General features: G+C 49.5%; 49 protein-coding genes, 2 tRNA genes and 1 other RNA gene (2 of these 52 cut by a window edge). 9 read left to right on the forward strand and 43 right to left on the reverse strand.

The features are described 5' to 3' along the window. The 4 genes from AMF_RS08050 to AMF_RS08065 form a co-directional block, all read right to left on the reverse strand. A protein-coding gene (locus tag AMF_RS08050; RefSeq protein ID WP_037349350.1) for a TrbL/VirB6 family protein crosses the window boundary here: on the reverse strand, positions 1-365 show its 5' portion. Its footprint begins 2,266 nt before the window's first position; 365 of the gene's 2,631 nt are visible here — the first part of the coding sequence; its start codon is at positions 363-365; the stop codon falls past the left edge of the window. After that, positions 358-2,766 carry a VirB4 family type IV secretion/conjugal transfer ATPase gene (locus AMF_RS08055; RefSeq protein ID WP_010265017.1) on the reverse strand — a complete coding sequence of 803 codons (2,409 nt, stop codon included), beginning with the start codon at positions 2,764-2,766 and terminating at the stop codon, positions 358-360. The genes AMF_RS08050 and AMF_RS08055 overlap by 8 nt, the downstream gene beginning before the upstream one ends. A gap of 3 nt (positions 2,767-2,769) precedes the next feature. Then, complete coding sequence (locus AMF_RS08060) at positions 2,770-3,066, reverse strand: type IV secretion system protein VirB3 (RefSeq protein ID WP_010265020.1); 297 nt, start codon at positions 3,064-3,066, stop codon at positions 2,770-2,772. Positions 3,067-3,159: 93 nt separating this feature from the next. Further along, positions 3,160-3,774 (reverse strand): superoxide dismutase, encoded by a 615-nt coding sequence (locus AMF_RS08065; protein ID WP_010265022.1) that lies wholly within the window; start codon positions 3,772-3,774, stop codon positions 3,160-3,162. A gap of 142 nt (positions 3,775-3,916) precedes the next feature. Here AMF_RS08065 and pstA point away from each other — a divergent pair, with 142 nt between their 5' ends. Further along, positions 3,917-5,380: a phosphate ABC transporter permease PstA gene (gene pstA / locus AMF_RS08070; RefSeq protein WP_010265025.1), complete on the forward strand. Its 1,464-nt coding sequence runs from the start codon at positions 3,917-3,919 to the stop codon at positions 5,378-5,380. Positions 5,381-5,518: 138 nt separating this feature from the next. Here pstA and AMF_RS08075 read toward each other — a convergent pair. Further along, a tRNA-Arg gene (locus AMF_RS08075) sits at positions 5,519-5,593 on the reverse strand. Between the two features lie 9 nt (positions 5,594-5,602). Beyond that, positions 5,603-6,490: a lipoyl synthase gene (gene lipA, locus AMF_RS08080; RefSeq protein ID WP_029209728.1), complete on the reverse strand. Its 888-nt coding sequence runs from the start codon at positions 6,488-6,490 to the stop codon at positions 5,603-5,605. A gap of 358 nt (positions 6,491-6,848) precedes the next feature. On the opposite strand from lipA, the gene AMF_RS08085 reads away from it, so the two are divergent. Then, positions 6,849-7,166 (forward strand): hypothetical protein, encoded by a 318-nt coding sequence (locus AMF_RS08085; RefSeq protein ID WP_035017987.1) that lies wholly within the window; start codon positions 6,849-6,851, stop codon positions 7,164-7,166. 60 nt (positions 7,167-7,226) lie between these two features. Here AMF_RS08085 and AMF_RS08090 read toward each other — a convergent pair whose 3' ends face one another. The 3 genes from AMF_RS08090 to AMF_RS08100 all read right to left on the reverse strand — a co-directional run bounded on the left by AMF_RS08090 (position 7,227) and on the right by AMF_RS08100 (position 15,107). Further along, positions 7,227-8,681 (reverse strand): hypothetical protein, encoded by a 1,455-nt coding sequence (locus AMF_RS08090; protein WP_225348986.1) that lies wholly within the window; start codon positions 8,679-8,681, stop codon positions 7,227-7,229. A gap of 274 nt (positions 8,682-8,955) precedes the next feature. After that, complete coding sequence (locus AMF_RS08095) at positions 8,956-13,029, reverse strand: hypothetical protein (protein WP_100199350.1); 4,074 nt, start codon at positions 13,027-13,029, stop codon at positions 8,956-8,958. Positions 13,030-13,127: 98 nt separating this feature from the next. Continuing rightward, entirely contained in the window at positions 13,128-15,107 is a 1,980-nt protein-coding gene (locus tag AMF_RS08100; RefSeq protein WP_037349854.1) for an acetyl-CoA carboxylase biotin carboxylase subunit, read from the reverse strand. 378 nt (positions 15,108-15,485) lie between these two features. Between AMF_RS08100 and AMF_RS08105 the strand changes: the two genes are divergently transcribed. After that, entirely contained in the window at positions 15,486-16,469 is a 984-nt protein-coding gene (locus tag AMF_RS08105) for an RluA family pseudouridine synthase (RefSeq protein WP_010267916.1), read from the forward strand. Positions 16,470-16,471: 2 nt separating this feature from the next. On the opposite strand, the gene rpmB is transcribed toward AMF_RS08105, so the two are convergent. From rpmB to AMF_RS08205, 21 genes are all read right to left on the reverse strand, one after another. Further along, positions 16,472-16,783, reverse strand: a complete 312-nt coding sequence (rpmB, locus tag AMF_RS08110) for a 50S ribosomal protein L28 (RefSeq protein WP_029209882.1) — start codon at positions 16,781-16,783, stop codon at positions 16,472-16,474. A 596-nt stretch (positions 16,784-17,379) separates the two neighbouring features. Beyond that, positions 17,380-19,368 carry a replication restart helicase PriA gene (gene priA / locus AMF_RS08115; RefSeq protein WP_011114451.1) on the reverse strand — a complete coding sequence of 663 codons (1,989 nt, stop codon included), beginning with the start codon at positions 19,366-19,368 and terminating at the stop codon, positions 17,380-17,382. A 217-nt stretch (positions 19,369-19,585) separates the two neighbouring features. Then, positions 19,586-20,401, reverse strand: a complete 816-nt coding sequence (locus tag AMF_RS08120) for a gamma-glutamyl-gamma-aminobutyrate hydrolase family protein (protein ID WP_237696929.1) — start codon at positions 20,399-20,401, stop codon at positions 19,586-19,588. A 233-nt stretch (positions 20,402-20,634) separates the two neighbouring features. Beyond that, on the reverse strand, positions 20,635-21,342 hold the full coding sequence (locus tag AMF_RS08125; protein WP_037349071.1) for a uroporphyrinogen-III synthase: 708 nt from the start codon (positions 21,340-21,342) through the stop codon (positions 20,635-20,637). Between the two features lie 193 nt (positions 21,343-21,535). Next, positions 21,536-23,248: an aminopeptidase P family protein gene (locus tag AMF_RS08130; RefSeq protein ID WP_012659022.1), complete on the reverse strand. Its 1,713-nt coding sequence runs from the start codon at positions 23,246-23,248 to the stop codon at positions 21,536-21,538. Between the two features lie 126 nt (positions 23,249-23,374). Beyond that, positions 23,375-23,902: a retropepsin-like aspartic protease family protein gene (locus tag AMF_RS08135; RefSeq protein WP_010265063.1), complete on the reverse strand. Its 528-nt coding sequence runs from the start codon at positions 23,900-23,902 to the stop codon at positions 23,375-23,377. A gap of 386 nt (positions 23,903-24,288) precedes the next feature. Continuing rightward, positions 24,289-25,131, reverse strand: coding sequence for a 3'-5' exonuclease (locus AMF_RS08140; protein ID WP_012880592.1), 843 nt, complete (start codon positions 25,129-25,131; stop codon positions 24,289-24,291). Continuing rightward, positions 25,125-26,015 (reverse strand): GTPase Era, encoded by an 891-nt coding sequence (era, locus tag AMF_RS08145; protein WP_029209729.1) that lies wholly within the window; start codon positions 26,013-26,015, stop codon positions 25,125-25,127. Before era ends, AMF_RS08140 begins: the two co-directional genes overlap by 7 nt. Positions 26,016-26,112: 97 nt before the next feature. After that, positions 26,113-27,468 (reverse strand): signal recognition particle protein, encoded by a 1,356-nt coding sequence (gene ffh, locus AMF_RS08150; protein WP_010265072.1) that lies wholly within the window; start codon positions 27,466-27,468, stop codon positions 26,113-26,115. Then, positions 27,461-29,011, reverse strand: a complete 1,551-nt coding sequence (locus tag AMF_RS08155) for a proton-conducting transporter transmembrane domain-containing protein (RefSeq protein WP_010267930.1) — start codon at positions 29,009-29,011, stop codon at positions 27,461-27,463. Before AMF_RS08155 ends, ffh begins: the two co-directional genes overlap by 8 nt. A 74-nt stretch (positions 29,012-29,085) precedes the next feature. Beyond that, positions 29,086-29,562, reverse strand: a complete 477-nt coding sequence (locus AMF_RS08160; protein WP_010265080.1) for a type II toxin-antitoxin system RatA family toxin — start codon at positions 29,560-29,562, stop codon at positions 29,086-29,088. A gap of 24 nt (positions 29,563-29,586) precedes the next feature. Beyond that, a non-coding RNA gene (ssrS, locus tag AMF_RS10275) (6S RNA) lies at positions 29,587-29,744 on the reverse strand. A gap of 44 nt (positions 29,745-29,788) precedes the next feature. Continuing rightward, positions 29,789-31,714 (reverse strand): molecular chaperone DnaK, encoded by a 1,926-nt coding sequence (gene dnaK, locus AMF_RS08165; RefSeq protein ID WP_010265084.1) that lies wholly within the window; start codon positions 31,712-31,714, stop codon positions 29,789-29,791. A gap of 211 nt (positions 31,715-31,925) precedes the next feature. Next, the gene (locus AMF_RS08170) at positions 31,926-33,785 is read right to left on the reverse strand and encodes an Rne/Rng family ribonuclease (protein ID WP_010267933.1); all 1,860 of its coding nucleotides are present in this window, start codon (positions 33,783-33,785) and stop codon (positions 31,926-31,928) included. Positions 33,786-33,879: 94 nt separating this feature from the next. Then, the gene (locus tag AMF_RS08175) at positions 33,880-34,206 is read right to left on the reverse strand and encodes a cation:proton antiporter subunit C (protein WP_010265092.1); all 327 of its coding nucleotides are present in this window, start codon (positions 34,204-34,206) and stop codon (positions 33,880-33,882) included. 87 nt (positions 34,207-34,293) lie between these two features. Continuing rightward, on the reverse strand, positions 34,294-34,752 hold the full coding sequence (locus AMF_RS08180) for a Na(+)/H(+) antiporter subunit B (RefSeq protein WP_010265097.1): 459 nt from the start codon (positions 34,750-34,752) through the stop codon (positions 34,294-34,296). Then, positions 34,727-35,296, reverse strand: coding sequence for a DUF4040 domain-containing protein (locus tag AMF_RS08185; protein ID WP_010267936.1), 570 nt, complete (start codon positions 35,294-35,296; stop codon positions 34,727-34,729). The genes AMF_RS08180 and AMF_RS08185 overlap by 26 nt, the downstream gene beginning before the upstream one ends. Beyond that, positions 35,297-35,596: a monovalent cation/H(+) antiporter subunit G gene (locus AMF_RS08190; RefSeq protein WP_010265105.1), complete on the reverse strand. Its 300-nt coding sequence runs from the start codon at positions 35,594-35,596 to the stop codon at positions 35,297-35,299. It lies immediately after the preceding gene. Between the two features lie 6 nt (positions 35,597-35,602). After that, positions 35,603-35,857 carry a monovalent cation/H+ antiporter complex subunit F gene (locus AMF_RS08195; protein ID WP_010267937.1) on the reverse strand — a complete coding sequence of 85 codons (255 nt, stop codon included), beginning with the start codon at positions 35,855-35,857 and terminating at the stop codon, positions 35,603-35,605. 17 nt (positions 35,858-35,874) lie between these two features. Continuing rightward, positions 35,875-37,857 carry a transketolase gene (gene tkt / locus AMF_RS08200; RefSeq protein ID WP_010270301.1) on the reverse strand — a complete coding sequence of 661 codons (1,983 nt, stop codon included), beginning with the start codon at positions 37,855-37,857 and terminating at the stop codon, positions 35,875-35,877. An 18-nt stretch (positions 37,858-37,875) separates the two neighbouring features. After that, on the reverse strand, positions 37,876-39,360 hold the full coding sequence (locus AMF_RS08205) for a gluzincin family metallopeptidase (protein WP_010267939.1): 1,485 nt from the start codon (positions 39,358-39,360) through the stop codon (positions 37,876-37,878). Between the two features lie 310 nt (positions 39,361-39,670). On the opposite strand from AMF_RS08205, the gene AMF_RS08210 reads away from it, so the two are divergent. Both AMF_RS08210 and AMF_RS08215 read left to right on the forward strand, forming a co-directional pair. Then, complete coding sequence (locus AMF_RS08210; protein ID WP_225348989.1) at positions 39,671-40,336, forward strand: OmpA family protein; 666 nt, start codon at positions 39,671-39,673, stop codon at positions 40,334-40,336. 350 nt (positions 40,337-40,686) lie between these two features. Continuing rightward, on the forward strand, positions 40,687-41,967 hold the full coding sequence (locus AMF_RS08215; protein ID WP_029209820.1) for an adenylosuccinate synthase: 1,281 nt from the start codon (positions 40,687-40,689) through the stop codon (positions 41,965-41,967). 3 nt (positions 41,968-41,970) lie between these two features. Here AMF_RS08215 and cgtA read toward each other — a convergent pair whose 3' ends face one another. The 4 genes from cgtA to AMF_RS08235 form a co-directional block, all read right to left on the reverse strand. Then, positions 41,971-42,993, reverse strand: coding sequence for an Obg family GTPase CgtA (gene cgtA / locus AMF_RS08220; RefSeq protein WP_080510990.1), 1,023 nt, complete (start codon positions 42,991-42,993; stop codon positions 41,971-41,973). 1 nt (position 42,994) lies between these two features. Then, positions 42,995-43,468: a Holliday junction resolvase RuvX gene (gene ruvX, locus AMF_RS08225; RefSeq protein WP_010265134.1), complete on the reverse strand. Its 474-nt coding sequence runs from the start codon at positions 43,466-43,468 to the stop codon at positions 42,995-42,997. A gap of 65 nt (positions 43,469-43,533) precedes the next feature. After that, positions 43,534-45,321: a ribonucleoside-diphosphate reductase subunit alpha gene (locus tag AMF_RS08230; protein WP_010267966.1), complete on the reverse strand. Its 1,788-nt coding sequence runs from the start codon at positions 45,319-45,321 to the stop codon at positions 43,534-43,536. Positions 45,322-45,541: 220 nt separating this feature from the next. Next, a tRNA-Glu gene (locus AMF_RS08235) sits at positions 45,542-45,614 on the reverse strand. 322 nt (positions 45,615-45,936) lie between these two features. On the opposite strand from AMF_RS08235, the gene AMF_RS08240 reads away from it, so the two are divergent. Further along, positions 45,937-46,797: a polyprenyl synthetase family protein gene (locus AMF_RS08240; RefSeq protein ID WP_010265142.1), complete on the forward strand. Its 861-nt coding sequence runs from the start codon at positions 45,937-45,939 to the stop codon at positions 46,795-46,797. Continuing rightward, entirely contained in the window at positions 46,794-47,741 is a 948-nt protein-coding gene (locus AMF_RS08245) for an FKBP-type peptidyl-prolyl cis-trans isomerase (protein WP_010265147.1), read from the forward strand. Before AMF_RS08240 ends, AMF_RS08245 begins: the two co-directional genes overlap by 4 nt. A 29-nt stretch (positions 47,742-47,770) precedes the next feature. On the opposite strand, the gene AMF_RS08250 is transcribed toward AMF_RS08245, so the two are convergent. The 3 genes from AMF_RS08250 to AMF_RS08260 all read right to left on the reverse strand — a co-directional run bounded on the left by AMF_RS08250 (position 47,771) and on the right by AMF_RS08260 (position 51,237). Continuing rightward, positions 47,771-48,904 carry an FAD-dependent oxidoreductase gene (locus tag AMF_RS08250; protein ID WP_010265150.1) on the reverse strand — a complete coding sequence of 378 codons (1,134 nt, stop codon included), beginning with the start codon at positions 48,902-48,904 and terminating at the stop codon, positions 47,771-47,773. 135 nt (positions 48,905-49,039) lie between these two features. Continuing rightward, on the reverse strand, positions 49,040-50,515 hold the full coding sequence (locus AMF_RS08255; protein ID WP_037330435.1) for a replicative DNA helicase: 1,476 nt from the start codon (positions 50,513-50,515) through the stop codon (positions 49,040-49,042). A 53-nt stretch (positions 50,516-50,568) separates the two neighbouring features. Continuing rightward, positions 50,569-51,237, reverse strand: coding sequence for a hypothetical protein (locus AMF_RS08260; RefSeq protein WP_010267974.1), 669 nt, complete (start codon positions 51,235-51,237; stop codon positions 50,569-50,571). A 172-nt stretch (positions 51,238-51,409) separates the two neighbouring features. Between AMF_RS08260 and AMF_RS08265 the strand changes: the two genes are divergently transcribed. Beyond that, positions 51,410-51,871, forward strand: coding sequence for a nucleoside deaminase (locus tag AMF_RS08265; protein WP_080510991.1), 462 nt, complete (start codon positions 51,410-51,412; stop codon positions 51,869-51,871). A 129-nt stretch (positions 51,872-52,000) separates the two neighbouring features. Here AMF_RS08265 and AMF_RS08270 read toward each other — a convergent pair whose 3' ends face one another. The 3 genes from AMF_RS08270 to rpmF are packed head-to-tail and all read right to left on the reverse strand — an operon-like array spanning position 52,001 to position 54,188. Next, positions 52,001-52,969, reverse strand: a complete 969-nt coding sequence (locus tag AMF_RS08270; RefSeq protein ID WP_035018003.1) for a beta-ketoacyl-ACP synthase III — start codon at positions 52,967-52,969, stop codon at positions 52,001-52,003. Further along, positions 52,969-54,012, reverse strand: a complete 1,044-nt coding sequence (gene plsX, locus AMF_RS08275; protein WP_010267981.1) for a phosphate acyltransferase PlsX — start codon at positions 54,010-54,012, stop codon at positions 52,969-52,971. The genes AMF_RS08270 and plsX overlap by 1 nt, the downstream gene beginning before the upstream one ends. Next, positions 54,012-54,188, reverse strand: coding sequence for a 50S ribosomal protein L32 (gene rpmF, locus AMF_RS10280; RefSeq protein ID WP_010265167.1), 177 nt, complete (start codon positions 54,186-54,188; stop codon positions 54,012-54,014). The genes plsX and rpmF overlap by 1 nt, the downstream gene beginning before the upstream one ends. A gap of 213 nt (positions 54,189-54,401) precedes the next feature. Here rpmF and tgt point away from each other — a divergent pair, with 213 nt between their 5' ends. Further along, on the forward strand, positions 54,402-55,664 hold the full coding sequence (gene tgt / locus AMF_RS08285; protein WP_012659034.1) for a tRNA guanosine(34) transglycosylase Tgt: 1,263 nt from the start codon (positions 54,402-54,404) through the stop codon (positions 55,662-55,664). 194 nt (positions 55,665-55,858) lie between these two features. Here the strand turns inward: tgt and pstB are convergent, their stop codons facing one another. From pstB to AMF_RS08300, 3 genes are all read right to left on the reverse strand, one after another. Beyond that, positions 55,859-56,617, reverse strand: a complete 759-nt coding sequence (gene pstB / locus AMF_RS08290; RefSeq protein WP_010265176.1) for a phosphate ABC transporter ATP-binding protein PstB — start codon at positions 56,615-56,617, stop codon at positions 55,859-55,861. 5 nt (positions 56,618-56,622) lie between these two features. Continuing rightward, positions 56,623-57,396: a 4-hydroxy-tetrahydrodipicolinate reductase gene (gene dapB, locus AMF_RS08295; RefSeq protein ID WP_029209884.1), complete on the reverse strand. Its 774-nt coding sequence runs from the start codon at positions 57,394-57,396 to the stop codon at positions 56,623-56,625. Positions 57,397-57,577: 181 nt separating this feature from the next. Beyond that, positions 57,578-57,671 carry the end of a flavin reductase family protein gene (locus tag AMF_RS08300; protein WP_010265186.1) on the reverse strand. 392 nt of this gene lie beyond the right edge of the window, so the window shows 94 of its 486 coding nt (coding positions 393-486); its start codon lies beyond the right edge, outside the window — the gene reads right to left on this strand; it ends in the stop codon at positions 57,578-57,580.

Here is a 57,671-nt window from a genome sequence, read left to right on the forward strand (position 1 = left end):
TGGCGTACGAAGCTCCAATTACAGACAAAATATGCCGAGGACGCGGCAACAGCTGCGGATATAATCGCCACATTTGAGGCAATTAGCGCGAACCCGGCCTTGGTGGTCCAACCAAGGGGTATCTTTACTAATACTGCGCCGGTTATCATAAGCCCCAGCGACGGACCTATAACTTTAGCACCTACTTCAGCTACCGTGGCCGCAGCACCACAACGGGGGTTAGTGGCCTCGGCGTATCTGTAGCTCACCAAGCGGTCACTCTCTTCCTCCTTCTTAGGCTCATCAGAATATGCGGCATAATGCGGCACAAATGGCAGCCACACAAATAGGACCATCAGTGCTATTGCCCTGACCGCTCTACGCATTTCTAACCTTCTGGCAGAAAATTGGCAGCCACACGTTCGGGTCACGACCAACTTTTTCTATTATCTCGTTCAACATCAGTACTGTCTCCGCCCTCCCTGATAGAACATTTATGGTGTCTTCCAAACCCCTAAGGTCTATCCTCGCGACCACGGCGCTGACACCCTGCTTTACCAGAAAGAACCTACTCCCAGGATCTGTGTATTTTATCAGGGAGTACTCTCTCTCAGTTAACATGAATACATCCCTATATGCACTGGTAGCCTTAAGGTTGGGTAAAAAGATCTGCGTTGCTGTTTGTTGCACTAATGTATCGCTGATCTGACTTTTACTTGCATCTTCAACACTTTGTGTAGCGAATATCACAAAGGTGTTGAGCTTTCTTAGTACTTTCAGCCAGTCTTTTATTCTGGGCGCAAACACGGGGTTATCAATCAGCGCCCACGCTTCATCCAAGATTATTATCGAGGGCGTACCGTCGAGCGATATGCTAATCTTGTGGAATAAATACAACAAAGTAGGGGCGAGGGCCGCCGGATCCTTGAGCAAATTTCCCATCTCAAACCCAAAGACCCTGGACTTAGTAAAATCTAGTAGGTCCTCTTCATTATCAAAAAGTGCCGCATGTGAACCTTCGGAATGCCACATCATCATGCGCCCAGCTAGGGTATCTGCACCCCCTATACCCAAAAAAGGCACAAGATTGCGCAACATCCTGTCTTCCTTCCTGAGCTTAAAATTGCCTTCTATGGCATCATTTATGCGCAGTATGTCATCTGGAGTTAGGTCGCTCGAGAGCGTGGTCGCCAGCACTTTCATCCATTCCATGAGAAACGTTCTGTTCTCGGTCGTATCGTCTAAGTGTAGCGGATTCAACCCGGTATTGCCCCTGGGCTCTACAACTGAATAGATGCCATTTAGGGCTCTGATGAAGATTTCCGCACCGTGGTCTTTATCGAAAAAGAAAATCCTGGGAGAGAATTTCATTGCCTGAACACACAGAAAGTTCATCAGCACTGTTTTACCACCCCCAGTTGGGCCTATTATTGCCGTATGGCCAACGTCACGTATGTGGAAACTGAAGAAGAACGGAGTACCAGATGTGGTGTCAAAAACCGTGACCGCCTCCCCCCAGTGGTTATCAAACTTTTTGCCGATGGGGTAGTTGTGCTGGGACGCGAAACCAGCCATATTCAGCGTACTAATCACCGCTTTCCGCACAACATATGAAAAGTTGCCCGGAAGTTGAGCCCAAAATGCGGGCTCCAGATTTACTTTCTCTCTGACAGGATATACCCCACAGTTAGAGAGCTCAGCCTCCACAAGAGATAGTGCGTTTTCCAGGTTTTTCGGGTTTTTTTCGATACACAAAACCGTCAGGTGATGGAGCCCAAACGCGATCTTACCGCTTGTCGCATCATCCAGCGCCTTGGAGATCTCGTAGATCTGCGAAACCGCCTTGTCGGCAGATTGAATCATGCGATTTTGCTGAATCTGCATCTTGGTTATTGCGGCTTGTCTGTTCGTAAACTTAAAAGACTGCGTGATAATAAACTCGTATGGCAGTTGCAAAAACGCATCTAACATTCCGGCAGAAGTGGTTTGGCCGTATTCTTTTAAGCTTATCAGCCCCGCATATTTTGACTCATCATGCCCAACAACTTGCACCACTTTGTGGCCAAAATACAATCTGTGCATGGGCAAGTGCCGGGAAATATCTCCGAGGTGCATAGCAACATTGTGCACCGTGCCGCAATTTACAATTTGGAGCAAAAACTCCATAATCTCCGAAAAGTCCCCCGAGGGCGTTTGCCTGATACCAAGCTCCCTGGGCGCATAGTTACGGAGGCTGGTCACCACCCGGTTTGTCGCCTCTTCTAAGTCCTCATAGATGGCACGCATGTCATTCTTCCAGGCTTCGCTGGTCACCTTCTTGCTGAACTTTTTCATTAAGTTCACAAACAGCTCGGTGCTTTTCTTACCCCCATCCCTGACGACCGTTATGTATAGCTCGTTTGCAAATGACGGCTTCGTCATGTGTTTTTCGCGCCACTGGACATTCACAGCATCAGCAAAGGCGTTAGATAGCTTGCCTCTTGCAAAACCATGAGAGAACGCGTCTTTCCTGCGTCTTATGATGTGAAAGTATAGACCAAACGAAGATGAGGACATGCTACGGAGCGTCTGGTTTCTGATAGAGTTTTGTATAGATAAATCCTCATCATCCGCGGTTTCAAACGCGTAGCCAGACAGCTTGATAACCTTCAGCATGCAACCATCTTTGGTTATAAGGGTTGTGCTATTCCAGTGTTCCAAGTAAGGCAGAAAATGGGCCTCGTGGCATTCCCTCTCAACAACCCCCCTCTTCTTAGTAGTTGCTGCAGTTCTCCCGAGTCTCAACATCCGCTACATCACATCGTAAGAATTGGCATTGTGATAGAAACGATTAAGACACTTGCTGCACTTTTGCATTTTGATGACAAACAGATCCATGAACAACGGGTCTTTCGCAGATGCAGCGAAGCCTATGGCGTGCATGCCCGGGGCCAGAACGAGCAACACTCTAAAGTCGTTGCTGTACATGAAAAGCATGATAGAGATCATGAAATTCAGTATCGCAAATGTATAGCTTACACCGAAAAGCATAGTGGGCCTTGTGAGCCCTTTAAACAGCTGATCCGTCTTTACGCTACCGGACGACATTACCCCACCGAAAACAGGCACACGTGACTTTTCACAGACTCTAGCAACAAAAAATTATAAAATGATTAACTAGTATAAGAAGCCCTGTTCCTGTCACACACCCGCGGTTTCAAGCCTCTGTAATGCGAAATCCCAGTTTATCAAGTGTTCAAGAAATACATCAACATACTTCTTGCGAACGTTTAGATAGTCAAGGTAGTAAGCATGCTCCCAAACATCCATGGTAAGCAGAGGGTAATACCCAGAAGTCAACAGAGGAGAATCTGCATTTGGAGTGCTTACAACCTGCAGTTTGTTAGAACCCCTATCATAAAGCAGCCATGCCCATCCACTGCCGAAATGCCCGGTGCCGCTGGCAGCAAAAGCATCAGCAAACTCCTGCACACCGCCAAAACTCTCCTTAAGCATTTTCGCCAGTTTTGCCGGAGGGTTCCCTCCCCCATCTTTCTTCATAGACCTCCAGTAAAAGTCATGATTCCAAATCTGAGCTGCATTGTTAAAAATCCCCCTAGTAGCGCTGGAGCCGTGGGTTTTAACAATAATACCTTCTAAGTCACTATTGTTCATCCCATCAAACTCCGTGCCTGCTACCAGCTTGTTAAGCACATCAACGTAAGTTTTATGGTGCCCGTTATAGTGACGGTCTAGCAATTTGTCTGAAATGTAAGGCTCCAGACTGCTGTACGGAAGGCTAGGTAATTCAAACATAACTACGATCGCAAAACAAACCCTAAATGTATACCAACTGCGCAGCGGATTCAACACCTAAGCTCAAAAAATCACAATAATACAATAAACAGTGCATACAGTATGCCGCACCCGCTTATAGCTATGGCGCGCAACACCAAAAATGCATGCCACCCAAGTGCGGCGCAAGGCCATTGGGGGTGGACGCAAGCGTATAGCGTACTATATGCGGATAGCGGTGGTGGGCCGGCGCATTTGCTTGTACATACATAAAATCCTTTGTAATGGTGTTGCAAAGCATGTAGCATTGGCACGCCTCCTGTTGGGTTGGCTTCTCGGTAGGGGTAGTTCGCCTACGCTTAGTTTCGGCGCTGTATTTATGAACAAAGATCTCACAAAACTACTAAAACACCACCGCACTAGTGTAAGAGTGTTCATCAGAAGCAAAAAAGATAGGCTGCTCTCCGTGCTGTCCTTAGGTGCCCTTGGTATATCAGTGGGAATGCTAGTCTTGGTATTGTGCAGCATAGTAAACAACGGGTACAAGGCGCTGACAACCACAAAAATTTTGCTGTCTTTTGACCAAATTGAGCATATAGATCCGGGCGACAGCGGGTTTAGAGATGTGTGCATACAGCACATTCAGGGCGCGCTGGAAAAAATAGTTCAAAATTCTGTGGACCTCAGTAACCCTGAAACCAGAAGAATCGCGCACAGCATAATCAGCGAGACCGCCCATTATAACTTTGCACATCTAATTGAGAAGGGAACCTCATTGAGTAATGCTAGCGTGTGGTTCAACGCTTCGAGCGATTTTGTATCCAGCACACCCGGCAGCAATGAGGTGTATGATGCGATAATGCGGAAACTTGTTGCTGAAAACAGGATAAAAAGGTTTTTTAATTCTGCACTATTTACCAATTCTCACTCTAAGGTCCCAGAAAGCGCGGGCATCACGGGTGCGCTCATAGGCTCCCTGCTGACCATCATCGTGTGCCTGGCTTTGGCAATACCGGTGGGTGTAATGAGCGGGATATGCATGCAGGAACTCCTGAAAAGGGGAAAGCTGGCCTCGATGATTGAGGTTAGCATAAATAACCTGTCGTCAGTCCCCTCAATTATTTTCGGAGTTCTCGGTCTTATCGTCTACCTAAACATCTTTGGGGTTCCTAGATCCTCCGCTCTAGCCGGGGGCATGACTTTATCAATCATGATACTACCCAACTTGATTATAAGCACCCGGCAGGCTTTTGCAGCGGTACCAGAATCTGTAAAACAGGCTGCTTTTGCCTTGGGAGCGTCAGAGATGCAGGTCATAATGCATCATTCGCTTCCAATTGCCCTACCTACCGTAGTACAAGGAGTCATGGTAAGCGTCGCGCGAATGATTGGTGAGTCTTCCCCATTGATCATGATAGGCATGGTCGCATTTGTGGTTGATCTACCCAGAACATTTCTAGATCCTGCCAGTGTTTTACCTGTACAAATATACATCTGGGCAAACAACTCTAACATTGAGTTTACTAAGATATCCGCAATTGCAATACTGGCGTTGCTTGTCATACTATTGATCTTGAACATGATAGCCGATCTCATCAGAAAGCGATTTGATCACTTTTCGTTCTAGTGGTCCTCTGTACAATCCGCAAAACCGCTGCTCCGTGCACACCGCCGGCTGAGTTCATGTGCATTGCAAAAGCCATGCTGCCCCCGTAACAGCTATAGCACCAATAACTACAAATCTGGACGGATGTGCGGTACGGCACGCACTCGGCAGGACTCGAACCTGCGACCTCTACCTCCGGAGGGTAGCGCTCTATCCTGACTGAGCTACGAATGCACAATAACCCTATTCGTTCACTTTAGCGCGTGCGAACCTAAGCTCCTTAAGCTTTCGAAAGTCATCCTCAGCGTGGTAGGAAGACCGCGCAAGCGGACTTGCAGCAACCATGGAAAACCCCTTTGCATACGCCATGAGTTTATACTGCTCAAATTCCGAAGGGGGGACATAGCGATGTACTTCAATGTTGTTCTTTGTAGGCTGCAAATACTGCCCCATCACTATAAAGTCCACCCCAGCACACCTTAGGTCATCCATAACTTGGTACACTTCTTCCTTAGACTCCCCCAGCCCTAGCATAAACCCAGACTTGGTAAATACCCCAGGGCTTTTGTCCTTTACCTCCTTAAGCAGATTGAGCGAATTAAAATACTTCGCCCTGGGCCTGACTCTAGAATACAACCTGGGTACGGTTTCCAAGTTGTGGTTATAAACATCTGGGCGCGCAGAGGCGATAATATCAATCGCGCACGGCTTACCTAGAAAGTCCGGAGTGAGAATCTCCACCGTTACAGAGCTATCACGCTTTCTTATCTCCCGAACGCACTTAGCGAAGTGGCTCGCCCCCCCATCTGGAAGGTCGTCCCTATCCACAGAAGTTATTACCACGTGTTTTAGGCCAAGCTTACTGATCGCAGCGCCGACCCTCTCAGGCTCATCAGGATCGAGAGCGTTCGGCACACCAACCTTCACGTTACAGAATGCGCACGCCCTTGTACACACGGAACCCATTATCATGATGGTAGCGTGGCGTTTGTTCCAACACTCACCTATATTAGGACACGCAGCTTCCTCGCAGACTGTATTGAGCTCGTAGCGACGCACGAGTTCGGTAACCTCATCAAAGACCGCACCGCCCGGCATCCGCACCCTCAACCAATCGGGCTTGTTTTCCATACTGACCAGCAACAAACTACCGAGTAGCGTAGTAAAAACTGCAACGCTTGTCAACCAACCAGCCCCGCAGTCGCGCGACTAGCGAAATGTGCATTTACATAATTGCATATCTGGCCATCACGCTTACAACACCAGTATGTGTGGCGGAAGTTACCCCACTTAATTAGTAGGCTTTCAAGGCGCAACTACATTATTTAAAGCGACTTTTTCTTGACACAACCCCCCGCGTGGCAGGCTACGGGCGATTTTTAACCAAATGGTGTGTGCTATGAGTGTGACAACCAAAAGCTGTGAGAGATCTCCGCGCAGCGGCCGTAAATGCGGCCATGGCTGCGGCTATTCCTGGTAAGGTTGCTACTTGTCAGTCAAACCAAAAACTTCTGCCATCGATGCTGAGACCGAAGCTCAAGCTGCTCTGGACGCTATGGGCGAATTCGTAGAGATGCAAACTCTAGAAGAGCTCGTGAAGGAGTTCGGTGTGACCGTTGAAGCAACATTGCTTCAATATTTCACTATAAAACGGTGCTTCATCAACAGCGCTCAACAGCGTGGGAATTACTGGTTGTTGCCTGCAAGCACAAGGCGCCGAGCGTTAGCCAGCTCTAAGGCAAGGGGCGGGGCGAGAATTCTTTTGCCGGGGCTTTTTGGGGGTGTACATAACACCGCACTCAGCTAAATGACTGTGTCTCGTGGCAAATAAACTAGGCACTGGTTTGGTAACCCGCGCATGATTACGTCATCTCTGGATTTGCGGCCCGGTCTCAATGACCCTTTGCACTGTGACATCCTCCAGTAGTATACTGCCCTTTAGGAGCGACTGCCCCGCATCCTGGGCGAATTCAAACGCGCACCTAACATTATACTCGGCGTAAGGATGCCCTCCCCGCATCCCTTCTTGGGCACCACGCATATCTAAGCCGGTGCAGTAGGCGGCATGCTCTGTAGCCACACCACGTTGCCATTCGTACCCCCCTCTATCGCGTACAAAGCTATCCACGGCACTGGCCGCCTTGAATATGGCTGCGTTAACTGCGTTGCGGTTAACATCGGCATTCCACGCGTTGGCCCTGGCCATTGAGGCATCAACGGTCCCCGCCAAGGCATCACGCGCGGTCATAACGAGCCTCATGGCAACATTTTGAATCATCAAGCCAATAAATGTGGCGAGCCTGGCGATTATTCCTCCTTCGGGTACCCCGTGTACTCCATGCATATGTCCATGCATATGTCCATGCATGTGCCCGTGAGTGCTAAGACCGTGGTTAGCGTTGATGAAAAGCCTGCCCATGGTCGAGACATCAAGCTCCCTAGTCCCCGCCGTCCCCATTAACCCCGCGAGAAGGCCGTCAGTAGCGTGCCGATCCGCAGCAAACGCATGATACACACCATGCTGCATGGTCAACTCTGCAGCGATGTGACCAATTTCCCTTTTGATTCCATCGTGCACGATGCTATCAACATCGAAAAGGCGCTCTAACCTCCTGTGCATGGTGGCATAGTTCTCTGAAGCGCTGATCGAAGGCGCATATCTCTGAAGATCTAACGACGCCCCAGCGAGAGTGTGCGCAACCAGCATCATGAAAAACATGTGGTGGTCCGCACCCTGCCGCCTCTCCATGGTCTGCAATTGCATCTTAAGCTGGGTCAAAAGCATGAGCCTCTCTTGCAGCAGCTGCCGCATTTTAGGATCTAGTGCTTTCTCTAGGGCATCTCTGAGCTCCATTATTTGCTGTTCAAGCAGGTACCTAAAGCTTGATACCCTCCTGTCCACAAGCCTCCTCAGAAAGGCCATTAGCGCCTCTGTGAGCACTCTCCTTCTGCGCTTCTCCCGCAAAGTATAAGGCCGTTGTCCATGCTCTGTTGTATCTGGAGAAAGAAACCTTCTGTAAAAGTCCTCCACAAACGCCAGCAACACCTTTAGGAACGACCGATTAACTTCAAAACCTTCATCACCGGGAAGGGCGATATTGGCAAGTTGTGGGCTACTCTCCGCTACTTCAGCTTCATGGTCCTGTGATGTCTCCGCTTCCTTGGGCCGCTGCGCATTTTGCGCAAATTCTTTGAATTGTTTCGCAAGTTCCTGTACATACTCCTCCGCACTTAGGTCTTCCAACCTAATTTTTCCCCACGCCCTGAGACTGCCGTCATCCCCCTCATTGAGCTTGTCAGTGACGTACGTGTCATCAAGCATAAAACCTCTCAGGTAATTGATATTGACTTGCGAAGGCGGGATTGTAACCCCATGCAGTAAAAAATCACTGTATCCGCTCTCCGTTCCCTCAACTGTGGGCGCGCACACGAAGACGCGTGTGCCATAATTGCCACATAACAGCACAGCAATATTGTAAAAAGCGTACATTGCCGCAGTCGCACGCGCTTAGTCTACCTAATCCGACGCTATACTGCAATTTACATTCAGTATATGCACCTATTGCCGCCGGGTTTACGCCGTAATGGGCGTCATACTATAAACAGCGCGGCGCAGCACGTGGCACACTAACAACTTCAGTGCACTGTAGTGAGGCACTGATCACACTAGAGTCACGTGTGCCGACGTTTTTTTCATGACCTGAATACCGCTGCGCGTGTTCGCTATAACGGCACACAGCACCCGACATCTCTTCGTGCCGCATAAAGTTTTCCAGGCTACCATGCATCCTATTGGCAGCCCTTGCACTTCTAAGCATCGCCCTGATCTGGTGTACTTGCAAAATGGTACAAACCAAATCCCCAAGGCCGTTCAGCGCGGATTTTACTTCATCGAGCGCATAACTTCTGTGAAAAAATGATTCTAGGTAAATATGGTGATCCATCGTGCGGAAAATCTCCGATACTTCCGAAGCTTCGGATAGAAGCACTGCTTGGAAGAATGCCTCTGAGGCTACTATGATATCCCAGAAAAAAACACTACTCCAAAAGAAGGACAAAAACTGCTCAGCGTAGTACGTCCCGGCAAAGAAGTCATACGCGGATTTGATGCCCAACGGCCGCATGGCACTTTCAGCAAATCTTGAGTAGTGGTCAAACAATGACTGCAAACCTCCGATGCCTAATAGCGGCGCCATTTGGTAAACCATGAGCGATGCTAACATGTATTTTAACTCGCGACAATGCGCCGCAAAGTCAGCAAGTCCGCGCCCAAGTTCAGAGAAGTAAGACCTGGCACCCAGGCTCAACCCCACGAAACTTGACATATTCTCTGCCGCAAATGAGGGAGTTTCCAACAAAAGAAAATCTGTACATATTATGTTGCGGAACCTGCGGTAGCTCACAGTATTGCGCCGTCCAGCCACGCTACGGTCTGCCACACTAAGTATGCAGCAGACATCCCTAATGTATGAAGAAAAATTGATTTGAAGATCACACAGAACCAAATCTCGGCTGACATTTCCGCGCTCCAAGAGTGCTTTTTTCCAAGCTCGCAAAGTAATCACACAATCCATAAGGGCAATTATGCAACTCTTCTCGATCTTTGTGTCCGAAATTATAGTTTCGTGCCGCTCCACGATACCGGTAAGATCGTACGCATCCATGGCGGAAAGCGCCCAGCGTAAAGCCGCTATTTTTTCGTTGAGCTCCTGTAGAGTAATTGACTCTCCATGGTCACGCGCCGTATTAATAACGTCCAATGCATCTCTATGGCTTCTGATTGCTTGCACAACAGCAGGAGCGCCACGGTTGCGATGTATCAGCCGCAATGTCTGTAAATTCGCTGCGGTAATTTTGTCATACACCTCCCTCCTCGCGGCATAAGAATTGAGTATGTTTGCAACACTTGAACCTTCCCTAACAACGATGCTTAGCTCCTCTTGGTAATTGTTGAGCAAAAAGAAAAACTCTTTTCGCAGTTGCAAATAGCTCCTATCAAAAACCGTACTCTGGGGCAAATCTAGGGCCTCGCGAAACCTACGGAGCATAAGTCTAACGTCAGGTTTGCATCCGTACAGTTCCTCCCCAACAGTGGCTGATAGCAACCTAAATGCGTCTGGCAGATCCCGGCATTCGGTCAATACAGTCTCCGACAGCATTTGTAGACCAATGACCTGCCGAACTTCCGTACCATCGCACCCACGCACCTGTTCTGGCGCGTTGTTATCGGGTATATCAAAAGCGTTTGTACGCTCCACGTTCCCGTGCAATAATTTTTCTACCAACAGCCAGAAAGCATCCTTCAGCCCGTACAGATTTAAATTCTCGCAAGCGCTAATAATAGCCACAAGCAGGAAATTACACGCATCATGAAGTTTTCCAAAAATGAACCTGGTCACAGTGGAGAGCAGCCCACACAGCAGGATGAAATCTAATACTCTGATGATCAGCCCCGCAATGTTGACAACAAGAAACACGAACCGCTCCACTACGGTGTCTATCCCTACTATGGCCACGGTGATATCAAATACTGATCTGAACACGTCTAGCGCCCCCCTGACCAAAACCCCGGGGATGATTCCAAAATGGTCAAGTATTTGCCCGACTACCGCAATTATTGAGCACAGAATCATCAAAAGGCCCAGCACTAGATACCACACCCACCTGCACTTCCTTATGGGGAATGTGGCCCGCTCCAAAAAGCCTGGGATGTTATGCTCAATCCTGAATAACCTCCCCAACATTTCCGCTTCGTAGTCACTTTCCACAAACCTGTATTCAAAATCTTCAATGTGCAATCCACGGCATATGGTCCGGGAAAATTCTGTGAATGGCACCATCATATTTTTGGCATAAAACTTGCTTTTAATGCCTTTACCTACGTAACCCGAGGAGGTTCTGTAGTTTGCTGGGTTTACCCATGGCAACCAAAACGAGTGGAATGGCAGCCAGCATGATACCTTATAGGCATACTGCGCAAAACTCAGACCCCTGCTGTAATTGACGCCTTTGATCTGCCCACGCCCACAATCTTTGGCAATCTCGCGCAAAAGCGCCAGTGCCGCGTCGTTGGTGCATCCATCGCTAAAAATTGTTTCAAGAAGCTTGCCGCATTCCCCATGAACGTCGGCATATTCAAACTCGCACAAAAAGTCACACAACCTGTGAGACTTTAAATGCCGGAAAAGTAATTCGTTTCTGAGGCAAATGTTTACTTCCCACGAGCCACTATCCGAACGCGAAAAAAGCCGCGATACAACATCGGGGTCAAGCAACGGCTCTAACCCAGGTGCGCTGCCAGCAACGGGCCTGTAGTTTTGAAGCATGTGCTCCGACGAAGCATGTCCTCCGCTAATGAGCGCGCAGCTCGTCTCGCTAAACATCGACACCCAGCGATTTATATGCTCTGATATCTCCGAGACTTCTTTGCGTGTAAACCTCACAATTGCATCCCTATAAATGGTATGCCCAACGGAGAAAAAGTCGTGGATGGCTAGAAGCCGGCCAATATCACCAGTAATGTGCCCGCAGGTCTCCTTTAAGAAAAACAGCAAATCCTCTTCAGTCCAAGATCCTTCATTTGCCTGCAGACAGGTTATCATCGCTCCAACAATCGCATCCATGCCCCTAAAATATTGCTGGGCTTGCAATACCCCCAGTGAGTTCAACCTCTGAAAAAAGGAGGGGTTTTCCAATAGAAATTGCACCTGCTTCAAACTCAGAATCGCCTTTCGGATCTCTACAGTAGCGTGTCCGCTTGCATTTTGAGCGGACGCACAGCGTGACCAGGCGCAATCGAAATTTTCCTGCAGCGCGCGGGCAAGGCACCTTTCCTGGCGCAAAAAAAGCCGATGCTCAACGTGGGATTTGACTAGGCTATCACCAATGATTTCTTGCACGATGATGAAAAAATCTTCGCAGGCAATCTTTATGGCTCTGTCATCCCCAACCGGGGCTCTGATTACACAAGTTGCTGACGCCAAAAACCTCCTCAGACATTCCTCAGCGGAGTCGTTGTTTGGTGTCGCCTCGCCGCAATCGAGCCGTCGTAATCTCATAAGTGCAGCTTCAAACAACAGGCTGTCCATCCCTTCCTGGGCGCCTTTTTTGAGCCTCAAGACATAACACCACTCCTCGTCAGAAAAGGAAAAATGTTCCCGGAGTAGCGCGGGGTTCGGAAAGCAAAGCCGGCTGCGCGAGCCCATAGACAGCACGTCGGGCAGCCTACCTGGGTATGTACCCCTGATGTAGTTGATGCACTGTTGGAACTTGCCTCCACCAGCGCGCATATCATGTATATAGCGGTCATGTATATGCGAATATAGGTTTGCCCCATATTCTTGGAAGATGTCAGTCGCTTCCAGCAGTAAGTACGTTACCAGTCTGGTGTGATACTCGTCACCACCTGCTGCCGCCCTAACTGGATTGTGTATAGCTTGCCTGAACTTTATAACGTCTGAACGCTTGAACCTTACAGAACACTCCTCTGGCGTTCTCGTGTAAACTTCCCCCGGCAGGGTGGCAAGAAGGGCACAAAGTCTGCTGTCAGGTTTGCAGTCAACCTTAAAGTGAAAAGCACCATCACGCACCGGAGGGCCGGTAGCAACTCTCGCCACAGCCTTTGATAGAAATCCTATGGTACTTCTTCTCCTCGGCTTTCCTATCAGCACTGACAACTATCCCCAACGATTAGCAAAGCAAGCAAGGTTGCCGGAGTAACACACTACAACAGGTCCACACCCACCCGCAATGCCTGACCATCAGAAAACTATTTGCTGCCTACAAACTTGATAATAACATCTCCTGCCACAACACTTCCACCACTAGTACACAAGACTTCCGCGACCCTTGCCTGAACCTCCGAACATATCAAATTTTCCATCTTCATGGCCTCAATCACAAGCAACGGCTGCCCCACACTTACTTCATCTCCGGGTTTCACATAAACGTTCACAACCATCCCCGCTATTGGGGAAACTACAACATCGGAGGACGCCCCATCATTCGTAACCTCTGGCATGAACTGCAGCAGATTGTCTGCATTTGCTCTGTGTACAGAACACAAAGCCTCGACTGCCATGTATTTTAGCGCATACCGGCTTGAGCTCGCGCGGACTTTAACCCAGTAAGAGGCATCACCCACAAATATTTCTAGCATTTTGTAATTCCCATGCCACGTACCAGATAGTACGACGCTTCCTTTTTTATCGTCCAGTACGACAAAAATTTTCCCTTCCGAGCACCGCACATGAAACCTGTATTTAGAATCACCCACGTGCACAGACAACTCTTCGCTCTCTAGCGCCTTTCCGTAATTTCTGGATTCATCTTCCAAATATATGTACAGCGCAGCAAACGCCAAAATTTCCGCGAACTCGGGAGTTAGTGGATCACCCTTGAATCCAGACCTATAAAACTGTGAAACAAACCCAGTGTTTATGTTTCCAGAAATAAAATTAGAATGGCCAAATACCGAAAGCAGGAAGTCAACATTATTCGCCACACCTTCGATGTAGAACCTGTTGAGAGCCTCCCGCATAACCTTAATTGCCTTTTGTCTGGTCCCCCCATGAGACACAACCTTGGCAATCATGGGGTCGTAGAACATGCTAACATTCGCGCCCTCTGCAACCCCGCTGTCTATCCGAAGGTTTTCGCTAACGGGGGGTTCGGAATAGTATGTTATACGCCCGCTGGAAGGCAAAAACCCCTTTTTTGGGTCTTCAGCATATATTCTGGCCTCTATTGCTGACCCAGAAAACCGCACATCGTTTTGAGAGAAGCTAAGCTCCCCGCCATCGGCAATTTTGATCATCTCTTCAACGAGGTCTATGCGAGTTACAAGTTCTGTAACCGGATGCTCCACTTGCAATCTGGTATTCATTTCCAGAAAGTAAAACCGTTTCTCAGCATCAATAACAAATTCCACCGTACCCACCGAGAAATAGTTCACCCTCTTTGCCAGGCTCACACACTGGTCATACATATTTTGTCGCGTTTTTTTGTCGAGAAACGGACTGGGAGTTTCTTCTATCACCTTTTGGTTGTTGCGCTGTATGGAGCACTCCCTCTCCCCCAGACATACCACATTGCCGTGCTTATCAGCCACTATCTGCACTTCTATGTGCCTGGGAAATTCCACATACTTTTCGATGAAAATTCTACCATCACTAAAACTCTTGGATGCTTCGTTGGTGGCGGATACAAACGCCTGTTCCATTTCCTTGGCCGATTTCACAACCCGCATGCCTTTGCCCCCACCACCGGCTGCAGCCTTAATCATGACCGGAAACCCTATAGACTCCGCAATTTTTTTTGCATCAGCTGGAGATTCTACAACGCCCATGTATCCGGGGACCACAGCAACACCTGCATCTTGCGCAACCCTCTTCGATACCACCTTATCGGACATCATGCGCATGGAAGACGGAGCCGGGCCTATGAACCCTACACCACACTCAGACAGCCTATCTGGAAACTCTGCATTCTCAGCAAGAAACCCATAACCCGGGTGCACCGCATCCACCCCGGTATCCTTAGCCACGGCGCAGATTTTACATATATCCAGGTAGCTCTGGCTGGCCGGACCTGGGCCTATGTACACGGCTTCATCGGCACATAGAGTATGCAGCGCACCACGGTCTGCGTCAGAGTATACGCATACACACTTTATGCCCATTTTGCGCGCAGTCCGCGCTATTCTGCACGCTATCTCTCCCCTATTTGCAATTAGAATCTTTCGTATCATGCAGCCCACAGAAAACTTGTAAACTCAGAGGGCCGCAAACTCCCGCCAAACAGCCCAACGCGGCACCGATTCTACATTCGAGCCACCTTACCGCAAAACAATATTTTTTGCAACACACCCGCATTTTAGCACACTTGCACAACACCTGAGGTTAATCTCCACCGGGAAGTACTTTTACTGACGCCCATATCAATTGTAAATGAGCCGGGTTATCCGGACCTGGTTATCTGTGGGCGGAATACACACACCCAAACTGGGCGCAGCCCCGCAGGTTTTTGCTTCACCCACCAGAATATCCACCTCCACAAAGCGCCTGAGAGAATCGCAATTGCATTTGGCAATATACGGAGATACCATGGTGGAAAACCAGTAATCAGAATGAAATGCGTACACGAAGTGTGCGTCACCAAAGAGGACGACCAACAAAGAATTGATAAACTAATCTCGTGCGCGTTGGAAATATCACGCAACAGGGCGCAGGGTCTGATCGCGGGTGGGCAAGTTACAATCTCTGGAAGAGTAATCAACAACAACAGCTATCTGACAAAAACAGGTGACGTGTACACAATAGTGACGGCCGTACAGAAACCCAGCACTCTATCACCCAACTACGATATTGACCTCAAAGTAGTGTACGAAGACCATGATGTTATAGTAATAGATAAAGACCCCTACATAGCCGTCCACCCAGGAAATGGAATTGAGCACCACACGATAACAAATGCGCTGCTTGCCCGATTCGGGGCCGGTTTGCAGTCTGTCGGTAGTAGCTCAAGGCCGGGCATCGTACATAGACTGGACAAGGACACCAGCGGGCTAATGGTAGCCGCGAAGACCGAAAACGCCTATTATAGGCTTTCCGAAGAACTTGCCAACCAAGGATTCAAGAAAGAATACCTAGCGGTGGCCTGGGGTATACCTTGTCCCAAGCGGGGCGTGATACATACAAACATCCGCGTAAAAAGGTCTGACATAACCATGATGGAAGCTGCAAATTCCGGCGGAAAGCCGGCAAAAACAGAATATGAGGTTGAACAGGAATTGGGGGAAGTCGCAAGCTTGATTAGATGCACGCTCCACACCGGAAGGACGCACCAAATAAGGGTGCACATGAGCCATATAGGGCACTCCATAGTGGGGGATCAGAAGTATGGTAAGAACTGCAAGAAATGCATGAGGAGCGGGGTGCCGCCGGATGTCAAAAACTTCCGTAGACAAGCCCTGCACGCGTCCCTACTCGGCTTCCGTCATCCATCCACCGGAAAGTACATCGAGTTTACATCGAAACCGGCTGACGACATACAGCAACTCATATCTGCGCTAGAGCGAGCCGGCAACCTACAAGCAAGAAACCGGGGGTAATTTTAAAGTACACCACACTGCAAGGATTTACCAGATGCGATAGCGGCCCTTATCTTGCGCTTTATCTTCTGCGCCTCGTCGCTTAGCTTCCTGGAAGCGGTATTCAACAGATAAAGATCGAAGCCGCCCTTGTAGTTTATAGTCCGCAAGGTACGGGCAGCGACTTTCATCTTAAACTTCCTACCAAGCACCTCACTAACTAAAGTCACGTTGTGCAAATTCACCAGATAAGACCGCTTCGTCTTACGGTTGGAGTGCGACACCTTGTTACCGAAGGACTTGGCAAGCCCAGTAACGTCACAAACCCTACTCACAGGAACCCCCGAAAACACAACAAACCTGCGCAATTGTACCATGATGTGAGCGATAGTCAACCACAGCATGATATATACCAACATTCGTGGCAACAGACATTGATTGTCGAGTATTCGCCGCGCTGGGGCTCCGTCACCAGGAGATTGTCAGTACGCAGCCGTGCAACCAAACACAAATACATGCATCGCGCTGCGTGCCTTTGAAATGTATAAGCATGGAAGCTATAAAGGCCGGAACCGACCCAGGAATGAGGCACGATTATTGCACTTAAGTAAGATCGTTGGCCGTGGGAACAAGTAAATTGTGGCAGAAATATGGCAGGATTACCACAACCGGGCTATGGGATGAACTGCGGCCGAAACGGGGCTACGGAGCGCCATAACCCTGACCCTAAGTACATCACACAGAAAATATCTGCCACGTTTCGAAGTGCAGATGACTGCCGCTTCGGGTTTATAGACGAGAGGAGCACCAAAAAATGGGCGCTCGGACACCCAACAGCATCAAAAAGCCGCGGTTGACCGCACTTATAAATACAAACCAACGCGAATAGCCGCTTGCAAGCAGTGTTCACGCGAAGTTAACTGGGCAGCGCTCACGCGAAGTTAACCGGGTCGACGTCTATCACAACTCTTACTCTCCCAAGTTTTGTGTACCGATCCCGACACTCCGTTAAGATCTTCCTCACAGCCATGATATTGCTAATTTTCATCAGCATCCTGTACCGGTACACACCGTTTACTAAGCTCATAGGGGCGGGCGCTGGCCCCCAAACCGTTATATGCCTTGAAAGGTATGCCACAATATCTTTAGACGTATCCACAACCCTAAACTCCTCTTTGCCTGATACTATTATGGCAACAAGCCTCGTGTATGGGGGCATATCAGTAATCTTGCGCGAGTGCAGCTCCGCATTGTAAAAATCCTCGCGCTCGCAAGACATCAAAGACTGAATAACAGGGCTCTCCGGGCCGTGTGTTTGCAACACCACCTCCCCTTTTTCTTCAAATCTGCCTGAGCGACCAGAGACCTGGTGCAACAGTTGGTAGGTTTTCTCAGTCGCCCTTAAATCGCTGTTTCCCATGCCTAAATCCGCATCTATGACTCCAACAAGAGTCAGCTTGGGAAAGTTATGCCCCTTGGCTATGATCTGGGTGCCCACAATAATGTTCACTTCACCTTCCATGATTTGCTCTATTGTGCGGGTAATTCGCTTGGTACTTACGTCACTGCTAATGATTGCAACGTTTGCCCCCGGAATGAGCTCCTTTATGCCTTCAGCAACCCTCTCAACCCCCACCCCATATGGCATCATGGTATTGTGTTTGGTGCAGTCTGGACACTGTTGGGGCACTGCGCAGCTGTATGCGCAATAGTGGCACAGCAGGCCATCTAACCTTTTGTGTTCGGTTAGCCATGTGCAGCAATTTGGGCAGCTTATTTTGTACCCGCACTTTTTGCACAAGACCAATCTCGCATATCCGCGACGATTTAAAAACAACATCGCCTGGTTACCCTTGGCGAGGGTGGAAGTGATTTTGTCGTGCAGCGCCGATGAGAGCCATTCTCTGAGCAGCTGATCTTTGCGCATATCGACCACTGTGATATCGGGCATTACTGCCTCGCCGAATCTCTGCTTTAATACAACGTGATGGTACTTACCCTGGTTGACGTTATGCATTGTCTCCAGGGCCGGAGTTGCAGAACACAGAACCACAGGCACACCCAATCGTTTCGCGAGCACGATAGACATGTCACGTGCATTGTAAATAATCCCAGAATCTTGCTTGAAGGAGGATTCGTGCTCTTCATCAACGACTATCATTTTCAAATTTTTGAACGGCAAAAACAGGGCAGATCTGGCTCCCACCACTATTGATGAGGCTCCGTAAGTGATCGCCAGCCAATTTTCCCTACGCTGTTTCGCCGTAAGGCCGGAGTGCCACTCTACGGGGTTGCACCCTGCAAAATAGCTGTGCACCCGCTTCATGAGCTGCGTGGCCAAAACTATTTCCGGCAGCAAGATCAGAACCTGAGCATCCAAGCAGTCGTGCAGCAACTTGGCTATTGCCGCGCAATAAACCTCGGTTTTACCGGAACCAGTTTTCCCGTCCAGTACAGTTACTGAAAACCCAGAAAGCCTCCCCACTATTTGGTCACGGGCCTTCAGCTGCTCCCCTGACAGCGCAGCAGATGTGCTCAGCGCGGGGCTATTATCAGTTGGCACACAACATTTGTACTCCTGTGTGCCAAACATGCGAGACTTTGCAACAATAACGCTGCCGAGCACCATTTTTAGCACCATACCTATTGGCATGATGTTGTAACTACTGACCCACTTCAGAAACTCCATGAGCGGCCGCTGTACCGGCGGAAGGGGAATTTTGTCGCCAATGTCTTTCAGCTCCATATCAGGGGCAGGCCCACTCCTCATGGTGGTGATGATGCCTATTGCCACTCTGTTTCCAAAGGGAACCCGCACGTAGTCGCCTACAGAAAGTTCCATATCTTCTCGTACAGAGTAGTAGAAACATTGATCCACAGGTACAGGTAGCGCAACCTCCGCTATAATTCGCCCCGTCACAGTTTCGCATTACCTAGCACACTAAGCCGCACATTATGCCACAATTTTCCAATGACCGTGATAAATGCGCACGGCCGCTCTCGAAAGAGCGCGGCGCCCTGCAGGTACATGGCTCTTTTCGGGTTATATGCGGCCAAACTACCGGTACGATAGCGCCCCCCATCAGCATGATGCAGAAACCCCAACCTGCGCGCGGAGCAAAACCACGTATCACGCGCTACCCGGCGGAACCGTCCCCGAGAAAATCTGTGATGATGGCAAGAGCCACTTTTATACCAAGGTCAACCGCGCGGTGCTTGCCCGTTTTTTTGTCAGCATTCATTAGTAGGTACTCTGGGTGCATTTGTATCAACATGTTGCCCTTGCTGTCCTCAAGCGCCTCTATGATGCCATCATCAGATACTGCAGCAACCTTGTAGCCGAGCGCCTTCAGCTTTTCCATATTTTCCGGAGAATTGTCTACTGCTTCTTTGTGCGCATCGGGTAGGTAAAACACCGGATCGTCCCCCGCATTTACCTTCCTGACGATGACTTCAAGTTTGGTGCCCGGCAAGGCCCTTGCTCTCATTAGAGGAACCCCAGGAAGCCTTGGGTTTGGATCAGCAATATTGTGAGACTCAGCCATTGCACTGGAGCCCAAAATATCCTGCACTCTGCTCAGCCTTACATTCTGTGAGTGCAACACACCTTGCAATCCTCCACAAATACCCAAAATATGCAAGTCAGCCCCGCTATTCATCAGGCCTACCACGGCATCTGTAACCAGTTGTCTGTTAGGAACCGGGGGCAGCGGGGGAGAAACTATGTTGTAGTAGTTACCTGGAATCAGAATTCTGTCTATATTGTTCTCTCGCAGAAACCCACTTAGGCTGTCTTTTATCGCTGCCATGTCCGCACCGGCGCCGCCGGCATTTTCGATTATCTTGTTATAATCCACAATTGTCACATTTTTCGCACCTAAGGTGACGAGTAACTCGGTGATCCCCGTGGCAGTATCATATTCATTAGGATATGTCGAACTTTTAGTAGACAATATACCTACCGTGCTTGCCGTAAGAGCGTGCACACACTCAAAAGAGCATGCCCAACTCAACAGGAAACAACATAACGCCGTGCGGACGTATCCACTCAAACATTTCATATTTCAAACCCATCCGCTACACACATAAGACCAACCAAATCCGGCATTATATTGCCAAAACCTCTAAACAAAACTTACGGCGATTCCAAACCATTTCTCAGATTTCACGTTTCATAACACACCATTTATGATCTTTCAATGCCTAACAATAACTTAAACAATGACTCCTCAGTGGGGCGTCGAGAAACAAGTATCCGCTTCCACGCACCCACATTCAGTGCGCGAAAAACCCCGCTGCTCATAGAATACGCACAAACATTACGCAGAAGCCTGCTGTATTGTCTGGATAACTCGGTAAAAATCTTGGCCGTCCTAGTTGAGTAAAAAACCACACCCAATATCTCACCATTCATGAGCAGATCACAGCACTGGGGGCTCAGATTCGCTCTAGCTACAACCTTGTAGAGCACAGCCTCTTCTACCTCAAAACCCATTTTCTCTGCAGCACCGCGCAAATCGTATGAAACTTCCTCCCCTCTCGCGTATAGCACCTTGGTTCCGCGTTGGTACGCATTCAGGCAAGATATTACATCGCGCACGGTGCCACCCGCAGATACCACATTAGTAAACCCAAGAGCAGTCGCACGCTTCATGGTGCTGTCACCCACAGTCAATATGCAGATATCACGTTCATCGGTAAGCTTGGCAATAACATCAACACCATTCCTGCTCGTAACAACAGTGACGTCATATGACTGCAACTTTAGGGCCTCAGTACGCAGATGCACAACTTCAAACATGGGCTCAACAAAAACGTCGAACCCCAATTCCTCTAGAGCCCCTTTGGACTTTGCTGAGTCTGCACTGGCACGGGTCAACACCAGCATGCCCATAGGCAATCTTCCATGGCAGGAACAAAAAACAGAACCTCGGCGACCAACGCTCCCCCCCCCCCATCTCTCTACTTAAACTGCACGCAACACTCCGCACCGAAACCAAGCGGAAAACAACAGCGAACATACACAAAAATTGTGCACGGGACAACCCTGATGTCATTCCACCCCGCAAAGAGCACGCTCAGCATACTCACAGTGGTGAGCAGGCTGTTTGTAGCCAAGCTTTGACCGCTGCAGCAACGTGGGGCGCTACTTCGTTGTATACGAAGCTGTGATAATCATTCACATACTTTATCTCTTCGGAACTGAGCATTTTGGTGTCTATCAGGTTTTTGTCTAGCGGAACGCGGGTAAGTTGTTGAAATCTGCAAAATCCCTCACCACACGCTTCAACATACATCAGGTTTTCGATTCTAATGCCATACTCGCCAACCTTATAGTAGCCCGGCTCATTGGAAAGTACCATACCGGGAAGTAGTGCCACCCGGTTGCCGCGTGAGATTGCTTGTGGGCCCTCGTGCACAGATAGGAAGCTACCAACGCCGTGCCCAGTACCGTGCCCATAGTCGAGCTTTTTGCTCCACAAATACTGGCGAGCTAGAACATCCAGGTCTCCCCCCGAGGTGCCAGTGGGAAAAACCGCTCTTGCCAGGGCAATATGCCCTTTTAGCACGTCAGTAAAACGCTCAATATGTTCTCTACTTGGAGTGCCAACCGCCACAGTTCTGGTAATATCTGTCGTGCCATCCAAATATTGCCCACCGGAATCTAGCAGATACAGCCCCCCTTCGCGCAGTACCTGGCTTGTTTTTTCGTTTACCCTATAGTGGACGATTGCACCATTCCCTCCGAAACCAGAAATTGCATCGAAGCTTTCTCCGGCAAATAGCTCTTGGGCTTCTCTGAACTCACGGACTTTCAACGCGGCTCCTAGCTCCGTCACCTCCCTGCAATTTGCAAGTTCCGTGTGCAACCAATACAGAAAATTGGTCATGGCTACCCCATCTCTGACGTGAGCCTGGATCATCCCCCGTATTTCGGTTTCGTTTTTTGTTGCCCTGGGGAAGGTGCAGGGATCATCATCCCTGATCGTCACCACTTTACTTCGCACTGCGTCAAATATTGACATTGGAATCGTGGATGCATCCACCACAATGCTGTGAGCGCTCATTAGGGCACCGTGCAACTTATCTATTGAAAAAACGCGCACGTCCTCATCACTTATGTGCACCTGATCAGCCGCTGCATCCACAAAAAGCTCAACGCCCCCGTTACTATGGAGTATTGCACGCGACAAAACAGAAGGAGTATGCGTAAATGCCATGTTCCGTATATTCAAGAGCCATGATATCGCGTCTACATCGGTCATCAACATGACGCCACTGGTGGGCAGAGTATGAGCAACGGCCGCGCGCTTCTCACGGCTTGAAAGCCCAGCAAACTTTATTGGATGCTCCTGTATGCGCTGGTGAATCTGCATGGGCCGCTGCCAAATCTTGTCTAACATAATATGCTGCACCATCTTGGGCAGAAATTTTGCATACCTCCCTACCTGGCTGAGCGTGAACAGCTCCCCTTCATAGCCCACAACGGGATATTCGTCTATGTGTGCTTCAAGCCATGCAAAGGGAGTTAAATCACGGAAGTCATGAACATCATAACTATCTTTATCCACCTCCAACGCGGATTGCACTATGTATCTACTGTCGGTAAAAAACTGACTTTTGCCTTTTTTGCAAATTATCAGGAAAGCGTTTGACCCACTGAAGCCACACAGCCATTTTACTCTTTGCCTACTCTCGTGCACCCACCCAGACTGATATTCATCAGCATGGTGTAACAGAAGCGCATCAAGGCCTTGTTCATCCATGAGAGGCAATAACTTCCGGAGTTTTGCTCCCACACCGTACCTGCAAAGAGCACCCTAAGTTTATAGCAAAACCTCGGCGTCTTCACTAGCGTAATCATGTGCAAGCAGCCCCTACCCCGCGTGGCATGCGTGCAAAGTTTACTTCGGCGCGTCTAGATTTCAGCTTGGAGAAAGCAGTAGCTCGTCATTCCGCATCGTAAAGTGAAAATGCTTCAGAAAACTCATTCCCAACAGAGACGTTCGCAGCTCAGACGTGCTAATGCTAGCACCCACATTTCTCGCAACCAACGTCCCTATTCTGATTTCTGGTATCTGAAAATAAGTGGCCTTTATGGCCCCATTTGCTGTATGGTAGGTTTTAGATTGCTGCACCGGCCTCATATGCGCGCCTATCTTCTGCGCATCCCTTTCAGACAGCACAACATCCGTCGCGCCTGTATCCACTAGGAATGTTATATTCTCCCCATTGATAGCCGCAAGTATATAAAAATGGCCGTCCTTGGATTTGCGAAATGCAACCCCTCCATCTTTTATAATGGGTACGTCGCTTATCGCGGCTGCAGTGTTGCCAAAACTGCCAAATGGTGGTTTATGCACTCCATCGTATAGGAAGGCAATTACCGATATAAGCCCAACCCAAAAAGCTATATACTTCGCGAATCTCATGGCACAAATATCCCTTATCATTGCAAACTACAAGTAGACATATCGGTCTCGACAGCGGCACACAGTAGAAAAACCTGCAATTGAGCCCCAGGAATGGCACAGATATTGTAGAAAACGGCGCACGCACCCGCCACATCCGGAGTCATGCATGCCGCCACTCAACGAGCAGCAACCTGGAAAAGGCGCCGCGGCTCTCGCCACAAAGCATGATTCTGACTCAAAACTGAGTTGATGTCCACTAGGGAGACGTATAAAAGCCTACTGACTTCATATTACAGCTCTGCACAGGCACGCTAGACATCACGTCTACTCACAGGCGCTGGCAGGTGCGTGTGCACTATGGTAACCCAACTACGATAAAACTTATTAAACACGCGTGCAATAACCCAATGGAGGCCGCGCTCCGTTCAAGACACCTCTTCCCCCAACATAAAAAACTGGCCATCGCAAACCTTTTCCCACTCCGCAACAAATTCAAGCATGTGTTTGTTGCCACTGGTTTGCAGATACTCCAGCAAATCTTTGATGCATTCGTTATAACTGTCCGATGTCACCCTGCCTTGATGGTGCATCAGCCTAAGGTACACAAGGTAGGTGTTGATTACGTCAGACTCGCAGTAGTCACGAATTTCAGACAACTGCCCGCAGTCATACATGCGCGCAACTTCCGAACCGTCTATACCTATTTTGCCTGGAAAATTCAGCACAGAACACACTTCATGCATTTTTACCCTGGCGGACGTGCCAAAATCTGAAAGATAATCGAGCAAATCGCAGTGCCAATCTGTGCTATATCGCTGAAAATAGTTGTTCCACTTGTCACCAGAATTATACAAATACCCAGCTTGAACTCCATGCACCATGGCCCGGTATTTTATCACAGGCAGGTCAAAAGTGCGCCCATTGAACGTCACAATGCGGGGCTTGATTGCGGAAAGGTAGCCCAAAAACCCGCGCACCAGTTCCCTCTCTGTGGAGGCCACAGTTCCCCCAGAACGTATTTCGCGCAGTGTAAAGTGCTCACACCCCAGATCGCGCCGTATATCCGCTCTGAGAAAGCTTATTGTCACTATCTTGTGAAACGGCTGGCGCAGGAATGGATTTTGCCCATTAGTCACTTCAAGATGGTAGTCAGCCATAGCCTCGCGCTTGGCCGCAACATCACCACCAACAGCTCTTCCCACAAGACTGTCGCAGCTGTCAGTATCTGGTATAGTTTCAATGTCAAAAACCAATAACGAGCTCAGCATTGTGTGTATCCTACGCATTCATCCAGGTGATCCTGCCAGAATTTGCGCACCTTAACAAACAAAAAAAGGTGTGCTTTTTTACCCAGAATGCGCTCTATTTCCTCTCTCGCCGCCGTGCTGACACCCTTTATGAGCGCAGCATTTTTCCCCACAACGATTGTTTTTTGACTCTCTTTGATTACATACACAACCTGTTTGATTATGACGCTACGGCCCCTATCTTCAAACTTTTCCGTAACCACAGACAGTGAGTATGGCAGTTCCTGGCGGAGAGCAAGAAACAGCTTTTCGCGAGTAATTTCGGCTACAAAAAATTCTACAGTGGCGTCAGTACGCTGAGTACCGGGATACAACCACGGACAGTAATCCGCGGACTCGCGCAGGTGTGTTAACAGAGCCTCAGTGCCCAAACCGTGAAGTGCCGAAATCGCAAAAACCCCGGTAAATTCGTGCATGGACTGTACGTGTGCTAAAATCCCGCGAATACGACACTCCTGAAGCAGATCGGTCTTATTAAGCACGGCCACAGCGGGAATATGCGAGTGCTTAACTGTGGCAACCACCCTGGCAACTTGGCTACACAGATAGTTCCTGGCCTCAAGTACCAAAACCACAACGTCCGCACCTCTGATAGACATCCATGCGTTTTTCACCAAAAACTTTTCCAGAACGGTTTTCGGCGCAAAAACACCTGGGGTATCTGTAAACACCAGCTGGACATTCCCATCGTTGCGCACTGCATTCATTCGCACCCGCGTTGTGTGGACTTTCGGAGTTACTATTGAAGCCTTAAACCCCACCAACTCATTGATAAGCGTGGACTTACCAGCATTGGTTGCGCCCACAACGGCAACCAAAGAACATTTCTCCGAATCGCGCCCCATCATAAAAACCTAGGTACCACACTCTATCTCGGCCACGTACCGCCTCACCAATACAGCAGAGAATGACAACAAAAAGGCGCAGCAATGCATGAATCCATTACATCCCCTTGCGCTGTAGGAAGGACATAATATCCGCATCCTTAAGCTTGCTTGCCTTCATCTGGCTAAACTTGCCTATCATGGAGTTCATCTGGTTGTATTGCTTTAGCAGTGCATCAACTACGTCAACCTTAACTCCAGCGCCCTTCGCTATTCTGGCTTTGCGCGCACCGTTTAATATCTTGGGGTTAGCCCTCTCTAGCTTAGTCATAGAGTTTATTATGGCAATATACTTGTCTACTTTGCTGTCGTCAACAATCCCTGCGACCTTGCGTTTTACATCATTCCCAAATGCGGGAATAAACTTCATAATGCTGGCAATTCCACCCATTCTGCTTAGAGCCTTCAGCTGCACTACTAAGTCATCAAGGTCAAATTTCCCCTTGCTGGCCTTGTCTTGAAGGTCACGTATGGTTTCTCTACCTACAGCTTCAACCGCTTTTTCAACAAGGGAGGCAACGTCACCCATGTTTAAAATCCGGCGTGCAACCCTGTCTGGGTAAAAGTCGTCCAAATCTTCGGGCTTCTCCCCCGTAGACATAAACTTTATTGGGCACCCGGACACCATCTTCATGGAGAGTATTGCACCTCCGCGTGAATCCCCATCAGCCCTGGTAAAGATTGTGCCGGTAAGGTTGAGTTTATCATGAAACCCACGAACAACCTCAACTGCATCCTGCCCCATCATGCAGTCCACAACCAGTATAGTCTCGTTGGGCGAGACCTCCTTTTTGACGAGCTGAAGCTCCCCTATCATTTCTTGGTCTATGTGCAATCTACCCGCAGTATCAACTATGACAACATCATACCCCCCGCGTTTTGCCTCTTTCATAGCTCTTTTGGCTATATCCAGTGGTAACTCACCCTCAACAATGGGAAGGCTGTCTACACCTACCCCTTGCGCTAAAACTCCAAGCTGCTCCTGGGCCGCCGGTCTGTATACGTCTAGGGACGCAACCAAGACTTTTTTCTCACTCTTCTTCAGTTTGAAGGCGACTTTCACCGTGTTTGTGGTCTTACCAACACCCTGCAACCCAACCATCATGATGGCAACTGGCGCTTTCCCGCTTAAGTCAAGCTCGCTTTTCTCATTACCTAAAACCTCTATTAGGCATTCCTCCATAAGCTTGATAATCATCTGCTCAGGCAGGACTCCTTTGACGACCTCACCCCCAACTATCTTGCTTTTTACATCCCCTATAAACTGCTCTACAACCATGAGGTTCACGTCAGCATCCAGTAGGGCCTGAGTTACATCTTCCAAGACAAGATCAAAGTCTTTGTCAGATATTTCGCGCCTACCGCCTAGTTTTTGTACCGCAGAGGCAATGCCCTTGGCTAAAGAATCAAACATAAGTTAACACCAACACAACTCCGATAACCAGCATACACAAAAGCAAAGCAACGTCGGCCGCCTCCATCCTTTGGCGCAACGCCGACACCCAAGCATGATCCTCATCATCGTATTCGGGGATACACACTTTTTCGGAAAGTACGTTGCATAGGTATAACACAAAATTCCAAAACCCAGAAATCACCTTGGGAAGAAAGCGCCTATAAATCCAGTCAATATCTATGCTGAACTCGCATCTGCCTAGCAGTTTGTTGCGCAACGATATAACAAAACATAACGCCGTAACAGAAATGGCTGCAATCTGAACGGCCACGTCTTTCGGCGTGTATACAAACCGCTCCCCCGTAAAGGAGAGAACTTGTTTGTGAAACATGCCCAAAACTACCAACAACAGCACCAAGAAAGCCATGGGGGCCTCAAGAAGATACCTGCCAACCGATGAGGATTCATTATGGCTAGCGCGCAGCTGCGCACTTGAAAGCCACACCAACCTTAACCCTACGCCAGCAAATAATAGGAGACTGCAAATCAGAAAGACCTGTTTTGATATCACGTCAATAAGCCCAGCGGTTCCCGCGCTATGCAGCACTAATGATTTCACTACAAACCCTGCACTCCCAGGAAAGGCTCCCATGTTCAATGCAGCAACTATACAGGCAAAAATCGACAAATAAACGGCATACAGGCCGCCCCTTCTGTGCTCCGCACTGCCTACTGTAACCACATCCGCTACCATAAACAACAGTGTCTGGTAAAGCACTGAAAGCGCCATATACGCAATCAACACCCCATAGGAAACGCCGCTAAACCCTATAGCAATCAGCATCAGCCCCACCTGCCCGACAACGTTATAGGACATGGCCTTCCTTATATTTCGTTCCAGCCAGGCAAAAATTGCACCGTATATAGCGGTCATCATACCCGCATATAGCAGTATTGGATCACCAGAAAACATTCTCAGCAGAATGCAGGCGGCAACTTTAGTCGTAAATGCAGATAACACCATAATCCCAAACCTGGAGGACATAGGATACGTATGTGAAACCCAGGATGACGCGGGAAATGATGCAGCGTTTATCAGAAGACCGGCCATATACAATGTCTTAGACAGCCCAGTGAATTGGCCTACCTGAGCAAATTTGCATGCACCTACGAGGAGGAGCACTCCTGAAATAAAGTGCACAGACGCGTAATGAAGAAATGCTCCAATATTGCCGGCAGGGCACCCGTACGCAATGAGGAGAAGCGCAAAAAGCGCCATAAACTCAAACCCAACGGCAATGAAGGTGGGGTCAGACAGCGAAAGTACAAATGTGCTACTTGCGTAATACAGTAGGCAGCATAACACCTCCCGCGCACGCATATTTCCACATGACTGCAGCAATATAGCCAGCAAAGCCAGGGAAAACGACAGAAAAAGCGGCATTGCAGAGTGCAAAACGCGTGACAGCTCGAGCCCATCTCGCCACAAAACCGGCAACGCAGCATTGGCTCCGCCTGCAAAAAATCCGTACACCCCGGCAGCCGATAGAACTCCGTACATGACAACCCCCAACCAGCTCTACCTATATACATACACAGGCTCACACAAACAAGCTTGGTATTGGTGAATGAGATTTAACGTCCTAAGTCCTTATTCCCAAACAACTCGTAGGCTCTTGCACGAAATGCGCGCATAATCCGGTGTTTGGCAACGTCTGCCGCGACATCAAAGGTAATCTGAAGTATTTTTTGCCTGAAAGAAAACTTTATACAAAACTTGACCAGCGTTTTTTCGCTCCCCATTGGTAAAAAACGCCACTCACTTTGCAAAAGCCTAAATACGCCGTCGGTGGACTGCACCTTAACCCAGCCTGGCTGGCTATCTCTAGGAGGGCAAAACGAAACGTGCGAAGTGTACCCACCCCTGAGTGAGAGAAAACCTGCAACCACCTCAGCAACCAGGGAGGAGCCATCGCGACTCACCACCCTCACCTCCTTACACCAGGGAAGGAACTCCGGATACCGCTCTACATCCAACACGATGGAGAATAACTGCTCCGCAGAAAATGCCAGAGCCTCCTCTCCAGCGAACCGATTCCACCAAACAGGCATACTGGGTGTAACTCACGAAAGGGTGGGGGATCCGCCTTTGCCGCAATGCTTTATTAGTGTCCTGAGACTAAAGCTAAGGTGGGTGCCATATAACAACCTCCTTTGTGTTGACAGTGACGGCCCCCTCTAAAAACAAAACGGGCTCGAGGAACTTCCAACCTACACGTACAACGCAGAACCCCCACAGATTATACAGAACAGGTAAGACAGATCAATATATAAATACCTACTTCTTGTCTTCGTCGTCCTTCTTAATTTCCTGGTATTCCGAATCTACCACCCTCTCCTCCGGATTTCCGGAAGTGTCGCTTGCAGTGCTATCAGTAGAAGTACCTGAGTCTTTCTGAGCGGAATACGCCGCCTCACCCAACTTCATGGAAAGCTGCATTAGGGCATCATACTTCTGCTGAATAACGTCACTACTGCTATCATCGTTGCTCAAGCACTCCCTGAGCTCCTTTATTGCAGCCTCGATGCCCGACTTATCAGCACTAGAAATCTTGTCCCCATAGTCATTGAGCGACTTCTCAGTGGAATGTATCAGGGCCTCAGCGCTATTCTTAAGTTCCACGCGCTTCTTACGCTTCTCATCCTCTTCGGCTCTGTCTTGGGCGTCTTGGACCATCTTCTTGATTTCCTCTTCGCTTAGCCCACCAGAAGACTGTATCTTAATGGTCTGCTCCTTCCCGGAAGCTTTATCCTTTGCAGAAACGTGTACTATACCGTTGGCGTCTATGTCGAACGTGACTTCAATCTGCGGAATGCCCCGAGGAGCCGAAGGAATCCCCTCCAGGCTGAACTGGCCTAGCAGCTTGTTGTCTACCGCCATTTTTCGCTCACCCTGGTAAACCTTGATAGTCACAGCAGTTTGCCCATCCTCCGCAGTGGAAAACACCTGAGACTTCTTAGTAGGAATTGTAGTATTACGTTCAATGAGAGGGGTAAAAACTCCACCCAGGGTTTCGATACCGAGCGACAGCGGCGCAACATCCAGCAACAAGACATCTCTCACATCGCCTGTAAGTATTCCACCCTGTATCGCAGCACCAATTGCTACTACCTCGTCAGGGTTCACTCCTTTGCAGGGCTCCTTCCCTCCGAAGAAATCTTTAACTCTCTGAATTACCTTGGGCATTCTAGTCATCCCACCGACTAGCACCACCTCATCTATCTTGCTAGTGTCTTTAATACCCGCATCATCCAAAGCCTTCTTGCAGGGTTCTATGGTACGCTCGATCAATTCGCTTACTAGCCCTTCAAATTTGGCTCTCGTGAGTTTCAGACTAAGGTGCTTTGCGCCCGTACTATCGCTAGATATGAAAGGTAAGGTTATATCTGTTTCCAGCCTGCTAGAAAGCTCAATCTTCGCTTTTTCCGCAGCTTCTTTGATCCTCTGAACAGCCATCGGGTCATTGTGCAGATCTATTCCGGTTTCTTGTTTGAAACTCTCCATCATGTGTTCCATAACGGCGTTGTCAAAGTCCTCACCACCTAGCTTTGTGTCACCATTTGTGGCTTTTACCTCAAATACACCCTCAGCTATTTCAAGCACAGAAACATCAAAAGTTCCGCCACCAAGGTCGTACACAACAATTGTCCGCTGCTTGTCGCCCTTATCCAAACCGTAGGCCAGCGCAGCAGCAGTGGGCTCATTGATAATTCTCACAACGTCTAAACCGGCAATCGTTCCGGCATCTTTAGTGGCCTGACGTTGCGCATCGTTAAAATACGCGGGCACGGTAATCACGGCCTTCTTTACTGGAGCCCCGAAATATCTCTCTGCAGTTTCTTTTATCTTTTCCAGGACGAATGCGCCAATCTGCACTGGAGAGTACCCCTCACCCCTGGCCCGTATCCACGCATCCCCGTTTTTTGCTGGAAATACTTCGTAAGGACACTTGACGTCCCGCATATCGTCGTATCTACGGCCTATTATCCTCTTGCTAGCGTATATCGTATTTTGGGCATTGATGTTCGCTTGACGCTTAGCAAGCTCACCCACAAGCCGCTCATTTTCAGTAAAGGCAACAACCGACGGAGTAGTTCTTGAGCCTTCACTGTTTTCGATAACTTTCGCGGTGCCCGCCTCCATAACAGCAACGCAAGAATTCGTAGTACCCAGATCTATGCCTATGATGCGCTCAGCCGCCATGATTACCCCCACTAAAACAATACTTACAAAAACCAGATACGGTAGATATAGTCACCAAAGTCTTAAATTACAACCCCTACCCCTGCAGCAAGATAAAAAATATACGAGGACCCGGCCCAAAGCACATAATCCGGCCATTGTACGACGCAGCCAGTGAGGACAGCACATTTTGTGGCGCTGCGATAGGGTGCGGAAAAAACTGGCACATACTCTAGCGTATGTCCGCAAACATGCGGGACAACCATTTCTTGACCCAAGTTCCGTCAGGCTTTTTGACCCCAACAAACGCCTCTTGGACAGTTTCTTGCACATTTGCAATCTCAGCATTGTCTGCTTTGCTCTCTGCAAGCTCCGGTTGGGCTTCAGGCGGCCCCATAAGCTCTTCACTTAGAGCCGTGCTATACCCCTTCTCCGCATGAATGCTAAAACCTGCAGCACCTGGATTCTCACTTACACCCAGCCTTATGAGAACCTTGAATTCGCCCTCTATGGCCCAAATATGTTTACGCTTATGATTAAATAGATAGGTCAAAACCCCAGGATCAGCCAAAACTGAAATTATCTTCTCACGATTTTTATGGGCAAAGCACCGCACGTCTCTAAGCATGTCTGCGGCAACAGACTCAAACGACCTAACCCTACCAACACCTCTGCAATGCGCGCATTGGACCGTATTGGTATCCAGTATACTTTGCTTTACCCGCTGTCTGGAAATTTCCATAAGACCAAAAGCACTTATGTACCCAAACTGCACCTTCGCTTTGTCGTTCTTAAACGCCTCCCTAACCTCGGCTTCGACGGCCCTGCAGTACCTGTATCTGAGCATGTCTATGAAGTCAATGACTATGAGGCCAGATAGCCCGCGCAAGTTCACCTGCCGCGCAATCTCTTTGACGGCCTCCATATTGGTTTTGTACGCAGTCTCTTCTATGCTATCCTCGCCGGTCATCTTGCCCGAGTTTACATCTATAGAGACCAACGCCTCGGTCGGGGTGATGACTAGATATCCCCCAGATGGAAGGAAAATCTTGTCGCTGTACAACTCAAGTATTTGTGCATCAACCCTGTAATGAGTAAAAATTGGCACGCTGCCCTTGTACATCCGAACCCGTAGTTTGTTCCTAAACATGGATTTCGCGTACTCTTTCACGAGGCTAAACGCCCTGCTGCCGGAAACAACAACGTCGTGGATCGTCTCGTCACAAAAATCCCTAAGCGCTCTCTTGATTATGTTAGCCTCAACATACAGGAGCGCAGGGGGTTCTACTTTCTCGCAGTTATCGCGTATCTCCTGCCACGTGGATTGTAAATAAGACAAATCTTGCTCTATCTCTTTTTGGCTTCTGTTGCTACCAGCTGTTCTGATTATGACCCCGGATTCCTTGGGAAGCTTGATAGAATTTAGCACCTCTTTCAGATTCTTCCGGTCATCACAATCCTCAATACGCCGCGATATCCCACTATTCTTGTTGCCTGCATTCGGCATAAAAATGCAATATCTGCCCACGAGCGCGATGTACGTGGAAAACGTTGCGCACTTGTTTCCTCGCTCTTCCTTTATGATCTGGACCATAAGTTTCTGGTCCACTTTTATCACATCCTGAATCTTGTACAACTTGTGTAACGAAGACTTCGACCTAGCCTTGGAGGATGCATCCCTCTTACCAGAGCGATCATCTAGTTGGGGTTTACAGGCGTCTACAGGGCCATCATCGGGCAGCGGCGCAGCAGCCCCATCGGCCTCGGCCAACCCTTCGTGCTCCTGACCATCGCCGTACATGCTCTGCAGAAGAGCTTCTTTCTCCTCTGCGGGCAGTTGGTAGTGCTCAACCGAGATTTCAGAGAACGGCAAAAACCCGTGTTTGCTTATCCCGTATTCTATGAACACAGCCTGCAATGACGGTTCTATGCGCTTCACGACCGCATAGTACACGTTGCCACGCAGCTGCTTCCTATCCTTTAACTCCTGATCAAACTCAACTACCTTACCGTCATCAAGTACCGCAACTCTTATCTCATCAACATACGCGGCATCAACCAGTATTCTCTTCCCGCTGTTATCATTAGACACAGAACCTCACACCAATTCACAAAACACCCCAAAGGCCACCCAAAGCACCACGAAACTAACACATGCAACACCTCGGCGCTGCGAATAAAAATCCTCAAGTCGCGTTGGACTTCGCTTCTATCCTCATGACCATAGCAAGCCCAACAGCCATGGTGGCCACGCCTACCACTATAGCGGTAAGCATCAAAACACTGGGCAGCGGGTTGCTATATAACGTCTCCCCTGCCTGCCCAGAAAGTATGGGCACCTTAGCACCTCTTACATATCCCAAGGAAATGTAGAACAGCAACACGGAAGACTGAAAAATGCCCAAGCCCATTAGCTTCTTCAAACGATTGTTAGTCACCACTACAGTAAACAAGCCAACTGCCATCAACAGGGCCGCCGCCACATGGTTCACATGCAGTAAAAAGAAGAACACTCAGCTCCCCCCTGTGCTGTACACACCCCCAACAACGACCTCACCACACAACACACAAGCTCACGAGGCCGCGCAGTCAGTGTATATCTATTTTTCCCGTGATGCAAAGTCAAAATAAATGCTCACCATAGAGCCACACACCGTTAAACCAACACCCAATTCGACGACGAATATACCAAGTTTCTGTTCGGAAACAGCATCGAACATTGCAAAAAAGTAGGAAAGAAAACTCTTTCCGGCAATCATGGATATGGCACCTGTGGCTACATACAACAGAAATCCCGTTGCACTCATCACCCGCGGGAAAGAAGCAGACACAACCCTAGATATTTGCGCTTCTCCGAACACCATGTGATACAAAACCAGTGCAGAGGCTACTATAACTCCACCCTGAAATCCACCTCCTGGGCTGTAATCACCGTGAATCTGCACGTACAGACCATACAATATCATCACCGGAAGCATTATAGTCACTGCGCTACGCAACGCAGGATTGCTACCCGGAAAAACGTACTTCCCCTTAGGCACTTTTCTTACCTCCCCCATCCAGCAACAACGATACACACATGGCGGCCGTGAACACAACCAGCACCTCACACATGGTGTCGTAGCCACGAAAACTCGCCAAAATTGCAGTAACTACGTTAGGAATGCCTACATAACGGCTTGTATGCTCGAAGTAGGCGGCTGTTTGGATATTCGCTGGGGAAGTTGCGTCACCAAACTCGGGCAGATCTAAAACTGCACCCACCAACGCCAAAAACATAGACAGTGCGATCGATGCGGCCAAGAGGATTCTAATCGCACTGCAGTCGTTCCACACATAACCAACCTTGCTGCCTCCTACATACCCAAGACGGGAAAGCACAACGAGAGTCAGCGCGGTGCTGAGCCCTGCGCCAACCGCCGCTTCTGTTATAGCAACATCAGGTGCAGCCATTACTAGGTATGCAGCTGCCATGGTGAGGCTAAACGTGCACATCACAATAGTGTTCACAAACACACCCTCACATAACGCAACCGCTGCTGCTGACGCCACCAACAGTGGCAGGAGCATCCAGTTTACGGCTATACCCACATCCAAGTGCATCTAACCACCATCTTTATCATCACTCTCGCACCAGGGCATTACGGAACTTGCAATGGCGTTACATGCGGTTGTTGAGGTAATCCATAATAGTACAATTAGCACAAACATCTTTACTGTAAATACGGAAAAACCGCACTGCATGGTTAAACCACACAGCACAAGCGCTACCCCGACGGAGTCCGCAACCCCCACAGCATGAACCCTATAACGAAGACCGGGGAGTCGGAAGACCCCAACAGTGGCTATTACCATAAAGAACAGCCCGGCACCCAGCGTCATCATACCTAACAGTGGCAACATAAATACCTACCCCCGATTAGACGCGAAAAATTTGGAAAACCCTATGGCAGACACGAGCCCAATGCATGCATACACCAGAGATACATCAACAAAAAACGCCTGAGCATCTGTAAGGACGCCCAAAGCTACAATCAGCACTACACCAAAGGTATTAAACGCGCTAGCTGCAAGTATTTTGTCACCCACGAACCTCGACGTAATGACCTTATATAGCATTGCGAACATACACGCAACCAGCACGAAAACTGAGAAAACAAGCATAGCCCACTCCCAAGTAACTATACCCCAGAACGCAACTTAGCCAAAATTGTACCGGCTACATTTTCCTTCGTGATCCCAAAATGCCTGTACAAATCCTCACACTTACCTGATGCACCAAACCTGTCAAGCCCCATAAATACGCCCTTTTCACCTATGTACTTATGCCACCCCAGAGAACAAGCCGCCTCCACAGCCACTTTTAGGCTGCCGTTCCCCAGCAAACTTGCAATATACTCTTCGTCTTGTTCGTCAAATATTCGCCAGCAAGGCATGGAAACCACTCTGGTGCCGATTCCCTGATCTTGAAGAATTTCCCTAGCACCCAGTGCCACGCCCACTTCGGAACCCGTAGAAAAGATAGTAACCCTAAAATCCCCCTCATGCTCGCGTATTATGTACGCACCCCTGCTGGCAAGGTTATTGTGGGAATAGCACGCGCGACTGAAGCCTACGCTCTGCCTTGACAACGCAAACAGCGATGGTGACTTGGTGAGCTTCAGGGCCATCTCCCAGCATTCCAAAACCTCAACAGCATCCGCAGGTCTGAAAACGTACAGGTTGGGTATGGAACGCAGGGAAGCGAGGTGTTCCACGGGCTGATGGGTGGGGCCATCCTCCCCTACACCTATGGAGTCGTGAGTCATTACATATATGACCTGCACTCTCATCAATGCAGACAGTCTTATAGCAGGTCTACAATAGTCAGAAAAAACTAGAAATGTCCCGCCGTAGGGTATTATGCCCCCATGGAGCGCCATGCCGTTCATACACGCGGCCATCGCGTGCTCTCTCACCCCATAATGCACGTAGGATGCGTCAAAATTTTTGGAGCTTACCACCCCCATGCAGGGTACCTTGGTGTTATTGGAGGAAGTGAGATCGGAGGACCCCCCGACGAGCTTGTTCACCCTCATCGCCAAGAATTCTAAAACTCTGCCGAAGGATTTTCTGGTCGCCTCAGCAGGGCGCGTTTCACAAAGGGTGTTTTTCAGGGTATCAAGCTCATCTATGACGCTGTTTGGTACACCATCTGAAAGTATTGCGTTAAGCACCTCAGCCTTTGCGCAACCAGCAAATTTCTTCATCCAAAGCTCGCATTCCAGCTCAGCTCTTGCTCTAACTTTACGCCATAAGGCCTTGGCTTCCTCGGGAATTTCGAACTTCTCACCTTCCCATCCTATGGCATTCCGAAACTCTTGAGCATCTTCAGGGGAAAACGGCCAGCTGTGCGCCGCAGAAGTACCCGCCTTGGGGGGCATAAACTTACCTATGACTGTCTTGCAACAAATTATGGACGGTTTGCCCCTAGACTCCCTAGCTGCACCAATTGCTTGTTCAATCTCGCCAAAATCATGCCCGTCAACCTCCAAGACATCCCACCCATAGGCGGAAAACCTTGCACGTACGTCGTCAGAGGTCGCCAAGCTGGTACTCCCATCTATCGAGATGCCATTATCATCAAACAAGACAATTAGGTGATCTAGGCCCAGGTGCCCGGCTAGAGAAGCAGCTTCGTGGCTGATTCCCTCCATCAAGCAGCCGTCCCCAACTATGGCGTATGTGTGGTGATTTATAAGATCATCGCCAAATTTCTGGGAGAACATGCGCTCAGCAATAGCAAGACCCACGGCGCACCCAAGGCCCTGGCCCAGTGGCCCAGTGGTTACCTCAACACCTGTAGTGCAACCATATTCCGGATGACCGGGAGTTATTGAATGCAGCTGCCGGAAACGCTTGATATCATCAATCCCAATATATCCAACCAGATGCATTATTGAGTACATGAGCATGGACCCGTGCCCGTTGGAGAGAACTAGCCTGTCTCTATCGAACCACGACGGATGGTTCACGCTGAACCGCAAAAACTTTGAAAACAGCACAGTGGCAACATCGGCCATACCCAGTGGCATTCCCGGATGCCCTGAGGCAGCATTTTGTATGGCATCTACGGACAGCAGCCTAACCGCTTTCGCCATAATTTGATATGATTCACGTCCCATCAAGAATTCCCGGGCAGCCTACATGCTGAGATACCTGCCGATGAGGTAATTCTTGTACGAATCCACATCGACTCTCTTCCCAGTAATCTTCTTCAGCAGAGTGGTGCTGCTGTATCTTCCGCCGTGGGAATATATGTGCTTGTTAAGCCAGCCGACAACACCGGAAAAGTCACCATTTTCCACCCCGCCACAAACGTCTACCTTGCTGTTTTTAATCGCAGCAAAAATCTGCGACGCCGCAACTGATGACACTACCCTGCAAGGCACATAGCCAAAAATCCCACTGACCCAGTAATCGTCCTGCATGAACCCCTCTTTGTCATCAGAGGGCACAGAATCGAAGTAGTATTTCATGCCCTGGGCCCAGGCATCCGGCAACTCGCTGACTTTCAAGTCGTCGTTTATTATTTCCTTCTCCAGTGCATACCGCAGCATTACGTGCGCAAGGGAACTTACTTCATCTGACTTCTCTAGCAGCATATTGGGCTGAACCTCGGTAAGGTGAGCATATATGTTGTCAACATCGGCTGCTTTCCCCCTAATAGAGAGAAGCTTCTTCATTGCTGGAAGGATAAATGAGATAAACCCCCTGTCTCTTAGTAGGTGACGAGACATTAGCAGCCCTTGGGCCTCGTACATCATGCTGCCCGGGCAGCCACCAACTGGTTGATGTTTCCACTTCTGGGGTAGGTTCGAACAATATAAAAACTTCCCAACATTCTCCAGCACATCCCTCAAAGCAAGCCTGTAGTCGCATTCTCCATAGTCATCAGCGCTTCTCTTAACGCTGCTCGCAACCCCTTCCTCGCTTAACAAATCCATCTTTCTGTGTGAGCACATAGCCTCGAGAAGCCCTCCCCCAACAGCACTAGCTATGTGTCTGCAAAGGGCCATTTGCTTGTCACTAGCGACAGTCTTCGCGGGATGAGCCTCACTACTGCTTTGCCTGTTTATAACCTCACCAGCAAATTGCCGGAAAAACGCCCCCATATCGGTAAAGACCTCATCCATTTTCTTGGTGGTAAGATCCCCATCGTAAGCACCGAGCATGACGTCGTACTTGCTCGCAGCTCCCAAATCCTCAACCTTCATGGCAGCCGCTTCTGAGGATAGCCTTACAACATCAGCAAGGCATTCTAGCACGCTGCGCGCGGGTTCATTCCCCTGGCAAAACAACATCCATTTCATCCTGCAGGCGACCCTGGCCTTTACCAGGCCACTCACTAGATCGATCGGTAACCCCCTGAGGCGCTTGTACATTCTGTTCATGCAATGGAGGTTCGCAACCTCCCAATCTCCCAACTGCCCCTTGTTTGCAAGCGCAAAATCGATGGACTCCGCAACCGCCTCACTGTCTACGATTTCCTGCACCACCTCCCTCAGAGTGCAGATTCTGCTGATTTTAGAATCAGAATCAGAGTCATCAGCGTAGAGAACCCTAACCACACCGATGACGTGGCACACCTTAGCAAATACCTGCTCCAAAAATTTATAATGCTTCATACGCACAACAACCGAAACTCGCGCACACAACACCCGGGATGAGACCGGCCCACTAAGACACACCCAAAAACAACTTAGGAGACCGCCGTCAGTTAGGCAGACATGCGCTAAATTTACCATACATCGCGGCGAAAGCTATAACAAATAAACCACGTGAGGCAAATTATTTTTCTTGACTTGACTCGGTTTTGAGCAATGATTTTGCGCAGTGGGGTTCTTCAGTGGTTATCGCAGCTGGATCTTTAGTGTAGGGGAGGTTTTTACTATGCTGCATCGTTGGTTAGCTCTGTGCTTCTTGGCATCGTTTGCCGTGACAGGTTGTGGTCTTTTCAGCAAGGAAAAGGTCGGGATGGACATTGTCGGCGTGCCTTTTAGCGCTGGGAGGGTAGAAAAGGTTTATTTTGACTTCAACAAGTACGAAATAAAGGGTTCTGGCAAGAAGGTGCTGCTGGGCCTGGTAGAAAGAATGAAGGCGGACAAGAGGTCCACCCTGCTGATTATCGGCCATACAGACTCCAGGGGAACGGAAGAGTACAACCTGGCGCTGGGTGAGAGAAGGGCAAATGCTGTTAAGGAGTTCATACTAGGGTGCGACAGGTCGCTATCCCCTAGAATATCTACTCAATCCAGGGGTAAGGCGGAACCAGAGGTTCTGGTATATTCAAGCGACTTCAAAGAAGCGGAGAAGGCGCATGCCCAAAACCGAAGGGTTGTACTAATCGTGGAGTGTCAGCACTCGGTATCTCCCAAGAAAAAAATGGCTATCAAGTGGCCGTTCAGCTTTGGTAGGAGCGCGGCTAAGCAAGATGATGTCGGTAGCAGCGAAGTTTCTGACGAAAATCCCGTCGACGATTCCTCAGAGGGGATAGCATCCGAAGAAGCGGCGCCTGAAGAAGGGGTGGTGTCCGAGGAAGCGGCGGAGGAGGCGCCGGAAGTGGCACAGGATTCTTCGGCAGGAGTGGTCGCGCCTGAATAGTACTGAAACTGCACGGCCTGGCCGCACTTGCCGCTCGTGGTTTGCGTTGACACATCGGTGGCCACACTCAACCTGAGGCTTGGTCCGTGCAGCTTTTGTTCTTGGAACGTGCCTTAGAGTTGGTTTCCGCTGCTGAGCGCGAGATTGATCAGCTGGGTGCCTGCTCCGCGTGGGCGGTGTGGTCGGCTGTTGTGCGGCCGGCTGCTGGGTACGCAGTCATCGTAGTTCGCGGCTCAGTGGGCTTTAGTGCGTTGTGAGCACTTTTTACGGGGTTGGTGGTGTTGCACTGAACAGTGTTGACACTATTTCTTTATTTTGCTAGCTTGGCCAGGAATTTTCATGGGCATCAGATGGCGAGCATAGTGGTAGTGGGACTGCAGTGGGGAGATGAGGGCAAGGGCAAGATTGTAGATTGGCTGTCTGTGAGCGCCGATGCCGTTGTGCGGTTCCAGGGAGGGAACAACGCTGGACACACAGTGGTTGCAGATGGGAGAGTGTACAAACTAAGCCTTCTGCCAACATCCGTATTGCGGCAAAACAAGCTATCCATGATAGGCAGCGGGGTTGCGCTGGATCCGTACGCGCTCGTTCGGGAGGTAGACAGCCTCAAAGACAGCGGCATATTTCTTGACCCTGACAGCCTGTGCCTGTCTGAATCGTGCCCGTTGGTTCTTAGCGTGCATAGGGACGCGGATTCTATAATGGAAGAAATGCGCGGAAACGAATCCATAGGCACAACGTGCATGGGGATTGGTCCGTGCTATGAGGACAAAGTCGGCAGAAGAGCCATAAGACTGTGTGACTTACTGGACGAAACATCACTTTATGACAAAGTGCTGTGCTTGCTGTCTTACCACAATCTGCTAAGAAGGGCCACAAACCGACGGGAGGTCACCCCGCATGAGATCATGGATGAGTTGACGCAGATTGCCCCGAAGGTCTTACCCTTTATGAAGCCTGTGCCAGAGATCATCGTCAGCCTAATTAAGCAAGGTAAAACCGTGTTATTCGAAGGTGCGCAGGGCGCGTTGCTTGATATCGACCATGGGACATATCCATATGTAACGTCCAGTAACACAGTGGCGGGCTATGTGCGGGTGGGATGCGGGGTCGGCGCTCTCGGGGACATGCGAGTTCTCGGGCTTGCAAAGGCCTACACCACAAGGGTTGGCAATGGACCTTTTGCTACAGAGCAAACCGGAACGGTTGGCGACGCCATGTTCGAGCGTGGCAGGGAAGTGGGCACTGTGACCAACCGCGTAAGAAGGTGCGGCTGGTTTGATGCAGTGTCTGTGCGGCAAGCAGCCCTATCCTCCGGCGCATCTGAGATGGTAATAACCAAACTAGACGTACTAGACACAATTGATGAGATCAAAGTATGCACAAAATACAGATGCGGCGAGGAATCATACGACTACTTACCCGCCGCATCCCACATACAAAACAGGCTTGAGCCTGTATATGAAACCTTACCTGGATGGCGCACTAGCACATTGGGTGCTGTGTCACGTAGTGACCTTCCAGAAAATGCAGTGTCATACATCAGTAGGCTTGAGGAGTTGGTTGGAGTGCCAGTAAGCTTGGTGTCTACAGGGCCAGAGAGAAACCATATTGTACCAATGAACCCATAAGCATTACTTCTTGTTGTAGTGGACATACAGAAATGGGTCAAACGATGTATCTGATGGTTCAGTTACAACTGCCTTCTTCACCTGCGCATGTAGAAATACAATCAGGGAGTCTAGCTCATCACCCATAGATAAGGTAATTACTTCCTTCTTGGTCGAGCTCTCAAGAAGTTTCTGCTTCTCCCTCACTTCCCCTTCCGAGAGTAGGTCACATTTGTTTAGTATGACCACCTCTTGCTTACCAGTAAGCTCCTGGCTATGTAGCTTAAGCTCCTGCCTGACCAGCTCATAGGCGCTGACTATATCTGGAAGCGAGCAATCTACCAGATGTAGGAGTATGACGCATCGCTCAATATGTTTGAGAAACTTGTGCCCTAACCCTGCACCAGAACTGGCGTTTTCTATTAGGCCAGGAATATCTGCTAACACTAGCTCACACCCGTTTGCGTACGCAACTCCCAAGTGTGGTTCTAGGGTTGTAAACGGATAGTCAGAAACCTTGGTTTTCGATGCAGTACAACGTGATAACAAGCTAGACTTCCCAGCGTTAGGCATGCCTATTATTCCAACATCTGAGACTATCTTGAGCTTCAGCAGAACACAGTGCTCTTCTCCCAGTGTTCCGTAGGTGAAGTATGTAGGTGCACGATTAGTAGAGCTCTTATACTGGGCATTGCCAATCCCGCCCCTACCACCTGCTGCTACTGTGTATTGCTGCCCTATGTTGTTCAGATCTGCTATTAGAGTATTCCCATCTTCGTCATACAACTGGGTTCCTACCGGCACCTCTACTACGCGGTTGCGGCCAGCAGCCCCAAACTTTCCCTTACCAGATCCAGCTTTACCATTCTCTGCCCTTATGTGTTGGTTATATCTGAAGTATAGCAGAGTGTTTACAGCACTACTGGCGACGAATATCACCGAGCCGCCATTCCCTCCGTTCCCACCATCGGGGCCACCAAACTCTATGAATTTCTCCCGCCGAAAACTCACACACCCGTCGCCTCCTTTTCCTCCTTTTACGTGGATTTCAGATTATTCCTCGCCCCTTTGCCATATCCAGTACTTGTTGTAAGATTAGCGCTGCAGATATCTTATCATCCACCTTCTGAGATGCTTTCCTGCGCAATCCGAGACTTTCAGTCGTTCTACTGGCCATCGCGGTAGTAAACCTTTCGTCGTGCAAGTAAACATAAACACCTGACTTTTTTATCAGCTTTTGCACAAAAGAGCGGACCACCGCGCACATCTCTCCCTCCATACCATCAAGCTGCAGTGGCAGGCCTACAACCGCTGCGCAAATCCCTTCCCTTTTTAAAATGGCGTTCAGCTCACCCAGATCTTGCCTCACGTTTCTCCTAAGGTACACGCTATGCGGCATCGCAATGGTCCCCGTACTATCGCTGACGGCAAGGCCAAACTTCTTCTCGCCGAAATCCAGCCCCAGAATTCTCCTATCGGCCCCCAACGCCCCAAAAAAACTCTCTATGCTGTCGCACAACATAACCAACCCTGCCACAGCCAAAGTACGACGTGGTGAGCCTCAGCTACGCGACACAAACCGTGTGACTATTGACACGCCAAGCATTCATCATAGTCAAAGTTGGTGATTTGCCGCTGCGGAGAGACCGCCTGCCCGACATGAACGTGGGACACCTTATCTGCCTTCTGTACTGACTTGGACCTTAAGTAGTAGAGGCTTTTTACCCCCTTCCTCCAGGCAAGAAAGTGTATTTTATGTAAGTACCGCTTATGTACGCCCGCGGGAAGGAAGATGTTGACCGACTGCGCCTGGCACACATACGGGGCTCTATCACTGCTATGCTCAACTATCCAGCGCTGATCCATCTCGTAAGCGGTCTTGAAAACAAGTTTTTCCCGCTCAGTGAGAAAGTCCAGATGCTGCACGGAACCTTCGTTGGTAGAAATGGACGACCAAACCTGATCGTTATCTAACCCCTTAGACTCCAGCAGCCTCTGTAGAAACTTGTTTCGTACCACAAAGGACCCAGTGAGAGTCTTATGAGTGAACACGTTCGCCGCATACGGCTCTATTCCCGGTGAAGTACTACCGGAAATTATGGATATGGAGGCAGTCGGCGCAATGGAGAGCTTATGCACAAACCGCTCCATCTTGTTGGCATCTATCGCATCAGGGCATGGCCCCTTCTCCAGCGCAAGCTTGTGAGAAACCTCATCCGCCTGGCGCTTTATATGCTCAAAAATTTTCTTGTTCCACACCGCAGCGGCAAGAGATTCAAAAGGTACCATTTTGCTCTGCAAGAACGAGTGGAACCCCATAACGCCTACCCCGATACTGCGCTCCCTCATCGCAGCATACTTTGCGCGCTCAATATCCGGGGGAGCCTTGTTGATAAAGTCTGTGAGTACGTTGTCTAGGAACCGCATCACATCCTCTATAAACATGGGCTCCGTGCTCCACATGTCGTAGTACTCAAGGTTCAAGGATGCGAGACAGCAGATTGCGGTCCTGGATTTTCCTAGGTGGTCTTCCCCCGTAGCGAGGGTTATCTCAGTACACAAATTGGACATCTTCACTTCCAGCCCGAGCTCTTTGTATATGTCCGGCTTGTGCTTGTTAACCGTGTCTACAAATACGAGGTATGGTTCCCCTGTTTCAACCCGAGTGGTCAAAATTTTTATCCACAGATCCCTAGCTCTGACAGTGGATATAACGCATTTATCCTTGGGGCTCACCAAATCCCAGGGTTTGTCTTGCTCAACTGCTTGCATAAACTCATCAGTAAGCAAAACTCCGTGGTGGATGTTCAGCGCCTTCCTGTTGGGATCACCGCCCGTGGGCTTTCTGATATCTAGAAATTCCTCAATCTCTGGGTGGCCGACAGGCAAATACACAGCAGAGCTGCCCCTACGCAAAGAGCCCTGACTTATGGCCAAGGTCAGCGCATTTTGCACGACTATAAACGGAATTATGCCCGAAGTTTTACCACTACTTCTAACCTTTTCTCCAATGGAGCGGAGATTCCCCCAATAACTTCCGATACCCCCACCACGGGACGCAAGCCACACGTTTTCATTCCACAGGTTCAATATGCCGACTAGGCTATCTTCGGTTTCGTTTAAGAAGCACGAAATCGGCAAACCTCTGGTAGTTCCCCCATTACTTAGTATTGGAGTAGCAGGCATGAACCACAACTTGCTCATGTAGTCATAGAGCCGCTGGGCGTGCTCGTCATTATCTGAATAATACTGGGAGACGCGCACAAACAGCTGCTGATAGTCTTCGTTATCTAGTAAATACCTATCAGACAGCACAGCCTTGCTAAAGTTAGTAAGGTTGTTGTCCCTGGTACGGTCGACAATAATCGGTGACACCTTGTCATACCTCCTACATTCACTAACATACAAACACGAAAAGCGGTACGCATCCCGCCTTTGAACACATACAGTACCTATACAGACAATTCAGTACTATATACAGCACTCACACAACAAAAGGGACAAAGATCCCCGCCATCGGTAACCAATAGTTAAAGAAACTCCGACGGGGCCAACCCCAACCTTAGAAATACCTATACCGCACCCGGCCGGTAAGTGACTCCCACGGGAGTCGAACCCGCGTTACCACCGTGAAAGGGTGGGGTCCTAGACCACTAGACGAAGGAGTCACAGCAAACCCATATATAATAATCAGCACCGTTACAGTCAAACAAAATTCCTACGGCGGTACAACCTACTAGCCGCACTAAAAACTTGCGCAAGTGCCGCAACCTACACCCATGAACAGACCCGCAAAACACAAACCCCGCACCAAAAAACTACCAACCACGCACACCTAGAAAGGTGTATACCAAACGCCGTCAAAGTACCACAAGTTGTATAAAAACGAAAATGTAAAATTCGAGCTTTTTTGAAATGCGCACGTAAGTAAAAACCTGGGACATGTAAGCAAACTCTTGTATACTGAGGGGGAGTTTGATTACACCACCTATGCACCATAGCTACAGTGACATACAGCAAAAGGTAGAGGATTTTGCGTCTTTGGTGCAAAAGGAGCTCGCTCAAGTTGTGCATGAGAAGGCTGAGTGCCCGTCGGCAGCATTGCACGAGGCTTTGGGCTATGTCATATCGAATCCAGGGAAGTGCATACGCTCATTTTTGGCAAGTACATCGGCGCAAGTTTTTGGCGTGAGCACGGAAAGAACGTTGCGGTTGAGCGCCGCCATTGAGGTTGTGCATGCCTACTCCTTGGTGCATGATGACCTGCCCTCTATGGATAACTCCCCTATCAGGCGTGGAAAGGAAAGCTGCCACATAAAATTCGGAGAGGCGGTCGCAGTTTTAACTGGCAACGCTTTACTTACACTCACCTTTGAGTTATTGTCGACCATGAATGAGGGTTGTGCTGTAAGGTGTGAAATCATAGAGCTGCTGTCCAAAGCGTGTGGCCGTTGCGGCATGATAGCCGGGCAGATGCTGGACATGGAGGCACACTCTTCAACGTCGTTTGAGGGAGTTAGGAGGATACACGAGTTGAAGACCGCTAGGTTGTTCTCTGCCGCTTGCGAGGCCGGCGCGGTTTTGGGTGGGGCATCCGCTGAAGAAAGGGCAGCGCTGGCAAAGTATGGGGCTGCGTTGGGTTGCGCGTTTCAAGCAAAGGATGACCTAAGCGATGCTTGGGAGGACGGTGAGCGCTGCTATGGAAGCATGGCACATATTCTCGGGATGGATGAAACGCAGGGCTACGTTGATGGCCTGCTGCGCAAGTGTGAAGAACACCTAAGAAAGCTGCCTGGTAACGTAGATACGCTCGGCGGTCTCGTTGTGTTTGTTGAAAACTTAAGCGTATGAAGGTCATAGTATATCGCCTACTGTGCGTAATCGCGGTTTTCGCCGTTCTTGGGCTGCTGCTGAGGGCAGTGTCCACTAGCATTGTCTCCGGTATCACTGAGCGCATGGATAAGAAGCCTTACAAGGTTTCCGTGGTTGATAATGACAGCCCTGCATATAAGATCGGGGCCCTGATATTACGGCCAATAATAGAAGCAAGAATTGACCGATACATAAGCAAGCAAGGGCTGGCAGAATACTTGCGCGACGCGGCATCTGCGGCACCTCTTGCAGGGAATTTTCGCCTGATTGACATAGAAGAGGGTGAGGGGCGTGAGGTGCTGTGTGGGCAGAAGGTCTCCGCCATGATTCTACGCTTCCCTATGGACGGTCAGGAGATTACGGATCCGCTGCAAGCAGCACGCAAGATCAGCGGTAGCACGAAACCCGTAAGTTTCAGGCTCGGAGCGCATGAAGTCAGGGAGGTGAACTACGCCTTGGCTGGCATGAGGCGGGGCGGCAGTAGGGTCGTGATAGTAACCCGTGATGAAGAAGGAAAATCTGACAGCTATTACATACAGCTCACATCTGTGGATGACACAGTGCCCGAGGCAAATGACATAAGAAACCTCATGTCCTTCGACAAGCGCGACACCGGCAATAAGGAAGCGGTGACCGAGGCACGGTGCGGCGACGCTGTTTCTGTTAAGTACACAGTGAAGGATGTGCGCGGGCAAGTGTTGGTTGCGGACCAGGTGGTTGACTTCATAATAGGCAATAGGAGCGTCCCGATTGTGTTAGAATTGGGAGTAGTTGGCCTAAGGTCGGACAGCCGCAGGTCTATAATAGTGCCACCGGAGCTCTTGTCTGGTTTCGATCGGGCCGTTGATAAGTATAGCGTCAAGATTATCGACGCACAGATTGAACATAAAAAGGCTCCCGTCCCGGCCTCCGGTGGAAAATAGCTGTGTGCTCGAACCGTGGTGGGGGTCTACTACCTCTTTGCCATGCCGCTGTTATGCACTGCCTCATGTATAGCACCATGCGGCTGCTGCTCGCATCCTCCCTCCATTCCTGAATGCAGAAGCCCGGAGTAGCGGGCATTTCCACATTTTAGCAGGTTTATTACCTCCTCCACTATTGCCGGTGCGCTCAGATATCCATGTCTATACAGCCCGTTTATCCTGACAACACCATCTTCAACTATAATTCTTGGACAGTTGTCCGAAAATGCAGGTCTACATGCAGACATCATACCAAGCACCCTGGCCTCTGCAAAACCTCTGTGGACCGAGTATGCGGCCGATAGCAGTTCAAGCACGGATCTAACCGATACCTCTGAGAAGTCACAGCTTTCTATTTCCGTAGCACCAACTATCAACTTACCTTCAGATCTGGGTACCATGTACACGTTGTATCTGGGGTGCACCATACGGATTGGGCGGCCGATCGCAACCTCAGGAGCGTGAAGTAGCATACTTTCGCCTCTAACCCCCCTCAGACCGGAAATTGCGCTCTTAGCTCCAATGCCCCTGCAATCAAAAACCATATCAAAAACGTGCCGCTGGCAGCCCACCACCAACGTTTGAGACACTACTTCATCCACGTGCGTGTTGCAAAGCCATTTTATCCCTAGACGAATTAATTCAGCCTCCAGGCGCGAAAAAAGCCGCATGCTGTCTATGCATCCCTCTCCTTGAATGTACACTCCGTGGCGGACAGATAGCCCGCTTTCGAGCGTGTGAATTTCATCGGAAATACAGAGATTGCCAAAAAGGGCAGTGAATTTTCGCCTGATGATGGCGCACATCCTCTCCAGTTCGTGCAGGTCGCTTGTATGGGCTACAATTACACTCCCTAACATTTTTAGGCATTCGCTCGCGCCCGCGGAATGGAGAATTTCTGGCCATAATTCCAAGGATCTATGGCCCAATTCTACAACCAAATTCCCGGCTGTTTCCGCTTCGGAATACAGGGAAAGCATGCCCCCCGCAACAAATCCGCAGCTGCGTTTGCCTATTGCGTCATCCCGATCAAAAAGCGAGACCCGCCACCCATTTTGCAGTAACGCCAGGGCCAGTAGTCTGCCGACGAGCCCAGCCCCCGCTATTCCCGCAGTTTTTACCATATCACCATTCTCAAACTAAGGCCTAATACACCCAAGAAACGCGACAGACTGTGCTCGGAGCAAGGCGCAGCACGGACCGGCAGCTGCTCTGCACCTCAGCAGGCAGTGCCTCACAACCTGAACGGCAAGTTACTACTATCCGGAATGCAACTCGCCGCCATCGTAAACATCATAGCGCGCAGTGTAATCCCTGAATTTCCCTTTTTCAGGCTCGAAAAAAAGCCTAATATTGCCAATGGGCCCGTTTCTTTGTTTTGAAACAAGTACATCAGCAACATTGCTAATTGCATTCATCTTCATCTGCCACTCTGCGTGCTTAGCAGTTCCCTCGGCAGGCTGCTTTCTTAATTCGTAGTACTCCTCCCGGTACAAAAACATGACCACATCTGCGTCCTGCTCTATGCTTCCAGAATCACGCAAGTCGGATAGCTGGGGCTTCTTATCGTCACGCTGCTCAACAAGCCTAGAGAGCTGAGAAAGCGCTACTAGTGGGACATTTAGCTCCTTTGCTATGGCTTTCAGGCCCTGAGTAACCTCAGAAACTTCCTGCACCCTATTTTCTCCGCTGCGCTTCGTAGTCCCCTTAATCAACTGCAGATAGTCCACAAAAACAACTCCAATATTGTGAAGCTGGTGCATTCTTCTTATCCTGGTCCTGAGGCCACTAATTGATAAAACGGATGAATCGTCCACTATCAGCGGCAAATCGCATATCTTCTCGCTAGCTTTCAAGACTTGATTCAAATCCGTGCTGCTAATTTTGCCCGATAGGGCCTTGTAGGAACTGATTTCAGACTCTATCGATATGATCCTGGAAGCAATGTGCTCTGCAGACATTTCAAGGGAGAAAAACCCAACGCTCTTTCCGTCGTTTTTAAGGGATTTACAGGCGCTTAGTGCCATATTCAGAGCTAGAGCTGTTTTCCCCATAGAAGGACGCGCGGCTACGACTATCAGATCGGAATTCTGCAGCCCATTTAACAGTTGGTCTAAATCCCTAAGCCCCACAGACACTCCTTGTAGGGCATTTGCACCGCCTTTGGCGGCTTCGATTTTTTTTCTTACGTCCTCCACCAATACTGAGAACTTGTGATAATTTCTGTCAGATTTACCTCTACTCCCCAGTACAAACAGCCGCTGTGCCGCATCTTCTATCTGCTGCTCTGCAGGGTTGTCGGAGTCATAGTCGTACGCATTGCCCACAACATCGTTCCCAAAGGCAATTAGGCAGCGTCGAAGGTGCGCATCAAATACAGCCTGCGCCACGCTTCTTATGTCAAAAACCACGCTTGCCTTAGCCGCAATTTTGGCCAAATACTCGGCACCACCACATTCGATCAACGCCTCGTCATTGTCAAAAAACATCTTCAGGCTAATCTCGTTGGCAGCAAGGCCCCGCCGGTTGATTTTGAGCACTTGGTCAAAAATCCGCCCGTGCAGAGGATCAAAAAACACGTCTGCACTTATTATATCTTCCAGAGCATCGCAGATCCTGTTGTCCCTCAACATCGCACCGATTAGCATCTGCTCAGCCTCGATGTTGCTAGGCAGGCCGCCTATAGCACCTAGCGTGCTGCTCTCTTTTAAATCCTGCACTAAAAACCCCAACAACACCCTGGGGATTATACCACCATGGGGCCACGCTGCAAACCAACAGCAGACAGTTATCTAGATCTTGCGATATATTTGCCCTGAAATCTACTGGGCATACGAACAAACATTTGCCAGAATCCATTGGGAAGCTCGCCGTTATCGCCGCCCCTGGCACCTGCATTGAACAAGCGAGCTAGGCTTTCCTGCCTTTCCGACATCACAAGCTTAGTCCACTTACCTATGGGCTCCGCCACCCCGACAATCTGTGCAGCACTTTCATACTTTGCGCCACCATCGGCAACGTCACGTTTTTGTGCAGATGAAAAGTCCCTCTTGAGTAGCTTGTCTTCTTTCTCAATATTGTACTTTTCCTGATCTGTTAACGTCTCATCCACATCGTGCTCATCAGCGGATTTCTCGCTTGATGTTTCGGATGACTCATAGCCGAACAGGCCAGCGATCTTTGCAACCAGGCGCCGCACGGCGGACAACAAGGCATCAACGGCCTTCAACAGTTTGTGCAGCAGTTTCTTTAGGGCCTGCCAAACGTGGCCAAGTCCTTTCTTTAGTGTTCTGAACGGCCAGAGAAGAATATTCTTCAGGCACCTGCACACACGCCTTCTCACCGGCTTAATGAACAGTAGTAAAGACGCGATCAGCCCGACAGACGCAGCGGTACCTTTCAGCGCAGCCCCTGCGATCCCAGAACCCGGTATCAGCCCTAGCAACTTCTTTATCACATACAAACTCGGACATGCACCCGCGTTGATTCTAGCATACTATAGCGTATACACAAAGTGTCTGTTACGCAGGACCAATCACTGTTAAGTCGGGAGTAACACACTATGTACATTACGACACCTTTACGCACGGCTGCTATTGTCCTATGCTTGAAACAGTGTTTAAAACGTGATGATGCTGTCAGAATCCCCTTACATGAGGCTAGCAATGCAGGAGGCGGTCAGCTCACCGGCTGAGGTTCCAGTAGGTGCCGTAGTCGTCGATGAGCGCGGCGTTGTAGTATCTAGCAAGCACAACCTCACGCTTCGCAACTCAGACCCGACGGCGCACGCGGAGATGCTCGCCATCAGAGAGGCTTGTTTGCACCTGTCAACTCACGTGCTGGACAATTGTGATATGTACGTAACGCTTGAGCCGTGCGCCATGTGTGCATATGCGATATCTTTATCAAGAATTCGCAGGCTATATTTTGGCGCATACAATGCAAAATGCGGGGGAGTAGAGCACGGCGCCCGAGTTTTTAGGTTTTGCCATCACATCCCTGAGGTATACGGTGGGTTCCTCGAGCGGGAAAACGCAGAGATATTGAAAAGCTTTTTCTATAAGCTACGGAACCAGCAGCACCAACCATAGTGCGGAGCGCGGCTTCCTATCAGCTGAGTTAAGGACCACAACCGTGTAGACTCGCGGTCCCTACCACACAACACCTCCCTCCCCCGAGGTGCGTTCCCAACCATGGGCCACGTGTATGCTCAACAGATGCTACAGTCTGAGCAAGCTCACACCCCACGTGATGCCGGCTCCTATTGCGGCAAACAGTACTAGATTGCCCTTTTTGATTCTGCCTGCACGCTTAGCTTCGTACATCGCAAGCGGTATGGATGCGGACGAAGTGTTCGCGTGCTCATCTATACTCAAGATGACCTTATCCCTGGAAAGCCCCAGCCTGTTGATAACGAGGTCAATAATTCGTACATTGGCTTGGTGGGGAATAAACCAGTCAATCGAGTCAACATCCAACGCACTACTTTCAAGCAGTGCTGAAATAGCGGATGATAGCTTAACCACCGCATGCTCAAATAGCACGGTACCCTTCATGCATATGTACCCAGCCTTGCCGGTAGAGGCAACCCCACCGTTTGTGTAGAGCACATTACCAAGTGAGCCATCAGCGCACAAGAGAGTGGACATAACTCCGGCCCCAGGTTTTTCCGTTTCGTCCTGCCCCTTGAACACAAATGCCCCCGCACCGTCGCCGAATAGCACACATGTAGACCTATCAGTCCAATCGACCACTTTAGACATTGCCTCGGACCCTATGATCAGGGCAATGTTAGCCTGGCCAGCCTTTATCATGCTATCTACAATCGACAGAGCGTACAAAAAACCCGAACAGGCGGCGTTTATATCGAACGCAGCTGCGTTCTTGCAACCCAGATTTCCTTGCACCATCGTTGCACAACTCGGCATCGTTTTGTCCGGAGTTGCAGTTGCAACAATTATAAGGTCAACCTCGCTCGCCGATACCCCCGCATCTTCTAGCGCAATCTCAGCAGCTTTAGTTGCCATACCAGACACGGTATCGCCCTCTTCCACTACATGTCTGCGTTTTATACCAGTTCTTCGAAAAACCCACTCATCCGTGGTATCAACCATGAGCGACAGATCATCATTGGTGATGACTTTCGCAGGCAAAAACGCCCCCACACCACAAAAAACAGATCTTCGCATCAACCATTACTTACTTCTGAGATCATTTCTTTCGCCATGTCTCCTTGGCTAATCACGCATACAGCCTCTTTTATCGCGTGGGCGAATGCCGTGGCATCGGCCGAACCGTGGCTTTTCACCACGATGCCGTTGAGGCCCAATAGCACGGCACCATTGTACGACCTTACATCCAGAGCGCTGCCACTAGTCCGCTTGAAGTAGCAAGAGCGTAAAATGCGCATTGCAGCCCTTCCCATCAGGGAAGAACAGATTTCCTTTTTGAGTATATGAAGCGTGAGCCCGGCAACTGCCTCGCAGGTTTTTAACATAATGTTGCCAGAGAAGCCATCAGCAACAACAACATCCGCCACCCCGTCGAACGCCTCTTTTGCTTCAACGTATCCGTAGAAATTAATGTCCTGCTTTGCGTCGCGCATCAACGCGAACGCTTCTTGAATGTTGTAAGTGCCTTTTGTATCTTCCGCACCGATATTCAACAGCCCCACTTTGGGATGCTCAACGCCGAGCACAGCCCTCGCAAATGCCCTGCCCATAATCGCAAACTGAAAGAGTAAGCCTGGAGCACATTCGGCATTAGCACCCAAATCTAGTGCAACAAAACTGCCCTTCCTGGAGGGCAGTACAGTAGCAATAGCTGGACGATCTATGCCTTGCAACGTACCTAAAAGATACCTGGATATCGCCATAAGGGCACCGGTGTTACCCGCAGAAACCGCAGAAGCAACCACGCCCTTTTTGACGTCTTCTATTGCACACCACATGCTTGACTTCCTGCGGTGCCTGAGTGCAAAAGACGGCCTGTCGTCACACAATACGGCATCCGGCGTGTCAATGAAGACGCTATTTTTCTCTACCAGCTTATACTTACCAAGCACCGGCAGCACAGCACTCTCTTTACCATATATGCTAAGATGCACTTTGTGCTTACACGGCACAGCACCGGAGAGAACCAAATCAGCCCCCTTAATGGCAACCTCGGGGCCGAGATCCGCCCCCATAGCGTCAAGCGCTACTGACACGCATGCGCCACTGTCACGCACCACTAAACCTTAGACTCAGTAACTTGCTTCCCGTTGTAGTAGCCCCCCAAACACACGTGATGGGGAAGTTTATACTCCCCGGTAGTTGGGTCAATAACGACGTTAGCGGCAGACAGCGCCAAATGCGAACGATGCATGTTGCGACGCGACTTCGACTTCTTCCTTTTGGGTACAGCCACAGTTCAATCCTCACCCACAATACTCGGATTATGGCCCAGAAAATCGAGGTTGGCAATAGCATTTTTCAAAAAGAACCCACTCTGCAAGCCAAACAGCCATCAACTACCTAACAACCCACCCATAAATCTGGCAGGCACACATGTTAAGAACGCAAAAAAATTTTTTGATGCGGCATACCGGTAAATGGCCTACCATGGCTACTGCTGATTTGTATGTACGCCAGATTGTATCAAAACTTCAATTTTCACGTCCTGCTACAGCACAATAGGGCGCGCGTCGGTGTAATCTCCACCCCCCATGGGGTGTTGTATACCCCAGCGTTCATTTTCTGCGCAACAAAGGCCGCTATAAAATCGTTAGACATGAAAACTGTCAAAGAATGCGGCACGCAGATCGTGCTCTCTAATACATATCATCTTATGCTGCAACCAGGGGCAGAAACGGTGGCCGCGCTGGGAGGGCTGCATAACATGCTTGGCTGGAAAGGGCCAATGTTGACCGACTCTGGAGGGTATCAAATTTTCAGCCTTGGATACGGCTCAGTATCGGAGGAATTGAAAGGCAAAAGAAGGCGGGCTAATTCCTCTCTCATCAAGATAGATGAGAGCGGCGCAATTTTTAGGTCATACATCAACGGGCAGCTGCATCATCTGACTCCCGAAAAATCCATGCATATCCAACGCATGTTAGGGGCAGATCTTGTCGTAGTATTGGACGAGTGCACCCCTTTCCACACTAGTTACGAGTATACAGCACAGTCTATGCACATGAGCAACCGCTGGGCATTGAGGTCACTAGAGGAATTTCAAAAAACCGCAGACGGAACGCAAGCTTTGTATTGCGTCATACAGGGTGGAGTGCATAGTGATCTTAGACGCGTCAGTTGCGAGTTTGCTAACAGCTCTCCGTTCTTTGGCAACGCAATTGGTGGCTCGCTTGGGTCACATAAACAGCAGATGTATGATACCGTCTCTTTGACCACCAGTTTGCTTGACAAGAGCAGGCCCGTGCATTTGCTTGGTATCGGCAATGTGTGCGACATTTTGCACGGAGTAATGAACGGCGTAGACACGTTTGACTGTGTATATCCCACCAGGATAGCAAGACACGGGGCAGCGCTGGTAAGGCCCGAAAACAGAATCTCACCGGACAGGGAGTATGTTAATTTATACAACTCCAAATTTGCGCGTTCTTTGGCTCCCATCGAGCAAGATTGCGGCTGCTATACCTGTAATCACCATTCAAGGGGTTACCTCCACCATCTACTAAAAGCCAAGGAGCTACTGGCATACACCCTTATTACGATACACAATGTATACTTCATGAACAGCTTAATGCAGCGCGTAAGAAGGGCGATAGCGGGAGAAACCTTAGAGCAAGAATATGAGTACTGGCTCGGAAAACGCGGGGCAGCACCGGACTCGGCATCGCCGCAGCCCCCCCCAAGCGGGAAAACCCCAACCGCACCTAGGTAACCAACAAAAGCTACGCTATGTTTCATGTTGGTGGCATCTAGGGGATAGAAAGAGCGCACCCGCACTATCAATTCCTGGTTATGCTGCAGAAAACACTTCAGACTATATAGGCAGGCTGTACGAGAGCTATAAAGGGCATTGGCCTCTCCCCCACATACAGGGGGGTTCCGGTAGGAGCGCTGCGCTATGAACCGCTATAAGTGGTCAGCTAGATATCCCTTAACTTCCTCTGATTTCGGGGCCTTGAACACCTCTTTGGTCGTATTGTGCTCAACTATTCTGCCCTCTTGAAAAAACGCGACCCTGTCCGAAACTTCTCGTACCTGCTTAACAGAGTGAGTGACCAGCACTATCGTGAAATTCTTCTTTAGCTCCTTGATTAAATTCTCCACAACACCTGTAGCCACAGGATCAAGCGCAGAGCACGGTTCGTCCATCAACAGCATAGTAGGCCTAACCGCAATCGCTCGGGCTATGCATAGACGCTGTTGCTGCCCACCAGAAAGCTTACACGCACTATCCTTCAGCCGTCCGCCCAGTTCATCCCACAACCCTACACGTCGCAAACTTTCCTCAACGATGTCATCAAGCCGCCTCTTGTTTCTGGCTAACCCATGCAGCTTAGGCCCATAAGCTATGTTTTTGTATATCGAGTCGGGAAACGGGTTCGGTTTCTGAAACACCATACCAACCTTTGCCCGCAGCAGCACAACATTAGTGTCGGGCGAGTGCACGTCCATCCCTTCAATGTCAATCTTGCCTTCCACCTTGCAATCTGGAACAAAGTCATTCATGCGGTTAAAACATCGCAAGAACGTGGACTTGCCGCACCCAGACGGCCCTATAAGGGCAGTAACCTCCCTTTTGTACACATCTAGGTTAACATCGAACAAAATCTGCTTCTTGCCATACCACAGATTCAGACCCTCTACTGCAGCATGAACTTCTGACACTGAAATTAAGCCCTTAATACATCTAACATGGTATACAGCCCTGCCGGCTTTCCTACCAGCCAGCACGCGGCCTTGATAGCACCCCGCGCAAAAACCCTTCGATCAATCGCCCGGTGCTGCAATTCTACAATCTCATCATCCCCAAGGAACATAACCGCATGATCGCCTATCACCCCTCCTCCTCTGGCAACGGAAAACCCCACGGCGCCACTCCGCCTACAACCGAAACCAAAGGTGTGCTGCTGCGATTCAAGCTCAACCCCCATACCCTGTGCCACAGCCTTACCCAGCATTAGCGATGTTCCAGAGGGCGCATCTTTTTTCGCTCTATGATGCAATTCTCGAATCTCTACATCATAGCCCCGAAATCCAGCTGCAGCCATTTTAACTAGCTCTAGTAACAATGTAACACCCAAACTCATGTTGCACGACCATAAAAGCGGAACCTTCTCCGCATGCGTGCGAAAATCCCTCTCATCGACTCCGGTAGTGCCGCTAACAAGTGGAACACGTTTCTCGGAGGCAATGCCTACACACTCGAGCATACACTCAGGACTACTAAAATCAATAACAACATCAGAGCAATCAAAAAGAAATTCCTTGGAATCCGTAATCTTGGCACCGTGGCCACAGCCGAGCACTGCCCCCATATCCTCGCCTACAAGGCCATTCCCCCGCCTTACAACACCTCCACTAAGCTCAACACCACCAGTCCCTACAACCTCCTGTACAATTATGCGGCCCATTCTACCCAAACAACCAACTATGCCAATCTTCATTGCAAGGGACCTTAAACCACGTGCAGACGCCTTTTGTACCACTACTCTACGTAACACACGGCAACACAAACATGCAGCTGCCGGCGGCGGTGTATGATAGCGTCCCACAGATACGGGGCACGCGCAACGTTTCTTTTTATGACAGCTGCCAGATCGGCATACAGTACGCAATTGCGACGCATTAGCAATTCAACCTACAGTACCCACCACGGTAGTAAAGCAGGGGATTGGCATCATCAAGAATTTTACAGTCCAGCACCCTACCAACCACAATT

Origin of the sequence: Anaplasma marginale str. Florida, from assembly GCF_000020305.1 — a bacterium.
Taxonomy (GTDB): domain Bacteria; phylum Pseudomonadota; class Alphaproteobacteria; order Rickettsiales; family Anaplasmataceae; genus Anaplasma; species Anaplasma marginale.

What these genes read in the sequence shown, in the direction of transcription:
- AMF_RS08270 (WP_035018003.1), bottom strand. Translation starts at nt 52,969, where the DNA reads ATGCGAAGATCTGTTTTTTGTGGTGTGGGGGCGTTTTTGCCTGCGAAA.
- pstA (WP_010265025.1), top strand. Translation starts at nt 3,917, where the DNA reads ATGCATGCCACCCAAGTGCGGCGCAAGGCCATTGGGGGTGGACGCAAG.
- dnaK (WP_010265084.1), bottom strand. Translation starts at nt 31,714, where the DNA reads ATGGCGGCTGAGCGCATCATAGGCATAGATCTGGGTACTACGAATTCT.
- AMF_RS08105 (WP_010267916.1), top strand. Translation starts at nt 15,486, where the DNA reads ATGAAATGCGTACACGAAGTGTGCGTCACCAAAGAGGACGACCAACAA.
- dapB (WP_029209884.1), bottom strand. Translation starts at nt 57,396, where the DNA reads ATGAAGATTGGCATAGTTGGTTGTTTGGGTAGAATGGGCCGCATAATT.
- AMF_RS08140 (WP_012880592.1), bottom strand. Translation starts at nt 25,131, where the DNA reads ATGCTGAGCTCGTTATTGGTTTTTGACATTGAAACTATACCAGATACT.
- tgt (WP_012659034.1), top strand. Translation starts at nt 54,402, where the DNA reads ATGTACGCCAGATTGTATCAAAACTTCAATTTTCACGTCCTGCTACAG.
- AMF_RS08185 (WP_010267936.1), bottom strand. Translation starts at nt 35,296, where the DNA reads ATGCACTTGGATGTGGGTATAGCCGTAAACTGGATGCTCCTGCCACTG.
- AMF_RS08205 (WP_010267939.1), bottom strand. Translation starts at nt 39,360, where the DNA reads ATGAAGCATTATAAATTTTTGGAGCAGGTATTTGCTAAGGTGTGCCAC.
- AMF_RS08125 (WP_037349071.1), bottom strand. Translation starts at nt 21,342, where the DNA reads ATGGGCATGCTGGTGTTGACCCGTGCCAGTGCAGACTCAGCAAAGTCC.
- AMF_RS08250 (WP_010265150.1), bottom strand. Translation starts at nt 48,904, where the DNA reads ATGGTAAAAACTGCGGGAATAGCGGGGGCTGGGCTCGTCGGCAGACTA.
- AMF_RS08195 (WP_010267937.1), bottom strand. Translation starts at nt 35,857, where the DNA reads ATGCTTGTTTTCTCAGTTTTCGTGCTGGTTGCGTGTATGTTCGCAATG.
- AMF_RS08190 (WP_010265105.1), bottom strand. Translation starts at nt 35,596, where the DNA reads ATGTTGCCACTGTTAGGTATGATGACGCTGGGTGCCGGGCTGTTCTTT.
- AMF_RS08240 (WP_010265142.1), top strand. Translation starts at nt 45,937, where the DNA reads ATGCACCATAGCTACAGTGACATACAGCAAAAGGTAGAGGATTTTGCG.
- AMF_RS08100 (WP_037349854.1), bottom strand. Translation starts at nt 15,107, where the DNA reads ATGATACGAAAGATTCTAATTGCAAATAGGGGAGAGATAGCGTGCAGA.
- AMF_RS08180 (WP_010265097.1), bottom strand. Translation starts at nt 34,752, where the DNA reads ATGGGGGAGGTAAGAAAAGTGCCTAAGGGGAAGTACGTTTTTCCGGGT.
- AMF_RS08245 (WP_010265147.1), top strand. Translation starts at nt 46,794, where the DNA reads ATGAAGGTCATAGTATATCGCCTACTGTGCGTAATCGCGGTTTTCGCC.
- AMF_RS08055 (WP_010265017.1), bottom strand. Translation starts at nt 2,766, where the DNA reads ATGTTGAGACTCGGGAGAACTGCAGCAACTACTAAGAAGAGGGGGGTT.
- ffh (WP_010265072.1), bottom strand. Translation starts at nt 27,468, where the DNA reads ATGTTTGATTCTTTAGCCAAGGGCATTGCCTCTGCGGTACAAAAACTA.
- AMF_RS08060 (WP_010265020.1), bottom strand. Translation starts at nt 3,066, where the DNA reads ATGTCGTCCGGTAGCGTAAAGACGGATCAGCTGTTTAAAGGGCTCACA.
- ruvX (WP_010265134.1), bottom strand. Translation starts at nt 43,468, where the DNA reads ATGTTGTGCGACAGCATAGAGAGTTTTTTTGGGGCGTTGGGGGCCGAT.
- AMF_RS08090 (WP_225348986.1), bottom strand. Translation starts at nt 8,681, where the DNA reads ATGCTTGATGACACGTACGTCACTGACAAGCTCAATGAGGGGGATGAC.
- lipA (WP_029209728.1), bottom strand. Translation starts at nt 6,490, where the DNA reads ATGGAAAACAAGCCCGATTGGTTGAGGGTGCGGATGCCGGGCGGTGCG.
- AMF_RS08065 (WP_010265022.1), bottom strand. Translation starts at nt 3,774, where the DNA reads ATGTTTGAATTACCTAGCCTTCCGTACAGCAGTCTGGAGCCTTACATT.
- AMF_RS08215 (WP_029209820.1), top strand. Translation starts at nt 40,687, where the DNA reads ATGGCGAGCATAGTGGTAGTGGGACTGCAGTGGGGAGATGAGGGCAAG.
- AMF_RS08160 (WP_010265080.1), bottom strand. Translation starts at nt 29,562, where the DNA reads ATGCCTGTTTGGTGGAATCGGTTCGCTGGAGAGGAGGCTCTGGCATTT.
- AMF_RS08265 (WP_080510991.1), top strand. Translation starts at nt 51,410, where the DNA reads ATGATGCTGTCAGAATCCCCTTACATGAGGCTAGCAATGCAGGAGGCG.
- AMF_RS08155 (WP_010267930.1), bottom strand. Translation starts at nt 29,011, where the DNA reads ATGTACGGAGTTCTATCGGCTGCCGGGGTGTACGGATTTTTTGCAGGC.
- era (WP_029209729.1), bottom strand. Translation starts at nt 26,015, where the DNA reads ATGGGGCGCGATTCGGAGAAATGTTCTTTGGTTGCCGTTGTGGGCGCA.
- AMF_RS08135 (WP_010265063.1), bottom strand. Translation starts at nt 23,902, where the DNA reads ATGATAAGGGATATTTGTGCCATGAGATTCGCGAAGTATATAGCTTTT.
- tkt (WP_010270301.1), bottom strand. Translation starts at nt 37,857, where the DNA reads ATGGGACGTGAATCATATCAAATTATGGCGAAAGCGGTTAGGCTGCTG.